This window comes from Corynebacterium sp. HMSC074H12 (genome assembly GCF_001813755.1).
Lineage (GTDB): Bacteria > Actinomycetota > Actinomycetes > Mycobacteriales > Mycobacteriaceae > Corynebacterium > Corynebacterium hiratae.
On the sequence record NZ_KV813899.1, the window covers coordinates 1 to 56,820 of the forward strand.

Below are 56,820 nucleotides of genomic sequence, written 5' to 3' on the forward strand. Positions count from 1 at the left end.
CACCACACCGCTACCATTTCAGTCTTCTGAACACCCGTTGCCGTCTGCAAAGGGATGAATCGTTTCAAACTGAGCGTGAGCAATTGCGGCCTGGATGAGAGCACCGTGCGAAGCGCCATCGAGGTAAAGACATAAGTCGTCCACGAGATCATGGACTAGGCCTGGGGGCGCTGGGATGAACTCGGCCCCAATGGGTGTGTGGTTACTTCCACCAATCCAGTTCTGAATAGTGCGAAGACCAGTGGGGATAGAGCCCTTCTCCCCCATCAACTCTCTTTGGAGCTTTTCAAGAAGGCCGATGGAGATGTTGGTTCGGTGGCAAAGCTCTTCTCAATGGAACACAGAACGGTGAGGTTACGCGCAACCTCTTCCGCGCTTTCCTTAAAGCCGCGGACTTCCTCCTTTTGGGCGAGTTCCGCGAGGACAACCTTGTCGACGTTGGGCGCAATACCTTTAATGCGTGAGGAAGAAATGGTCTCAGAACGCATGAGTAAGCGGGCCACAGACTCCAACTGGCCAGAAGCAGCATGACGGTTGCGATCCAAGATCTCTCGCTCGATACGTGCTGCCCGGCTGGTGAGCTCTGGGGAAAACTCCATGCCTTATTTACAAAATGGTCAGGGACATAGACCTAAAAAGGGCCTCCGGCCTTATCGCGCCGGGGAATGCCGGAGCCTGATTCGGGGATCCAGCTCTCGGTAACGTAGTGAGGCTTGTAGAGGCTATCCATTCGTCAGACAGCAAATGAGTGGTTGGATAACTCTTATCCAACCACTCATTGCGGTTTATGCGCTAGATAAAGCTTAAACATACGGGGTTTCAGGGCCATAATTTGGCCTCAATGAGAATATCAATGACACCTCAATGGGAAGATCAATGAGAACTCTTGTCATTGAAGAGGAATGAAGTTAGCATTGAGCCGTCATTGTTAACATTGAGGGCGGGTATTCATCGTGAACAATTGGTCCGAGAATCAGCTGAGAGAGCTATTGGCTGAGCTTGAGTTGCGCGGCGGTGATTCAACAACAGTCGAGGTCAAAACCGCTCAAGGGGGCATTCCGGACTCTCTACCGCAGACATTGTGCGCGTTCGCAAACATGCCGAGTGGCGGCCTTATCATTCTCGGTGTCAATGAGAAGGAAGGATTCATTGTCACTGGCATTGAGAATCCTTCGGAGATGGAGGCTGCTCTGGCCTCGCAGGCGCGTCATGCCATCACTCCTCCAGTCACAGTGCATACCGACAGTGTGGCAATAGATGGCACGCATGTCGTGATTGCGGAGGTTACGGGTCTTCCGATTATTGATAAGCCTGCTATCTACAGGGGAGAAGCGTATCTTCGAATGGCTGATGGGGACTACCGTATGAGTGCCTCGGAGCTGCGCATGATGGACGTGGCAAAGCTGCATGCCGAAGAGGCAGTGTCCTATGACACGACGATTGTGGAAGGCACGAGCCTTGCAGACCTAGATAGCGACGTGGTGCAAGATTTCTTGGTTCAGGCGCGGAAAAAGAATCGGCGACTATCGGGACTTACTCAAGATGAGGACGTCTTACGGGCGCTAGCGGTGACGACCGCGACTGGAGAGCTGACGCTTGCTGGCCTGTATGCGCTGGGTTTCTATCCCCAAGGGCATTTTCCCTCCTTAGCAGTAACGGTGGCGCAAAGGCTACCAAATGGTTCGAAGCACGGGCGAGTGTTGGGGTTGGAGACCTTTGAGGGGCCCGTTCCGGTGCTGTTGAACTCGGTAATGGGATGGGTAAGGCAACGTTTAGCCGCCGTACGGCGATATCGAGAGGATGGATCAATGGTGGAAGTTCCTGAACTTCCCCTTCCGGCCATTCGAGAGGCCGTGGCTAATGCATTGGTGCACCGTGATCTTGGGCCAAATACGTTGGGTGCGGGTAAATCGATTGATGTCCGCCTATTACCGGACAAGATGGTTATCTCCAGTCCAGGAGGCCTACGGGATCTGACGGTTGAACAGCTGAAGTCGAGAGATCTGGCGCGCCAGGAGATTAACCAGCGGCTCTATAGACTGTGCCGATATCTCAAAGCAGACGATGGCTCTTTTGTTATTGAGGGCGAAGGCGGCGGCGTGCAGCTCATGCTGGATGCCGCGCGAGAGCAAGGACTACCGGAGCCTGACCTGATAGATTCTGGCGTGCAATTTACGGTGAAAATGTGGCGGCCGGACACTCGTGGAGAGGCCCGTATCTGGGAGCCACTACGCAAGGAGGAATCAGGCACCGGCCCGGAACGACGAGTGGATGCACCAGTGACCTTGGAACGCCTGGGTGTTAACGCCCCGCGCGTAGCGGAGGCGCTGCGTACGGCGGCACAACCGCTGTCTATCGGCGAAATAGAAACAGCCACAAACCTTACTCGAGCGCAGGTCCGATATGCGCTGAAGTCACTGGTGAAGGCACGATTCGTGCGTATGGATGGCACGCGCGGTTCACAAGCGACAACCTATGAATGGCTAGCTAACCGCGGGGCTGCAGGCGCTTAACCAGCTGATCGTGGTGGACTGCGGCAAGGCAGCCGGCGTCCACGACGCGCCGGGCTAGCTCCTTGTCCCCCATCTTGGCTGCGAAGGCCATGCCCATGGTGATGTCATGGTCGGGGCGGCCGATAAGCGTAATTTCATCGCCAGGAGTGATGCGGCCAGGCTCGATGATGCGCAGGTAGGAACCGCAATCGCCGCGCTCCGTGAAGGACTTGAGCCAACCGGGCTCGTCCATCCAGCCGGAGAAAGTGGCGCAGGGCGTGCGCGGGATAGACACTTCGAGCACGCACTCCCCCACCTGAATGCGCTGGTTGATCAGCATATTCGGCCAGGAAATCCCTTCTGTGGTGAGGTTCTCCCCGAAGTAGCCATCACGCAGCACGCGGTTGAGCGTGCCCTCCCAGTAATCGAGCTCCTCACGGGCCACGGCATACACGGCCTTCTCGGCACCACCGTGGTGGGCGTGGTCACCGATGGAATCCCCCACTACGCCGGAGCCGTCACCGTAGTTGGGCCCGGGTATCTCCAGGTCCAGGAAGGGGCGTGGCTGCTTATCGATGCCCGTGTACTCGTGCCGCCCGTGCGGCTCGGGGCGGCGGACAGCGACGTTCGTGGAGATAACCTTCATGCTCACCCATTGTGGCACACCTCACGGGCTTACAGGTCGCGATCGTGGAAGAGCGCCTCCGCAGTCACGAGGTCGTAGAAGAAGAGGCGGGGGGCGAGCGGGAGGACGTCGGCAAGCATGGGCATGTCCTCCTTGAGCAGGGGGCTTTCCATGATGATGTCATTCGCCGCAGCGCGGGAGGCTAGGGCGAAGGCATAGGAAATATAGGGCATCCAGGCCGCTGCATTGAGCTCGTCGGCGGTGTTTCCGCTGGCAAAGGCGCCCAACGCGATGAGGGTGTGGTTGACGGACATGTCAACGCCCGCGTTTTGCACCAGCGAGGCCAGTGCCGTGGCGTCCTTGCGCAGGTGCTCGATGGTGCCCAGCGCATCGAGGGCGCCGTTGTTGGCAAAGCACTCGCGCAGCGCGGCGACGCGGCCGGCCTCCCCCATCAGGTCATCGACGGGCGGTGTGGGGCTGTGAATGGTCGCAGCATTGAGCAGCATCGGGCGGGTCAGGCCATCGGCGCCGGTCTCGCGCACGGCGGTGAGCTCGGGGTTCTCGCTGGCTGAAGGATCGAGGAGAAGATCCAGGTAGCTATCGGAGCTGGACTCGGCAGTGGGCTCCAGCGGCGAGTGGAACAAGCGCGTGCGCGCAAGCGAGCGGGCCTGCTGGTTCACGCTGACGCCGGTCCGCGCTAGGGCGTGGACCGCAGCCTCCGGTTGGGCGCGCAGGCGGTCGATCGTGCTGTCGAACATCGCTTGCAGCTTCGGATTCGGGCTGCGTTGCGAGAGCACATGAAGCGCGCGGAAGGTGCCCCAGAGCTGCTCCGGGGTCCAGTCCTTCGATGCGAGCGCCGCCGGCGAGCCTTCCGGCGTGACCACGATGGAGGCGCTGGAGGGGCGAGCAGGGGCAGCAAGGTTGGAGGAGGCGCGGAGCTCGCGGACGTCGACAAGCAGCGAGCCATGCTCAGCAAGCTCCGCGGGCAGTTCAAACCCCTCTTCGGTGGGCGTGAGTTGGGTGGGCGCTACGGTGGGCTCGGCCAATGGCCAGGCCCAGCCTACTAAATCTGCCTGCGGTTCTGCGTTCTGCTCAATGATAATCTCATCGCCGTTGAGCAGGCCGCGGCTGACGAACGGGGACTTTCGGACAGTGGCCAGCGCCGCATAGATCAGGCTGGTGGATGCGGAAGCTTCGTACTCGACGATGCGCCGCTCCAAGCTGCGGGCCTGGTGAGCCTCGCGCTCCCCCGCCGGGAGGGAGTCCAGGTAATCTTCGTAGGACAGTGTGGACCACATGAGGAAGAGCTCAGCCGTTGGTTGCTTGCGCACGGCGTTGGCCAGCGCGGCGTTGGGGACGGCGAGGCTGGTGACCGCCTGCGTCGTCTTTGAGGTGCGCGCCAGTTCCTTGATTTTCTGCCGGCCGTCGATGGTGACGAACTTCGCCAGCGGCAGTGGGCGCGGCGAGTGGACGGTGAACATATCGTCCTGATCGAGCTGGCCGGCAAAAATCACCGGCTTATCGGAGTGCTCGGTGGGCTCCAGGCCGATGCGCTTGACGCGGCTGAACAGGGCCTCGGGCCAGACATCGAATTCCAGTTCATAGCCGGCCTCGCTGGCCACGACCTCGCGGCGCGAGACCTCGGTGTCCTCGAAGGTGCGCAGGCCCTTCTCCAACGCGATGGGTTTCTTCGGCGGGGAGGCTAACGTGTAGCTGAAGGCCGAGTGCGCGCCGAGAGCATCGATGATGCGGAAATCCATGCCGCGCGGACCGTCGTTGGTGGCGCGCATGTGGAGGCCCTCGGCGAGGGAGATGAAGCGGACGTCGACAAGCTCCTCGTCGTGCCACAGCGACACCTTGTAGCGGCCCACCCACGGGTCTTCGTAGAGGTCACCCGGGAAAGGCTCGGCGATGCCTGCGTCGAAAGTCTGCTCCGAAATCTCCTCCTGCTCGCCGCCGAGGGGCGCGTAGGTGAGATCGATGCGCCACTCCCCTTCCGCAATGAGGTGCACGCGCGGCGATTTGGTGAACACGGGCTCGTTGTCGAGGCCCCGGGCGTTGGGCAGGATGGCGACGTCAAAGTCCCACTCAAAATCGCCGTGCTTGGCGACGTCCACCGGTTCCCTCTGCGGCACTCGGACCTGCTCCGGCAGCGGGCCCACTTCCCAGCCGGCCCAGATGCCCAGCGGCTCGGCATCCTCGAGCGTGCCCTGCGGCGCGATGAGGGTGGTGCGGTCATAGACGATGAAGGGTGCTTCATCGGTGATGCCGGTGAAGGTGACGGTCTCGATGAGGTCCTCATCGCCATCGCGCAGGGTTACCTCGATGCGGGTAAAAGGCCCGGGGATGCCGACTTCCAGCGGCTCTTCGGTGGCGAATTCACGCACCGAGTGGGGGCGATCGATGAAATGGGACTTAACTACCCATCGTGGGTCCGTCAGGTCCGCTTCGGGGTACGTAGCGGGCAGCTGAAGCATGAGGATGTTGCTTCCCCGGCGCAGTGAAATCCGGGGGCCCTGTTCGATGAAATCAGTGGTGACCAACGGCGTTGTGGGAAGTGAATAGATCTCCGCGCTCATTTTTTTCATCATAGGACACCGTGGGGTGCTGTTGCCATGTCGCTGGTAGAGGGCTTGATTGTCCTAACGGTAGGACAAGTGTCCTAAGCATAGGACAGCTGGCTATAGTGGGGCTATGGACCCATTACAACTCCTCAAGAAAAGCCCGCTGAGCCTTAGCGAAATCTCGCGGCGCTCGGGAGTGTCACGAAATACGCTCAATCTGTGGTTGCGTGGGACAGCTCAACCGAGTTTGGCTGGGTTGGAGAAGGTAATGCGCGTGCTCGGATACGAGGTTTCCGTACAGGTACACCGCATGAGCGATGCCGCCGCCGCGACAGCCGCCCGAGTTCTCCTGGGGGAGCTCAGCAGCGAAGAACCAGACGTTAAAGCCTGGATTGACCGCTTTGTGCAGTGGGGTGACGCTGCGGCCGTCGGTGGCAGCTACCAGGCTCTCATGGAACGGGCCGCGTGGGCCTCCAACCCATATGGCCGCCACGGGGCTCTCCACTTCTTACCGTCAAATCCCATAACGATTGCTTCAGCGGTTGATGCGAGTGGGCAAACTTGGGCGATGTCGGGTGCTTTTGCAGCGCAACGAGTCGCGGGGCAGATCGCAGGTGAAGAAGAACCTCAATCAACATTGATCTGGTGCACAAATCCAGCAGACATCGTGTCTTCATTGCCCACTCGGATCCGTGCCAGTTCTGAGCCCGTATCCGGAGGGATCACCCTCGTGCCAGTGGCTGGTGAAGAGCTAACGGGCGCAACAAAGGAATCAGGAATACACTACGTCTCACCGCATCAGCTTGCCATTGATGTGTGCGCAGAAAACTACATCGGAGGGGCATAGGTGATGAGAAGAGCAACGAGCCGAGTGAGCTGGGAGCACCATGAGCGGCCGCACGTTTCGGAGTTGGGGACTGACCGTGCGTTATTTCGATTAACCAAGCAACTTCCTGACTTGGTGTGGAACGCTGCCGCGCTGGAAGGAAACACGTTCACCCTCCCAGAAGTCCGTACGTTGCTCGATGGCGTCACTGTGGGTGGGAAAGCACTTGCTGAACAGCAACAGATCTTGGACTTGTCGGAGGCTTTCAACTTGCTCCATGAGCTGGTTAGCCAACAAGAATTCGCGGTGGACAAAGGCATCAGTGATGCACTCCATGCCGTGCTTGCAAGGAACGAGGCCCTGGACGCTGGTCTTTTCCGTGGTGAAGGGCACGTGGAGGGAGATGGCGGTGGAGTGCGGCTCATGGATGGCGGGTTCATCCCTTTCGACCCTGCTGATGAATTGGGTGAAGCTCATGCCGATTTGCTGGTGTCCCTCCAAGGGCTTGAAAACCCAGTCGAGCAAGCGTTGGCCTATTTCTGCTCAGCCACGCGTAGCCAGTTCTATTTCGATGGAAACAAGCGAACCGCACGGCTTGTGGCGTCAGGCCTCTTGATGAGCAATGGCTACGCAGCACTTAATATCCCTAATGCGAGAAGGCTGGAATTCAACCTTGCCCTCGATGAACTGTTCCGATCCGATGACGCCACAACGCTGATGGATTTCCTGTACGACTGCCTAATGGAGTCCTCCCAGTAAGCGCAGTCGGCCCTCCGCTTCCGAAGCGGAGGGCCGACGTGGGGGGCTGAATGCTCAGCGCATCCTTTAGTGCATAGTGCTGTAGTGCTTAGCGGAACATCTTCTGCAGAGCGGAGAAGTCAGCCTTGACCACGCCGACAGACTGCAGGAATGCGGCGATGGCGCCGAGCAGGGCAGCCACAACGCCTGCGCCTAAGAAGCCGGCGCCGACGGGGTGGCGTGGCTAAAAGGAACAGAGTTGACGACACCAGCGGACTTGTTGTGGTCAATTGCCTGCTCGGAGATTTCTTCAGGGAGTGGCCGTATGGGGACTTGCCCAGAACACTGTTGACGTCGGCAAGCACTGCGTGGACACCATAAAACGACAAACGGTGAACCCCAGGAGGTGGGATTCACCGTGGTGAGTGAATGGGCAGATTATGCCATCTGCAGCGTGGTCACGCAGGTACCGCCTTCGTCAGAGGTATCCAGGGGAACCTCGCCGGTCTTGCCGTCCTGCTCGATGGTGATGGTGCCCTTCTTGTCGGCCGGCAGCCAGTAGCCAATGAAGCCGTTGTCGAACGTCGTGGTGTCTTCGTTGACTAGCTCATTTCCTTCGGAATCCGTGATGGTGACGTGGATGTCTTCCTGGCTGAGCTCACCGGTGCAGGTGGTCAGGGAGTGGTTGAAGCAGTCGTGCGTACGGGAGAGGTACGGCGCAATAGAGAGGTAGAACTTGTCCTCCGGCAGCGGCAGGGAGGCCTGACCCTGTTCAGTAGCGAGGATGAGCTCGTTCGGGCGCACGGATGCGAGGAGATCGCTATTGCGCTCGTCCTTGGACTGGCGGTCCAGCTTGTCCACGATTTCCTGGCCATCCAACCCTTCGAGATCGAACTCGGCGAGGATCTCCTCGGCAGGCACCTGTTGGATGTCGGTGCTGGAAGCGGCGCTCTTCGAGGCTTCGCTCGGGACGGGGCTCTCCGTGGAGCAGGCGGACAGGGCGATGGCTGCGGCGCAGGCAGTGGTGAGGGCGATGAGGCGTTTCATAAGTCTTCCGAATGGGTCCGATTGTGTTGACCCAAGCCTATACCCCACCCGGGTATCAATCAAAGAAATGAGAGAAGGATCATCTTTTCGTGCTACGCAGGTTAAACTCTCCCCTATGTCTGATACTTCGGCCGCAACTCTGCCGCCCTGCCCCGAATGCTCCTCTGAGTACACCTACGAAATGCCGCCGCTTATCGTCTGCCCGGAGTGTGCGCACGAGTTCTCCGCCGACTCTGCTGATGCTTCGGCCTCGGAAGGAAGCGAACCGACCATCGTCGACTCCGTGGGCAACGCGCTTGCTGACGGCGACACGGTCACCATCACCAAAACCCTTAAGGTCAAGGGCGCGCAGCAGCCGCTGAAGGCCGGCACGAAGGTGCGCGGCATCCGCCTGAACTTCGACGCCGGCACCGGCCAGGAAGACCACAACATTGATTGCCGGATTGATGGTTTTGGCGCGATGAAGCTGAAGCCTGCTGTGGTGAAGAAGGTTTAGTAGTGAAGACGATGTAGGGCTACCCCAGGACTTTTACTGGTCCCGACTTGGGTCATGGGGTGGGTGAGCACCGACTTGCTTGAGACCGCTGCCTTTTGTCAGACGCCTCCTGCAGGTCGATGGAGGCGCGCAGACGTTGCGCGCTGCGAGGGGAGCAAAGAAGGTAATCCGCTTCGCGAAGATGCGTACAGTGTTCTACGGGAACGGTCGTTGTGTCCCGACTTAGGTCATCGGGCAGGTGCCGCAACGTCACTCTTGACGCTGCTACCTTGCATTTTTCGACGGCGGGGTGGAGTTGTTCCGCACCAATTTGGCCTAAGTCGGGTTGGTAGTGAAGACGACGTAGAGGTACCCCCAAGACTTGTATTGGTGGTCGTCACTGTGGCGAGGGAAAGACAGCAAAACCTTGAGACTGGGCAGCGGCGTGGAGCTGTTTGTCGTAGGTGAAAAAGGTCAGGGTGAGGCCAGCGTCGCGGAGAAGACAGGCGCTCGCCAGGTGGATGGCATCCAGGGAGCGAACGCCGGTCAGCGAGCAAGCTCGACGAATGACCTCATCGCTGATGCCAACTTTGGAGACCCCCTCCGTGAACTTCCGGTAACCGGCGCCGGTGAGGCCACTGCGCTGCCACACTTTAGATAACTCGATGTCAATGAGTGCAGAAGAAAACAGTTGCTGGCCTTCAAGGAGTGCAGCGACTTCGGAGCTTTCGCGCTCGGGCAAGGCCAACTTCGCTAGTGCCGAAGTGTCGACGTAGATCATCACAAGCGGTCTTCCCTATCCAGTAGCGATACAACGTCTGTCCCGGAAGGCAGATAGTCTGTGGTGCTTGGCTGTGAGTAAGGCTTCGGGTTGTGGCTCAGGATTCCGGCAGCTACTAACTGCTCCACGGGGCTATCTAGAGATGAAATGGGAACAACGCGAGCAATGGGCCGATTGCGGTCGGTGATGACCACGCTTTGACCTGTAGCGGCAACTTCGCGAACGATGTGGCCAGAACGCTGGTTGAGTTCGCGCAAAGAAATGTTGGTCATTGCTCCAACCGCCTTTCCTTATTGGCTGGTGACTGTAAAAAGTTAAATGTAGAACAGTAGAACAATGGTGATTTTAGTGGCAGAGCTTAGAGGGGACAAGGGGGGCGTCGTCAGTTGCGTGGCCGCGCTGCGGAACGGAATTGCGGCCTAGCTGGGTCTAACTGGGGAGATGTCCGTGCGGTGACTACACTGTCTAACCATGACTAACCCGAGCGATAACACCACCCACCGCTACACGCCGGAGCTCGCCGCGCAGATCGAAAGTGCCTGGCAGCAGTACTGGAAGGATAACGGCACCTTTAATGCGCCGAACCCAGTTGGGCCGCTCGCGGAGGAGGGTAAGGAACTTCCCGCGGAGAAGATGAACATCCAGGACATGTTCCCCTACCCTTCCGGCGCGGGCCTTCACGTGGGCCACCCGCTGGGCTATATCGCTACGGATACCTACGCGCGTTATCAACGCATGCTGGGCAAGAACGTCCTGCACACGCTGGGCTATGACGCTTTCGGTCTGCCGGCAGAACAGTACGCCATCCAGACGGGTACGCACCCGCGCACCACGACGGAGGCGAATATCAAGAATATGCGCCGCCAGCTGGGCCTTCTGGGCCTGGGCCATGATCCGCGCCGCTCGGTGGCCTCGACTGACCCGGAGTTTTATAAGTGGACGCAGTGGATCTTCCTGCAGATTTATAACTCCTGGTTCGATGAGGAGCAGCAGAAGGCGCGCCCGATTTCTGAGCTCATCAAGGAACTTGAGGTGGGCAAGCGCACCACCAAGGATGGTCGCTACTACGCGGATCTGACCAAGGAAGAGCAGCGCCACGCGCTCGACGAATTCCGCCTGGTGTACCTGTCCAACTCCACCGTGAACTGGTGCCCGGGCCTGGGCACGGTGTTGGCCAACGAGGAGGTCACCGCGGAGGGCAAGTCCGAGCGCGGTAATTTCCCGGTCTTCCGCAAGAACCTGCGCCAGTGGATGATGCGCATTACCGCCTACTCCGACCGCCTGCTCGATGACCTGGAGCTTCTGGATTGGCCGGAGAAGGTCAAGTCCATGCAGCGCAACTGGATTGGCCGCTCCCGCGGCGCGGAGGTCACCTTCCACGCTGAGGGCTACAACATCGACGTCTTCACCACCCGCCCGGATACCCTCTTCGGCGCGGAGTACGTGGTGCTGGCCCCGGAGCACGAGCTTGTCGACGCCCTCCTCTCCCCCATCCCCTACGAGGATGATGTCGACGAGCGCTGGACCTTCGGCCACGATGATCCGAAGGAGGCCGTGGAGGCCTACCGTGCTTCCATCGCCGCGAAGTCCGATTTGGAGCGCCAGGAGAACAAGGAAAAGACCGGCGTCTTCCTGGGCACTTATGCCACCAACCCGGTCAACGGCAAGAAGGTCCCGATCTTCATCGCGGACTACGTCCTGACCGGCTACGGCACCGGCGCCATCATGGCGGTCCCGGCGCACGATACCCGTGACTACGAGTTCGCCACCGTCTTTGGCCTGCCCATTACGGAGGTCGTCGCTGGCGGCGACATCACCAAGGAGGCCTATACCGAGTCCGGCAAGGCCGTGAACTCCGCCAACGATTCCCTGGACATCAACGGCATGTCCAAGGACGAGGCCATCGCCGCCATCATCCCGTGGCTGGAGGAACAGGGCGTGGGCCGCGAGAAGATCCAGTACAAGCTGCGTGACTGGCTGTTTGCTCGCCAGCGCTACTGGGGTGAGCCCTTCCCCATCGTCTATGACGAGGCCGGCCAGGCCTACCCGCTGCCGGAGTCGATGCTGCCCATCGAGCTGCCAGAGGTAGAAGACTACAAGCCGGTGTCCTTCGACCCGGATGATGCCGATTCCTCCCCGCAGCCGCCGCTGGCCAAGGCCCGCGAGTGGGTTGAGGTGGAACTGGACCTGGGCCTGGGCGATGGCCCCAAGACCTACTACCGCGATACCAACGTCATGCCGCAGTGGGCAGGTTCTTCCTGGTACCAGCTGCGCTACATCGATCCGACGAATGACGAGATCTTCTGCAATATTGAGAACGAGCGCTACTGGACGGGCCCGCGCCCAGACGAGCACGGTGCCAACGACCCGGGTGGCGTTGACCTCTACGTCGGTGGCGTTGAGCACGCCGTGCTGCACCTGCTCTACTCGCGCTTCTGGCACAAGGTCCTCTTCGATCTGGGCTACGTGAGCTCCAAGGAGCCCTACCGCCGCCTCTACAACCAGGGCTACATCCAGGCCTACGCTTACACCGATTCCCGTGGCGTCTACGTCCCAGCCGCCGAGGTTGAGGAGAAGGATGGCAAGTTCTTCTACAACGGCGAAGAGGTTAACCAGGAGTACGGAAAGATGGGCAAGTCCCTGAAGAACGCCGTGGCCCCGGATGACATCTGCAACGAGTACGGTGCCGATACCCTGCGTGTTTACGAGATGTCGATGGGCCCGCTGGATACCTCCCGCCCGTGGGCAACAAAGGACGTCGTCGGTGCGCAGCGCTTCCTCCAGCGCCTGTGGCGCCTGGCTATCGATGAGAACTCCGGCGAGCTGTGCACGACGGACGCAGAGCTTTCCGAGGATGACCTGAAGCACCTCAACCGCACCATCGCCGGCGTGCGCGATGACTACGAGAACCTGCGCCTGAACACCGTGGTGGCCAAGCTCATCGAGTACGTGAACTACCTGACCAAGGCCTACCCGAAGGGCGCTCCGCGCGCCGCCGTGGAGCCCTTGGCCCAGCTGGTCTCCCCTGTCGCCCCGCACATCGCGGAAGAGCTGTGGAAGCGCTTCGGCCATGAAGAGACCATCACCTACGAGTCCTTCCCGGAGTTCGAAGAAAAGTACCTCGTCGACGACGAGATTGAGGTTCCGGTGCAGATCAACGGCAAGGTCAAGGCACGCGTGATGGTGCCTGCCGACGCTGACCAAGCCACCGTCGTGGGTATTGCCAAGGAAGATGAGCGCATCGCTGAGCTGACGGCGGGCAAGAACGTGGTCAAGGAGATCTACGTGCCGGGCCGCATGGTCAACCTGGTGGTCAAATAAAACCAACGGGCCCCGATAGATCAGGGCCCCAACTGCCCTAGTTGACGAAACCAGCGCCTTCCAGCGAATGATCGTGGGGAAAATCGTCAGTTAGGGCAGTTTTGCGCCTAGGCGTGTACCTTCGTCACTCCCCTCGCAGCGCGACGTCTGCGTGTTTCCATCGACATGCGGGAGGTAACTGACAAAGGGCGTCTGACAAAAGGCATCTGTCATAAGGCGTTTTCGCGGCCAAAAACGCCATTTACTCAGTGCAGATGGCGTTTTTAGACCCAAAGATGCCTTTTGCCAGATGCCTTTTGCAGGACGCCTTCCTGTCCTAGGCGGATTTAGCGTGGAACAACCCCACCCCACCGCCGAACAATACTAGGTAGCAGTGTCATTAGTGGCGTCTACAAGGTCGCGACTTGGAACTAGTCCAGCTCTTGGTTCAGCTCCTTGCGCACCTTGGTGATGATTTCGCCGAGGAAGCCTTGGCACCCATCGGTGATGTCAGGGAACGTGGAGTCATCCTCGAGAATGCCCAGCGTGAACAGCAGGTCGCGGGTGATGGCGTGCGTGTAGTCGTATTCCGGATTGAACTCCCACTCACCGCGCAATAGGTGGACTAGTTCGAAGGAGAGCTGAGGAATGCCCTCCGGTTCGGCGTAGGCATAAGGGATGTTGTTCATGATGACCTGCGTTGCCCAGAGCGGATCGCTCATGGCCTTGCGGCCATATTTGGTGAGCTTGATCTGCGTCGTTGTGGTCTTGAGCCAATCCAAGTCCGTGAGGAATCCGCGCAGGTTCAACAGCGGCTGGTGGTAGTCCTCGCGCTTGACGTCATCAAAATCATTGGGGCTATTCAGCCCTTCCTTGAGGCGCGCGACAGCCGCCTGCTTGAGGTAGCCGGCCCCGGTCAGGCGTGGATATTCCTCGATGACCTCGAGGTATTCGCGTATACGCTGGCCTACGTGGTGAGCGGTGGCGTCGTCAAGCGCCGGCAGCTCATAGTCGGGCCGCAGCTCCGGGTAGGCCTCGTGGATTTCCGCGCGCCATTCCTCCAGCATCTCCGAGGAGGGCACCGGGATGTCCTCGAAGGGTGTGGAGCGGAAAGGATCCAGGGGGAGATCCCCAGGCAGTGCGGGCTTGGTGCCGCCCTCCAGGTTGGCGGCCTCCGTGCCCATGGTGGCGAGGCGCTGCGCCACTGCCGGCGGGAAGAAGGTGGTGAGGCGCTGGTGGATTTGGTCCAGTGTGTAGTTGGGGAAGAGCGCGAAGATGCGCTCCATGCTCTCGGTAGGAACAGCCATGTAGGCCATAGTCGCCTGGACATCGAGGACTACCTTGAACATCGCCTCGGCACTGCCCAGCTCACTCATCAGATCGGGGCCCTCACCGGCGATGAGGGCTGGCAGCCCCATGACGACGCGCGAGGTGTCCGCCACGCTGATGCTGATATTCCATGCGCCGTCCGAGGGGTGGTAGTGCGCTACTTCCCGGAAGGTCTCGAAAAAGTCCTGGTCAATGATGGTGAGGACGTCGATCGGCGTGCCTTCCTCGCCCACGAGGATTCCCGGATGAGAGGGCTCAAGGCCGAGCGCGGCGTGGACAATGATCATCATCTCGCCCACGGTGAGTTCCGCGGGGGCGGCGACGAAGCGGGAGGTGGTGAAGAAGGGATTCTCCACGTCGATGCGGACGTTCCTAGCGAGGTTCATAGTGCCCGACAGTATTAGAAAACAGTGCTAGCCGCGCGCCAACGCTTCGCCCACGCGCTTGCCCGAGTGGATGCACCCGCCCAGGAAGGTGCCTTCCAGCGCATTTTTGCCGTGCATGCCGCCACCGCCGAAACCGGAGGCCTCGCCGCAGGCATAGAGGCCAGGCAGAACCGTACCGTCGGCGTTGAGGCACTGGCCGTCCAGGTTGGTCTCCAGGCCGCCGAGCGTCTTGCGGGTCAGGAACTTCAGGCGCACGGCGATGAGAGGGCCCTTGGAGTTATCGAGGATGCGGTGTGGGGGAGCAACGCGGATGAGCTTGTCGCCTAAGAAGCCGCGGGCCACGCGGAGATAGTTGACTTGGGCGTCCTTGCTGAAGGGATTATCCAGCTGGGAATCGCGATCTTCCAGAACTTTCCTAAGTTGGGTTACATCAATGGTGGGGGAGCCCTCCGGAGAGATTTCGTTCATTCCGGTGACGAGATCCTCCAGGTTGTCTTCCACGACCCAGTCGATACCGTTTTCCATGAAAGCTTTGACTGCCACGTGCGTGCCGGGGCCTAGCTTGCCGGCGAGCTTCTTGAATTCCTTATCCGTCAGATCCGGGTTCTGCTCTGAGCCGGAGAAAATGAACTCCTTATCCACGATGGCCTGGTTGAGCACGAACCAGGAGTAACCGTGCCCGGTCTGGCCAATGTGGGCCAAGGCCGCTAGGTTATCGGTGCCGGGGAAGAGGTTGGTGGGCAGGCGGTTGCCTTCGGCGTCGAGCCACAGTGCCGAGGGGCCGGGGATGATGCGGATGCCGTGGCCGGGCCAGATGGAGTTCCAGTTGGTCATGCCCTCGGTGTAGGCCCACATGCGGTCGGTGTTGACTACTGAGGCGCCGGCCTGCTGGGCGATGTCGATGCCGCGGCCGTCGACATGCGCGGGAACGCCCGTGACCAGTTCCTTCGGGCATTCGCCCCAGCGCTGAGTCGGCCACATGCGGCGGACCTTGTCCAGGTTGCCGCCGATGCCGCCGGTGGCGATGACGACGGCGGAGCCGCGCAGCTCGAAGTGCTTGACCACATCCCTCGAACTAGCCTCGCCGCGCGGCTGGCTGGTGGGGGAGAGGACGCTGCCGCGCACGCCGACGACGCGCGGGCTGCCAGCGTCGTCCTTGTCGACGACGAGCTCGTCCACGCGGTGGCGGAAATGGAATTCGACCTGGCCTTGTTCTTCTGCTTTAAGGAGCGGCTCGCGGAACACGCGCACGACCTCTGGGCCCGTGCCCCAGGTGAGGTGGAAGCGCGGCACGGAGTTACCGTGGCCGGAGGCATCGCCCGAACCGCGCTCGGCCCATCCGATGGTGGGCAGGACGTTGAGGCCCAAGGACTTGAGGTAGCCGCGCTTTTCATTAGCGGCGAAGCGTACGTATTCGCGGCCCCATTTTGCGCCCCAAAAATCGTGCCGGTCTTCCTCGGTCACCGGGTCATAGTCGGCGGAGTTGGCCCAGTCGCGCCAGGCCAATTCTTCGGAATCCTTGACACGCATCATCTTCTGCTCGGGGGAGTCGACATAAAACAGCCCGCCGAGGGACCAGAAGGCCTGGCCGCCTAGGTTGTTGCGGTTCTCTTGTTCGAGGAAGATGACGTGCTTGCCGCCCTTGAGGGCCTCATAGCCGGCGACCATGCCGGCGAGGCCGCTGCCGACGATGATGACGGAGCCAGTGGTTGAGGTAGTTTCTTTCATGACAGTAATGATAAAAGAAACCGGACTCGATTGTGTGACTTGGCTCGCACAGCATCATCTTTATGCCGAGGTTGTGGCCTAGGCGTAGGTCGTGTTGACCTTCTCCACGAGGGTGAGGACATCGTAGGTCGCCACGATCTCGTCCTCCTGGTTGTAGAGCACGGCGTCCCAGCAGACCTCGCCGTAGTCATCGGTCACGCGCGGGGTGATGCGCTTGGCGGTGAGCTCCACGCGGATGGAATCGTCGTAGGTCACCGGCGTGATGAAGCGCAGGTTCTCCAGGCCGTAGTTGGCCAGAACCGGGCCCGGTGCGGGCTCCACGAAGAGGCCGGCTGCCCAGGAGACCAGCAGGTAACCGTGTGCGACGCGGCGCGGGAAGAAGGGGTTGGCGGTGGCGGCTTCCTCATCGGTGTGGGCGTAGAAGGTATCGCCGGTCTTCTCCGCGAACTCGAGGATTTCCTCGAGGGAGACGTGGCGCAGATCGGAGGCGAACTGGTCACCAATCTGCAGAGTGGCCAGGTCCTTGCGGAAGGGGTGGGTACCCTGGCCGTTTTCCACGTCGGCGCGGGTCACGCGCTGCACGGCTGCGCCGCGGTGCCACTGGCCGGTAATGGCGGTGAGGTGGTCCGGGGTTCCCTGAACGGCGGTGCGCTGCATGTAGTGCAGGATGCCGCGCACACCACCCAGTTCTTCGCCGCCGCCGGCGCGGCCCGGGCCACCGTGGACGAGGTGCGGGAGGGGAGAGCCGTGGCCGGTAGACGTCTTCGCATCATCGCGGTCGAGGAAGTGCAGGCGGCCGTGATGGGCGGCGATGCCGAGTGCATACTCGCGTGCCAGCTGCGGGTCATGCGTAATAACGGAGGCAACCAGCGAGCCAGAGCCCAAGGCGGCGAGCTCGATGGCCTCGGCGGGGGAGTCGTAACCCAGGAAGGAGACGACGGGGCCGAAGGCCTCGGTGTCGTGGACAGCTGGGGCGCGGTTATCGGCAAAGCGCAGGATGGTGGGGTTAAAGAAGGCGCCCTCGGCCTCCTCGCCGCCGTAGATAATCTCACCGCCGCCTGCTTTGAGCTTCTCGACGGCTTCCGCGACGTCAGCTTTCTGATCCGCAGAGACCAGCGGGCCCATGGTGGCGGAGGCATCGCGCGGATCGCCCACGACCACCTTGTCGCGCAGGCGTGCGCTGAGGGCTTCAATGGTGGCGTCGACAAGCGCATGCGGGACGATGGCGCGGCGGATGGCGGTACACTTCTGACCCGCCTTCGAGGTCATCTCGCCGAAGACTGCCTTGACGAAGGCGTCGAACTCCGGGGAATCCGCGGTGACATCGGTGCCCAGAATGGCAGCGTTGAGGGAGTCCGCCTCCGCGCTGAACTGGATGCCGCCCTCGATGACGTTGCGGTGTGCGCGCAGGGTATTCGCAGTATCAGCAGAGCCAGTAAAGGCCACGTGATCGCGATAGTCCAGGTGATCCAACAGGTCGCGGGCGGAGCCGGAGATAAGCTGCAGACTGCCTTCCGGCAGAATCCCGGAATCGATCATGAGGCGCACACACGCCGCGGTGATGTAGCCGGTCGGCGTGGCGGGCTTAACAATCGAGGGCACGCCCGCGATGAAGGCTGGGGCAAACTTCTCCAGCATGCCCCAGACGGGGAAATTGAAGGCGTTGATCTGGACCGCAACGCCAGGGATGGAGGTGTAGATATGGCGGCCGATGAAGGAGCCGTCCTTGGAGAAGACCTCCGCCTCGCCGTCCGGCATGACGGTGGAGTTAGGCATCTCGCGGCGGCCCTTCGAGGAGAAGGTGAACATGGTGGAAATACCGCCGTCGATATCGACGAAATTATCGCGCTTGGTGGCGCCGGCCTGGTTGGCCAGTTCGTAGAGTTCCTCGCGGTGATCTTGGAGGTAGATCGCGAGTTCTTTGAGCTTGAGGGCGCGCTCGTGGAAGGTGAGCTTTTGTAGTCCCTCGCGCCCGATGCTACGGGCGTAGTCGATGGCGCCGGCGATGTCGAGGCCTTCGGCGCTTACTAGGGCGACAACGTCCCCAGTTGAGGCATCGTGCACGTCAGCAACGCGCGAGGGATTGTCCGGGGTGAGCCACTGGCCGGAGAGGTAGCTGGGGACGAGGGCTTCAGTCATAGCGAAAAGATTGGCCTTTCCATTAGTTTCCGAACGGTTGGTCAGTAAATACAGGCTAGTATAGTCTGCGTCACATTTCTAGGGTTAAGTAAGGAGTGCAGCATGGCCGCAGAGGTTTGGAAGATTCAGTTGGGTGAGCTGGACAAGAAGATGGGTGTCGAAATCCTGGAAGAGTCGGCTAAACGGGTGGTAGCAACCATGCCGGTGGAGGGCAATACCCAATCCTTCGGTCTGCTCCACGGCGGTGCCATGGCCTGCATCGCCGAGGCCGTCGGCAGCTGGGCGGCGGTGATTCATGCTTCGACGCTGGGCAAGGTCGCCGTGGGCGTGGACATCAATGCGACACACCACGCCTCCGGGCGCACCGGCCTGGTTACGGCGACGGCCACCGCCATCAAGCTGGGCAAGACGCTGTGCTCCCACGAGATCGTCATTACAGATGAGGAGGGGAGGAGGCTGTGCACGGCGCGTATCACGAATGCGTTGATTTCCCCTAAAGCGGAAGGGAAGTAAGGGAGTCCGTAAATAAAGCGTAAAAATCGGGGTCAAGGGGTGTAAAGATGCCGCAAATAACCCGTAGGTCTAGGGGGGAGCGGGCCTAACGTCAATGCTCGGCAGGTGCTCACCAGCACCGGCGCTCGATGCTCTGGGGCACCGGGCACACCTTGTATTGCTTTCACCCAAGGGGGTCTCTCCCACATGTTGGACATTCTGGTCATCGTGATCGTGGTCCTTACATTTAGCGCTCCCTCCGCCATCAACGAGTTTATGGACGGAGACGCGTAAATCATGAACACCATCACAGCGGTTATCGGGCTCATTATTGTTGTCGCGCTCGTGGCCTATCTCATCATTTCTCTTATTGACCCGGAGCGTTTCGCATGATCGCCAGCATTGTGGCGGTAGCACCGCAGTACCTCGCCCTCTTTGCCCTTCTAGCGGCGGCTTATGTGCCGCTTGGTAACTGGATGGCTCGTACCTATACCTCTGAAAAAGACTGGGCTGTCGAGCGCCTCATATACAGAATTTTGCGGGTTGACCCCAACCGGGGCCATAACGCCAAGAACTACACTCGTGCGCTGCTGGGCTTCAGCCTGGCCTCCGTCTTGGTTCTTTACGCAGTGCAGCGGCTCCAAGCAGTGCTGCCAAGCTTTGGCAACGCCCGCGAAGACGCAGTGGAGCCGTGGATGGCCTTCAACACTGCGGCCTCCTTTACTTCCAACACCAACTGGCAGTCCTATTCCGGCGAAGACACCCTGACCAATGCTTCGCAGATGCTGGGCCTGACCGTACAAAACTTTGCCTCGGCTGCTGTGGGCATGTGCGTGGCTGTTGCGTTGATCCGTGGCATCGGCCACCTGGGTTACCAGCGCGACGTGGCGGCAACGCAGGATGGCCAGAAGCTCATAGGTAACTTCTGGGTGGACCTCACCCGTGGTCTGGTTCGCATCCTGCTTCCCCTGTCACTCATTATCTCCACCGTGCTCATCCTTGGCGGAACCATGCAAACCTTTGGATCCAACCTGGTCACTGACTCTGGCGTGGATATCTCCCGTGCTCCTGTGGCCAGCCAAGAAGCTATTAAGCTGCTGGGCACCAACGGTGGTGGCATCTTCGGAGCTAACTCGGCGCACCCGTTTGAGAATCCAACGGGCTTTACCAACCTGGTGGAGATCTTCTCCCTGCTCGTCATCTCTTTCTGCATGATTCGCACGTACGGCGTGATGCTTAAATCGCAGAAGCACGCGTGGACGCTGCTCGGCGTTGCCGGTGGTCTGTGGACCGTGATGGTTGTCCTAGTGACCTGGGCACAGCACACCCTCGTCGGCGGTGCTTCCCAATTGGCAGGCGCCAACATGGAAGGTATCGAACAGCGCCTTGGCATTGACGCTTCGGCATTGTTCGCCGTGTCCACCACGGGTACCTCGACGGGTGCGGTGGACTCCATGCACGATAGCTATTCCCCGCTGGGCGGCGGCTTGCTCATCCTCAACATGCTGCTGGGTGAGATCGCTCCAGGCGGTGTGGGCACTGGCCTCTATGGCCTCTTGATTGTGGCCATCCTAGCAGTGTTCATCGGTGGTCTCCTGGTAGGCCGCACACCGGAGTTTATGGGCAACAAGATTGGACGCAAGGAAATTTCGGCAGTCAGCCTCTACATCCTCACCATGCCGGTTTTAGTCCTCGTGGGCGTCGGAGCCTCCGTGGCGCAGCGCAAGCTTGTCGAGCTATCTGCAACCAACTTCGGCGCGCCGGGCACAGCGGACAATGCGCACGGCCTCTCTGAAGTGCTTTACGCGTTTACCTCCGCGGCCAACAACAATGGCTCGGCTTTTGCAGGTCTCACGGTGACTGAGCCCTGGTGGCAGATCACGTTGGGCTTGGCCATGCTGTTGGGCCGCTTCTTGCCCATCGTCTTCGCCCTATACCTAGCCGGAAGCCTGGCAGGGCAGAAGCGCCAGGCCACCACTGCCGGCAGCTTGCCCACGTCCGGCATCACCTTCTCCCTGTTGACCATCGGCGTCATCCTGCTGGTCGCAGCACTCACCTTCTTCCCCGTCCTCACCCTGGGTCCCATTTCGGAGGCACTATCATGACAACCCCTACCATGACCGCTGAGCAGGTCAAGGCTCCTCGCACAAAGACTGCGGACAAAAACAGCGGTCTTGCCGCTGCGGCGCTGAAGGCGCTGCCGAGCAAAATGTCCCCGCTTGCCCAAGCACGCAACCCCGTGATGTTCGTCGTGTGGGTCGGCGCCGCACTGACTACGGTGTGGTCCATCATCAACCCCAGCTTCTATGGATGGGTCGTGACTATATGGCTGTGGTTCACTATCGCCTTCGCGGCCTTTGCGGAGGCTTATGCCGAAGGCCGCGGAAAGGCCCAGGCCGACAGCCTGCGCTCTGTGCGTGATGATGCCACTGCCAACCTAATAACGGACTCCGGCATTGAGGTGGTCCCTGCGTCTGAGCTCACGAGAGGCTCTATCGTGCGAGTGGAAGCCGGGGAGACCATCCCGGGTGACGGTGACGTCATCGAAGGTGCCGCTACCGTCGACGAGTCTGCTATCACGGGTGAATCGGCTCCCGTCGTCCGCGAGGCCGGCGGTGACCGCTGCGCCGTGACTGGCGGCACCGTGGTGCTCTCTGACTCCATCAAGGTCAAGATCACCTCTGAACCGGGTTCCACTTTTGTGGACACGATGATTGCTCTGGTGGAAGGAGCCGAGCGCCGCAAGACTCCGAATGAGATTGCGCTGAGCATCCTGCTCTCCACGCTTACCATCCTCTTCCTCATCGCCGTGACGGCTTTGGCTCCCATGGGTTTGTTCACCGGCGCTGAGTTGTCCCCGCTGTCCCTCGTCGCGCTGCTGGTATGCCTCATCCCGACGACCATCGCCGCACTGCTATCCGCCGTGGGTATCGCCGGCATGAACCGCCTCGTTCGCCACAACGTCCTGGCCACTTCCGGCCGTGCGGTGGAAGCAGCCGGTGACGTCGCCACGCTTCTTATGGATAAGACCGGCACCATCACGTACGGCAACCGCCAGGCCACGGGCCTGATTGTGGCTTCGGGTGTGAACGAGCGCGACGCTGCAGAAATTGCGCGCATTTCTTCCCTGGCGGATGAAACCCCGGAGGGCCGCTCCATCGTCTCCTGGTTGACGGAGAACTACTCTCTGTCTAGCGAGGGCGACGCGGAAGCTCGGAAGGCTGAAGTCATCCCGTTCAGCGCTTCTACCAGGATGTCTGGTCTCGACCTGGCTAACAGAAAGCTGCGCAAGGGCGCGGGCGACGCCGTGCGAAAGTGGGTAACTGAGGCAGGCGGCGCGTGGCCGCAAGAGATCGAGGATTCAGTAACCCAGATTGCGCAAGACGGCGGTACCCCGCTGCCAGTTGCCGTGGAAGAATCCGATGGCAGCCGCAAGGTGATCGCGGTGGTGCAGCTGAGTGACGTCGTCAAGCCCGGCATGGCCGAGCGTTTCGCCGAGCTGCGCCAGATGGGTATCAAAACCATCATGGTCACCGGCGACAACCCGCTGACCGCCGCGGCCATTGCTAAGGAAGCCGGTGTCGATGACTACATCGCCGAGGCCACCCCGGAAGATAAGCTCGCCCGCATCCGCGAAGAGCAGGCGCAAGGCCGCATGGTGGCCATGACCGGTGACGGCACCAACGACGCCCCGGCCCTGGCGCAGGCGGATGTGGGAGTAGCCATGAACACTGGTACCTCCGCGGCGAAGGAAGCCGCCAACATGGTGGACCTGGACTCTGATCCGACGAAGCTTATCGACGTCGTTCGCATTGGTAAGCAGCTGCTGATCACCCGTGGTGCGTTGACCACCTTCTCCTTGGCCAACGACTTGGCAAAGTACTTCGCCATCCTGCCGGCGCTCTTCTCCGCGCAGTTGCCGCACTTGGAACGCCTCAACATCATGCACCTGCATTCGCCTGAGTCCGCCATCGTGTCTGCGGTGATCTTTAACGCGCTCATCATCGTCGCGCTCATCCCCTTGGCGCTCAAGGGCGTGTCGTATAAGCCAGCCTCCGCGTCCTCCCTGTTGCGCCGCAACCTCGGTATTTGGGGACTAGGCGGCGTGATTACCCCGTTCATTGGCATCTGGCTCATTGACCAGGTCGTCTCCCTCCTCCCAGGCCTCTAAAGAGAACCTGCAAAGAAAAAGGAAGAACAATGCGTGTTTATCTGCGTAACCTCATTGCCGGTTTTGTCGCCGTGCTGCTCTGCGTCGTAGCACTCGGCATGGTCTATCCGGCGGCTGTGTGGGCCATTTCCCGCATCACACCGCAGTCCGCCGACGGCAATCTCATCTACCAAGGAGAGTGCCTCGTGGGCTCTACCCAAATCCAAGACGGGGTGAGCGAGGGCCCCTACTTCTTCCCTCGCGCCGAGGGAATGAGTAACTACGGTACGAGCAGCACGGAGCTGGAGAAGAACATCCAGGAACGCCGCGCCGCTATTGCCCAGCGGGAAGGCGTAAGCGAAGACCGTGTGCCTGCCGACGCCGTCACGGGCTCCGGTTCCGGAGTGGATTCCGGTATCAGCCCCGTGTACGCCGAGCTGCAAGCTCCGCGTGTGGCTCGGGAGCAGGGCATCAGCGTGGAAGAGATGGAAAAGCTCATCGCCGAGAACACGGAGCATGCCAGCCTCGGGTTTCTAGGCGAAGACACGGTCAATGTGACAACTCTCAATATGTCGTTGCCCACGCCTACTCCCTGTTCATAAAGATCAGCTCATAAGATGAAGCAATGTTGACCGAAGCAACTGCGCCGTCCTCGCGCACCAAACGCGGCACCTTGAAGATTTTGTTGGGCGCCGCTCCCGGCGCGGGCAAAACCTGCGCCATGCTTAGTGAGGCGCACACGCTGATTAACCAAGGCCGTGACGTTGTCGTCGGCATTGTGGAAGACCACGGTCGCGCATATACGAAAGCCTTGTGCGAGGGTTTGGAGATCATTCCGCGACGCACCGTTGACGGTCTGTCCGCCGGGGAGTTGGATACCTTTGCGGTCATCACGCGGAAACCTGACATTGTCCTTGTCGATGAGTTTGCCCACTCCAATCCTCGCGACGAAGAGCACGAGAAGCGCTGGGAAGACATCGAAGAGATTCTGGATGCCGGAATCGACGTTATCTCGACTCTCAATATCCAGCATCTGGAGAGCCTCAACGATGTTGTTAAGCAGATTACTGGCATCGCACCGCAGGAAACCGTGCCGGATGAGGTAGTGCGTGCTGCGAATGAAATCGAGTTGGTCGACGTCTCCCCGCAGCTTCTGCGCACCCGGCTTAGCGACGGACACGTGTACCGCGAAGCACGCATCGAACCTGCACTCAACAACTACTTCCGCGTGGGAAACCTCACCGCGTTGCGCGAGTTGGCACTGCTCTGGCTGGCAGATCAGGTTGATGAAGCACTCATTACGTATCGCTCGGATCAAAAAATCACCGATACGTGGGAAGCACGTGAGCGGGTAGTTGTGGCCATCCAAAACGTTGCCCATGCTGAGACCCTGATCCGGCGCGGGCGGCGCATCGCGACGAAATCTTCGGCGGAACTGCATGTGGTCCACGTCGTTTTTGGTGATTCCTTCACGTCGCGTTCCTCTTCGGTGGCGGGATCGGCGCAACAACTTGCCCGGCTGCAGACCCTGGCCCACGATGTGGGTGCGCGGCTGCACCAGGTTACTGGGGACTCCGTGCCGGAAGCTCTGCTCAACTTTGCGCGAAGCGTCAACGCTACCCAGCTTGTTGTTGGGGTGTCGCCGCGGCGGCGTTTCGGCGTGCACTGGCACAGCACGGTAGCAGAGACAGTACTGCGCGAATCCGGCTCGATTGACTGCCACCTTGTCAATCTTCCCCCGGAAAAGCCGCTTCCGCTCACACGTATGCTGCATCCTTTCCGGCCCTTCCCGCAGCGTGCAATCGCGTGGCTTAGTTCAGCGTTGGCCTTCGTCGGACTCACTGCGTTGTTAGTGCAGGCTGACGGCCAGGACTTGGGAACAGGTACCTGTTCTGCGTTCTACTTTGCACTCATTCTGCTTGTCAGTTTGGTGGGTGGCCTGTGGCCGGCCGTGGTGGTGGCGGTGGCTTCCGGTTTGGCGGTCAATTGGTTTTTCACCGAGCCAATCCATACCTTCGACATCGCCGATCCCGCTAACGCTGTCATCGCCGTGGTCATGGTGGCTATCGCTCTGGCAGTTGGCATTCTTGTGCGCCGCGCCAAGATTGAGCGGGCGAATGCAGCTGTGGCTGCGCGTGATGCTGAGCTGCTTACGGTGTTTTCCCGTGCCGCGTTGAATCGCCGTGCAGATTCTTCCCCGAAAGATGCCGTGATGCGCAAGGTGGGGGAGGCATTCAATTGTCGTCGAGCGGAGCTGTTGGATGACAACGGTGACGTCCTTGCCACCTGGCGCGCAGTTAGCCCCGAGCGCACTTCGAAGCACCTTCATATTCCCGAGAAAGTGCGCCATGAACAGACAGTGGACACCGTTGTGGCGAGCGAAGATGGGACGGTTCAGCTTCGTCTTGCGGGCCCGACTCTGTCTGCCCGGGATCGTGGCCTTGTCACCGTGGTCGCGGGCTACCTCGCGGGTATTGTTCGCCGCGAAAAGCTTTCTGCTGAGGCCGCGCGCGCTGATGCGATAGCCGCTGCAGACGAGCTGCGACGAGCACTGCTGTCGAGTGTGAGCCACGATTTGCGTACTCCGTTGGCAACGGCCAAGTTGGCGGTGTCGTCATTGCGTAATGCCGACATTGAATTCACTCCCGAGGACCAAGATATGCTTTTGGCAGAAACTGCGGCGAGCATCGAGGAACTCACCGGGTTGGTCACCAATTTGTTGGATTACTCCCGGCTTACCGCTGGAGCAATCACCGCTCGCCACGACGTCGTCGAGGTGGCAGAGGTGGCTCATCGTGCCATCGCTTCCTGCGCTTTTGGGCATTCCCCGGAGCAAATTGGGCGCATCCATCTGGACCCTAGTGTGCGTGGAGTTACGTGCTGCGCGGATGCAGCCCTCATGGAGCGTGTCTTGGCCAATCTCTTTGATAACGCCCTGCGTTATGCGCCGACTGGCCAGGTGACGATGAGTGCTCAGACTATCGCCGAACAGGTGGAACTGATTGTCGGCGATGAAGGACCGGGTATCCCGCCGGAGAAACAGAAGGAACTGTTCCAGGCGTTTCAGCGTTTGGGTGATACCAGCAACGACAACGGAGTGGGCCTTGGCCTTTCTGTTGTTCAAGGCTTTGTGGAGGCCATGGGCGGTAGCATCGAGGTAGCTGCCACCCCGGGCGCAACCTTTATTTTGCGGTTTCCCGTCGCGGGAGGAGAACAAAAATGACGACGAAGAAAACTAGCATCGCCATCGTGGACGATGACCCGCGTCTGCTCAACACACTGAGCATTAATTTCAAGGCTCGGGGCTACGAGGTTCACCCAGCACGTACAGGTGCTGAGGGACTGCAGGTGGTGTCACAGCAGCAGCCAGACGTAGTCATCTTGGACATGGGGTTACCGGATATGGACGGAACCGTCGTGTTGGAAGGAATCCGCGGGTGGTCTGCGGTACCGGTCATCATCCTGACGGCGCGCTCCGATCCGCTGTTTAGCGCCGCAGCTCTCGACCGCGGCGCGGACGACTACGTCACCAAGCCCTTCTCTATGGAGGAGCTTCTGGCCCGCGTGCGCGTGGCGCTAAGACATGGTAGCCCACAGAGTCCAGTGAGGCGCACTGAGACCGCTGTGGTACGCGCCGGGGACGTTCTGATCGACGTTCCGCGCCATTCCATCACTAAAGACGGTGAGCCGCTGCACCTGACCCCCACCGAGTGGGGCGTGCTCACCACGTTGCTTCGCGCCCACGGCGGCTTGGTACGCAAAGAGGATCTGCTTTCTGAAATCTGGGGTCCAGGCTTTGAGGGGCAGGGGCACTACCTGCGTATTTACACCTCCCAGTTGCGCCGCAAGCTAGAGGATGACCCAGCTAATCCCGCCTTCCTCCTCACGGAGCCCGGCTTGGGGTACCGCTTCGTGGTGCCAGAGCCGGGCGCGGGAGGGAGTGGCTACTCGGAGTAGTTGTAGAAGCCCTTGCCGGACTTGCGGCCCAGCTCGCCGCGCGCGACCATGTCGCGCATGAGCTGCGGCGGGCTAAAGCGCTCACCCAACTGGGACTCGAGGTATTCCGCGATGCCGAGGCGCACGTCCAGACCCACGATATCGGTCAGTTCCAGCGGGCCAATGGGGAACTTGTAGCCCAACACCATGGCGTTGTCGATATCGCGCGGGGAGGCCACGCCTTCCTCCACCATGCGGATGGCCTCAAGCGCGATGGCCACGCCGAGGCGGGAGGACGCGAAGCCGGGGGCATCCTTGACCACCACCGCGGTCTTACCCAGGCCCTCGACCCAGCCCTTGGCGGTGTCCACGAGTGCATCAGGGGTGGACTCGGCGACGACCACCTCCACCAGCTTGGAGGCCGGGACCGGATTGAAGAAGTGCAGGCCGATGACGTCGTTGGGGATGCTCTCTGCCAACTGGGATACCGACAGTGAGGAGGTATTGGTGGCGACGACGGCTTGCGGGGCGGCTTCGGCGATATCCTTAAAGGCGGCCACCTTGAGATCCATCGACTCCGGAACTGCCTCAACCACGAGGTCAAAGCCGGCAAAGGCGGAGGCGGCGGTGGAAAAGCTGAGACGCTCATCCCAGGATTCGAAGGTGCCTTCCGCCCCGCGGTCGAGGGAGCCGCGGATGGCCTTGTGCACGCGCTCGCGGGCGGCGGCCACGGCGTCATCGTTGATATCCACCACGGTCACGGACGCGCCGGCGGCCAGGAAGGCGTGAGCAATGCCGGCGCCCATGCGGCCGCCGCCGAGCACACCAACCTTGGCAGGAACCTGCAGTACTGGGGACATGAGTTGACTCTCCTTGTGGGTGGAAGGTTTATTTCTTGCGGTCCAGGAAGGCCTGCATCCGCTCAAACTTGGCGGGGGACTCAAAGAGCACGGCCTGGGCGATGTTGTCCACCGCCGGGTGCGCCGCATCAGGCATAGAGATGAGCTGCTTGGTCAAACGCACGGCCAGCGGGTCTTGTTTGGCAATGCGCCCGGCTAGTGCCAGGGCACCGTCGACCAGCGCATCCGGCTCGTGCAACTCGCTGACCAGGTGATTGACCAGCGCCTCCTCGCCGTTGAGGATGCGCCCGGCCAGCAGGATTTCTTTCGCCAGGGGCGTGCCGACGCACTCCTTGAGGCGCCACGTGGCACCCGCGGCGGCAGCGATACCCAGGCCGGCTTCGGGCTGCCCAAACTTGGCAAAAGGAGTGGACACGCGGAAGTCCGCGGCTAAGGCCAGCTCCAGACCGCCGCCGAGGGCGTAGCCATCCACCGCCGCGATGACGGGGGCGGGCAGCGAGGCGATGCGGTGGAAGATGCCGGAGTTGATGCCGCGGAGGGCATCCTCGCGGCGGCGCTCACGAAGCTGTGCGATGTCCGCCCCGGAGGCGAAGATGCCGCGCGGGCCCTTCGGGGTATCCACCGTGCAGCCGGTGATGATGAGGATGCGGGGCTCGGACTCGAGCTGCGCGCAGAGTGCGTGGAACTCCGTCACCATCTGCTCATCGATGGCGTTGCGCACCTCGGGGCGGTTGAGCTTGGCGACGACTATCTCGTCCTTCTCACCGCGCGTTGAAATCTCAATGGCAGTAGTCATTTACACCCTCTCAATCGCAATCGCGGTGCCCTGGCCCACGCCCACGCACATGGTGGCGATGCCGCGGCGCAGCCCGTCCGTTTCCAGGCGGTTGAGCAGGGTCAACGTGATGCGGGAACCGGAGGAACCCAACGGGTGGCCCAGCGCGATGGCGCCGCCCCAGGCGTTGACCTTGTCCTCATCCAAGCCCAGTTCGCGGATGCAGGCGATGGACTGTGATGCGAAAGCTTCGTTGAGCTCGACGGCATCCACGCTGTCCAGCTCCCAGCCGGCGCGCTCGAGCACGTCGCGGGTTGCCGGGATGGGGCCCGTGCCCATGATTTCCGGGCGCACACCGCGCGCGGAGTTGGCCACCACGCGGGCGCGGGCGGTCAGGTTGTGCTTCTTGAGCGCCTCGTCGGAGGCGACAATGACGCAGGAGGCGCCGTCGTTCAGCGAGGAGGCGTTGCCCGCCGTGGTGACGTCACCCAGGGAGGTCACCGGGCGCAGCTTGGCCAAGACCTCCATCGTGGTGCCCGGGCGGGGGCCTTCGTCGGTATCGACGACGGTGACGTTGCCCTTGCGGTCGGTGACCTCGATGGGCACGATCTCCCTGGCGAACTTGCCGGCCTCAATCGCGGCGAGCGCGCGCTCCTGGGAACGCACAGCGAAGGCGTCCGCATCCTCGCGGCTAATACCAAAGACGTTGGCCACCTCCTCGGCGGTCTCCGGCATGGAGTAGGTCATCTTCTCCTGCTCCGCGAACTTTGGGTTGGCAAAACGCCAGCCAATGGAGGTATCAAAAACCTGGCCTGGCTTGGCAAAAGGCTTGCTTGGCTTCTCCATGACCCAGGGCGCGCGGGACATGGATTCGACGCCACCGGCGATGACAATATCCGCCTGGCCGGATTCCACGAGGGCGGTGGCCAGGGCAATCGAGGACATGCCCGAAGCACACAGACGGTTGACCGTCATCCCGGGAACGGTGTCCGGGAACCCGGCGAGCAGCCAGGACATGCGGGCGACGTTGCGGTTCTCCTCGCCGGCGCCGTTGGCGTTGCCGATGATGACTTCATCCACCGCGGAGGGATCGAGTCCGGCCTCCTCCACCGTCTTCTTGATGGCGGTGGCCATGAGGTCATCTGGGCGAACCGAGGACAGTGCGCCGCCGTAGCGGCCCACGGGGGTGCGAAAGCCGGATACCAGGTATGCAGTCATATGATTCCTTAACTATTGTGTGTGTACTGCGCTGTGTGAACTGCGCGGTATGCGTTCTAGAAGGTCTGGAGGTTTTAGCGTCCGTGGAAGACCGGCGGGCGCTTCTCATTGAAAGCGGCGAAGCCTTCGTAGTAGTCCTCGGTATCGCAGAGTTTTCCTTGGGCGATGTTCTCGGCATCGACGCTGGCCCACAGCCCAGTGCCGTTGTCACGGATGTCCTGGACCAGGGTGCGGCTGGTGAGAAAAGCTTGGGTGGCGCCGCGGGCTGCGCGCTGGGCGACGCCCCGGGTAAACTCCAGCAGCTCCTCTGCTGGTAGCGCGCGGGAGAAGAGGCCAGCGCGCACCGCTTCCGCACCGGAGATGAGTTCGCCGGTGATGATGAGGTCCATCGCGCGGTGTGTGCCGAGGCGTTCGACGAAGAGGGAGTGCCCTCCCGAATCGAGAGTGGCGCCTAGGTTGGCGAATGGGGAACCGAACTTGGCATCTTCGGCAACGTAGACGACGTCACAGGCCAAAGCGAGACCGAGGCCGACACCCAGGCAGGGGCCGTGCACGGCGGCGAAGGTGGGGGCAGGGAAGTTATCGATCTTTGTGAGCACGGGAGTGACAACGTCCGCGAGGTAGGCGGTGGCGTCGTCTTCGCGCGGGTTGAGCCCCTTGATGTTGCGGCCGGCGCAAAAGCCTTTGCCTTCACCGCGCAAGATGAGTGCGCGGGGGCTAAGCTGCGCGGCCTCATCGAGGCAGCGAGAGAGTTCGGCGAGGTCTTCCTCCGCGAGGGAGTTGAGGGCCTTCGGGTTGTTGAGTACGAGCTCGATAACCCCGGCTTCGGCGTCGTGGTGCAGGTCGATCATGGATGTTTCTCCTAGGCGTCGAAGTCGAGGACGATGGTGGGCGTGGTGGGGCGCGACTGGCAGGTCAGGATGTAGCCAGCCTTGACCTCATCGGCCTCCAGCGCGTAGTTCTCCGCCATGTCGACCTCGCCCTCGACCAGCTTGGCGCGGCAGGTGCCGCACACGCCGCCGGCGCAGGCGAAGGGGACGTCGGAGCGCACGCGCAGGGCGGCGTTGAGCAGGGATTCGTTGGCAGAAACCGGGGACTCCACGGAGCCGGAGAGGCCATCGAGCTGGAAGTTGATGCTGACGTTATCGCCTTCCGGATCCACCTCGACGTGGCGCCCGGCCTGGTTCTGATCCCCAGAGGGCTTACCGGTGGTGAACAGCTCGTAGCGCACGTCCTTCTCACCGACATCGCGGCTGGCCAGCTCATCGCGCACCAGCTGCACCAAATCGAAGGGACCGCAGAGGAACCACTCGTCGACAGCGTCCGTGCGCACGACGTTATCCAGCAGGGTCTGGAGTTTTTCAGCATCGATGCGTCCGGAGAACAGCGGGTTGACGCGCTGCTCGCGGGAGAGGACGTGGTGCACGGCAAAGCGCGTGGGGAATTTGTCCTTGAGGTCACCGATCTCTTCGGCGAACATGACGTCGCCACCACCCTTGTTGGCAAAGATGAGCTCAAAAGTGGTGTCGGGGGAGGTGTGGAGCACGGTCTGGGCGATCGCCATGATCGGCGTGATGCCGGAACCGGCGGCGATGGCCACGAGGTGCGGGTTTTCGAGCTTCTCCAGCTCCGCGCGCACGGCTTCCGGGTTGTTAAGCCCGGTCAGGTGGGTCTTCGAGGTGAACGCGCCCTGCGGGTTCATCACGTCCATGGTGTCGCCGGGCTGCAGGGTGTCATTGGCCCACGTGGAGAACACGCCGCCGCGGTCGCGCTTGATGGCGACGCGCAGCACGCCGTCGCGAGGCACATCGCAGATGGAATAGGAGCGGCGGACTTCCTGGCCGTCGATGGTTGCCCGCAGTGCAACGTACTGGCCGGGGATGTAGTCATAGTCGTCCTGGAGCTCCGGAGGGATAGCGAAGGAAACCTCCACGGAGTCTGAAGTCAGGGCGCGCACCTCGGACACGGTCAGGGTGTTGAACGTGGCCTTCTTCTTTGTGGGGGCAGACGGGGTCGTGGTCATTAGTGCACCTTGAAGTAGTCGAAGGGCTCCAAGCAATCCTGGCAGTTGTAGAGAGCTTTGCAGGAGGTGGAACCGAATTGGGCAAGCTTACGTGTGCGGCGGGAGCCACAGTGGGGGCATTCGATGGCCGGCGGCGGTTCGAGTGTGAGCGGGATAGGACCTTCCGGCGTGGCCCGGGTTTTACCGCTGGGCGGGGCAATGCCGTAGTCCTTGAGGTTTTGCCGGCCGGTCTCCGTCATCCAGTCGGTGGTCCACGCCGGGTGGAGCACGAGATCGACGCGCACCTTCGCGTAGCCGGCATCGGTCAGCGCTGTGGTGATGTCCGCCGTGATGTGTTCCATGGCGGGGCAGCCGGAGTAGGTGGGGGTAATCGTGGCCACCGCGGTATCGCCATCTAGGCGAGCGTCCCGAAGAATTCCAAGGTCGGCGATAGAGATCACGGGGATCTCCGGATCGGGCACCTCGGCGGCGACGTCCCACACGTGGGCGTCGTCAGGCTGCGTGGGGCGCAGCGGGTGGGATTTATCTGTGATGGACACGATGAAACCTTGGTCCTTTCCTTGTCTTTACCAGGTCGCGCCGGGGTGTTGGCGCGCCAAGGACTGCATCTCCGCGAGGATGAAACCGCGGTGCTCGGAGAAACGCCCGGTGCGCTGCCCGGAGCGGGCTTGCTTGACGTCCGGGATGGCCAGACCTGCCTTGTCTAGGACGTAGGCGATGCGCTCATCGAACTGCGCGCGCAGGCTCGAGGGCAGAACTGCGATGCCTTCTGCCGCCAGCTTCTCGTGGATCGGGAGGTCTTCGAAGAGCTCGTCAAGGTAGGGCCACATGTACATCAGGCCCTCCGTGATTCGGCGGTGGGACTCCTCGGTGCCTTGGCCCAGACGAAGAATCCACTGGTTGGCGTGGTCGACGTGGTACTCGACTTCCTTGATGGCCTTCGCCGCGATCGCCGCAATGGTTTCATCCTGCGACTCCAGCAAGGCCGTGTAGAGCCCGTACTGGTAGTAGGAGAAGAGCAGCTGGCGGGCGATGGTGTAGCCGAAGTCCCCGTTCTCCTGCTCGACCAAGCGCGCGGAGCGGAACTCCTCCTCGTTACGGAAGTAAGCCAAGTCATCCTCGGTCTTGCCCCATGCGGTACCGGCGTAGGTCAGTAGGAAGCGGGCGTGCCCGATGAGATCGAGGGCGATGTTGCCCAGTGCGATGTCCTCTTCCATCTCCGGCGCGCGGGAAATCCACCAGCCCAGGCGCTGGGCCAGGATGAGGGCGTCATCGCCCAGCATGAGCGCATAGCGAGCCGTGTCCTCGGGGGCCACTGCGCCGGAGGCGGCGATGTCTTCTGCGGTGATGCCGTTGCCCTGCGATTGCTTGGTCGCAGAATCGGCGGCTGCAAATCCGGTCACAGGTGCGGCACTCCTTCCGACTTGTCGTAGTACGTGGCGTGGCGGTAGCTCTTGCCCTGCGGGGATTCGAAGAATCCGCCCTTGGAGTCCGGGTCGGAGGAGGCAATGGCTTCGCTGGGCACAACCCAGACGGAGGTTCCCTCGTTGCGGCGGGTGTAAAGGTCACGGGCATTGCGCAGGGCCATGGTGGCATCCGGTGCGTGGAGCGAGCCGGCGTGAACGTGGGAAAGGCCGCGGGAGGAGCGTACGAAGACCTCCCACATGGGCCAGGTGGAGCTGGACATGGAATCTTCCTTAAAGTGTCGTGGCTGGTTGGGCAGTGTGCTTGGGCTTAGGCGATAAGCGAGGTGTCAGCCGAGTGGTGCTTCTCGGCGTAGGCTGCGGCAGCCTCACGGACCCACGCGCCGTCGGCATGCGCTTGGCGACGTCGCTGCATCCTCTGCACGTTGCAGGGGCCTTCGCCCTTGATGACGGCCTTGAACTCGGACCAGTCGAGCTCGCCGAAGTCGTAGTGGCCGCGCTCTTCGTTCCATTTCAGGTCCGGGTCCTCGAAGTGCAGGCCAAGGGCTTCGGCCTGCGGGACAATCATGTCCACGAAGCGCTGGCGCAGCTCGTCGTTGGAGAAGCGCTTGATGTTCCATGCCATGGACTGCTTGGAGTTGGGGGAGTCATCATCCGGCGGGCCGAACATCTGCAGTGCTGGGCCGTAGAAACGGTTGATGGCTTCCTGCGCCATCTGCTTCTGCTCGGGGGTTCCGTGGGACAGCTCGTAGAGGATCTCCCAACCTTGACGCTGGTGGAAGGACTCTTCCTTACAGATGCGCACCATGGCGCGACCGTATGGGGCGTAGGAGGCGCGGCAGAGCGGTACCTGGTTGCAGATGGCGGCGCCATCCACCAACCAGCCGATGGCTCCGATGTCGGCCCACGTGCGCGCCGGGTAGTTGAAGATGGAGGAGTACTTGGCGGTGCCGTCGAGCAGCTGCTGAACCAGCTCGTCGCGCGAGGTGCCCAAGGTCTCCGCGGCGGAGTAGAGGTAGAGGCCGTGGCCGGCCTCATCCTGCACCTTGGCCATGAGGATGGCCTTGCGCTTGAGCGAAGGCGCGCGGCTGATCCAGTTGGCCTCCGGCTGCATGCCGATGATTTCGGAGTGCGCGTGCTGGGAAATCTGACGCGTCAAGGTCTTGCGGTAGGCAGCGGGCATCCAGTCGGTGGGCTCGATGCGGGAGTCTTCGGCGATGAGCTCGTCGAAGCGCTGCTGTGCTTGTGCTTCATCCGCGGCCGGGACGGCGGCGAGTGTTTTCTCTGATGGGGTCATGGGAGGAATCGTTCCCTCTCTGCTCAGTGTCGGCTCGGTGATACTTACTGACTGGTTGGTCAGTATATGGGGCATGTGTGAGCTATGTCAACCAAGTTTGTGAGCTGCGCCCTACTTGTTGCGGTTCTGGGGCTTGGCGGGCAGCACGCGGTACGTGCCGCGGAATTCGGCGATGGGCTTTCCCTTGATGCTGAGGGTGACATCGACAACGCCGTTGCGGCCCCAGGCTTGGCGGGTCACCCCAACCCCGTCAACGACATCCCCTTCGAAGGCGGGGGCGATGTAGTGGATTGAATTGTGCGCGGCCACGGCCAAGTCGCCACCGGAGTTGCAAACGCCGGCGAAGATGGAATCGGCAAACATGTATAGATAGCCACCTTGTGCCGTGCCATGTCCATTGCACATCTCCGGGCGGACGGTGAAGTGGCCTTCGCACCTGCCGACGTCTAGCGCGGTAATTTTCGCGCCAATCTCCGCGGTGGCACGGTCATCGTCGAACATGGTGCGCACGTGGGTGAACTCGGGGCCTTCGGCGACGCCGGGGGCGAGGATGGGGTGCTCGGTGCTCATGGGAATTCCTCCTTGAGGTAAGGGGTTTCCGCAGTGCTGCCGAAGGAGCGAAAAGGGGTGTGGTGGCTCACTAGTCTAACGGTGCTCGGGGCTCTCTGCTTGAATGGACTGCGTGAAGAATGAGAAATCCGCTGTCCAGGGCGCGGCACGTGGCCGCCCCGGCTACTCCCGTGAAGATGTCATTCGTGCAGCTGTCCGTGCTTTTACAGCCCGCGGCTACGACGCCACGTCGATGGATAACGTGGCGAGCGAATTGGGGATTTCTAAGTCCGCGCTCTATCACCACATCTCGTCGAAAGAAGAGATTTTGGAGCTCACGGTAGTGCAGGCACTGAGCCGTTTGGAAGCGGTCGCGGAAGAGATGGCCGCGGCCGATGTATCGGCGGGGGAGAGGGTGCGCGGGCTGTTGCGTGGCTCGATTGAGGTGCTGTGCTCCGACCCGAAGTCTGTCGCGCTCTTGCTCCGTTTGCGTGGAAACTCCGAGGTGGAGCGGAGCGCGTTGGAGCGCCGCCGTACGCTGACGCGTTCCGTGGTTCCGCTGGTGGAGGCTGCTCAGGAGGAGGGGGCTATCCGCTCCGACATTGAGGCTCCGCTGTTGACCCGCATGATTTTCGGAATGATTAACTCGACGTCTGATTGGTACGAGCCGGAGGGGCGACTTGGTGCCGAGGAGCTGGCCAGCGCTTTTGAGAGTGTTGTTTTTGGCGGCCTAGCTCCGCAAGCGACGGGCTAGTCGCGATGGGCAAGTAGTCGATCGGCTAGTCGGGGGCGAGCGTTTCGCTCCGCCGTTGGGGCTCCATATGGGGGTGGGGGCTTCTTTTGTCGGTGAAACCGCCGTGGCCTGCGATGATGTGTCGCGCTTCAAAAACTTGGCCTAATTGTGTTGTCTATCACCACAACGGCCTGTAGTGTACGTCACAAGACTTACCCAACCGAACGGTAAGTAATTAACGTACTTTTGTGCGTTGTCCCAGCTAACCAACTTCTTGCAGCACTTTCGAGGGAGCTTAAAGGGTGTGGTATTTCCCTCTCCTCGAAATGAAAGGCAAATGACGTGACCGCAACGTTTGATATCTTCTCTGACCACCACGGCCCCCAGATGGGCATTGAGTACGCCTCCCGCGATGAAATCATTGCGCTGCAGACCGCGCGCGCGAAGAACGAACTTCGCCACGCGTACTACAACGTCCCGCACTACCGCCGTGCGTTCGATGAGAAGGGCGTTCACCCGGATGACTTCAAGGAACTCTCGGACTTTGCGCTGTTCCCGTTCACCGACAAGGAAACCCTTCGCGCGGAGTACCCCTTCGGGATGTTTGCTGTTGGCCAGAACCAAATCTCCCGCATCCACGCTTCTTCCGGCACCACGGGTCGCCCGACCGTCGTGGGATACACCGAGAATGACGTGCGTATTTGGGCCGAGCTCGTAGCCCGTTCGCTGCGGGCAGGCGGCCTGCGCAAGAGCGATAAGGTTCAGATTACGTTCGGCTATGGCCTCTTTACCGGCGGCCTGGGCGCTCACTATGGCGTTGAGGCCCTAGGAGCCACGGCGATTCCGACCTCCGGTGGTCAGACGGAGCGCCAGATCCAGATCATGCAGGACTTCCAGCCGGACGCAATTCTGGGTACGCCGTCTTACGTGCTCAACCTCCTTGACCGCATGCGCAAGGAAGGCCTGGATCCGCGCGAATCCTCCCTGCGCGCCGGCGTCTTTGGCGCCGAGCCGTGGAGCGAGGGAATGCGCCGCGAACTCGAAGAAGGCTTCGGCATTACGGCCACCGATATCTACGGCCTCTCCGAGGTAATGGGCCCTGGCGTGGCCCAAGAATGTGTCGAGACCAAGGATGGCCTGACCGTCTGGGAGGACCACTTCTACCCAGAGATCATCGATCCGGAGACCATGCAGCCGGTTCCAGACGGCGAGTACGGCGAGTTGGTCATCTCCTCCCTCACCAAGGAGGCCTTCCCGATCATTCGTTACCGCACCCACGACATCACCCGCCTGCTCCCGGGCACTGCGCGTTCGATGCGCCGCATCGACCGCATCTCCGCTCGCAACGATGACATGATCATCCTGCGTGGCGTGAACTGCTTCCCGTCGCAGTTCGAGGAGATCATCACCGAGGACCGCCTGCTTCGCCCGCGCTACCAGTGCGTGCTGAGCAAGCGTGGCCGTATGGACCACCTCACCCTGGTGGTTGAGCACTCCTCGGAGGCTACTCCTGATCAGATCGATGCCTCCGCCGCGTGGCTGAAGAAACAGATTAAGGAGCGCATCGGCGTCACCGTTGGCGTCGAGATTACTGACCACGTCGATTGCGGTGAGGGCAAGGCCAAGAGGATCGTCGACAACCGCGATCAGTAAAACACTGCAGCGTTCTCGGCTTCTTCGGCACGCCCCGCCTCACTCATTGCCCCTTTCGTTCACTGGCTTTAACTGTATCCACCGTGCTTCTGCACCCATAGAGAAAAGACTCCCACTATGTCTGCACCAGTCACCCAACAGCCTGCCCAAGGGCCGGGAATCACTACAGAGCACAAGCGCGTGCTCGCCGGTTCGATGGTCGGCACCACCATTGAGTGGTTCGACTTCTTCATCTACGCTCAGGCCGCCGGCCTGATCTTCGCTACCCAGTACTTCGATCCGGTCTCCAACGAAAGCGCCTCCCTCGCACAGATCATTGCCTGGGCGTCGCTGGGTATTTCCTTCCTTTTCCGTCCTCTCGGGGCAATTTTGGCCGGCCACTTGGGTGACCGGCTCGGACGCAAGCCGGTCCTCGTGGTCACGTTGGTCGGCATGGGCCTGGCCACCATGTTGATGGGTGTGCTGCCGACGTACGCCTCTATCGGCATGGCAGCGCCTATCCTGCTAGTGATCTTGCGCATCCTTCAGGGCCTCTCCGCCGGCGGCGAATGGGGCGGCGCGGCGATGCTGGCCGTTGAGCACGCGCCGCAGGGCAAGCGTGGACTGTTCGGCGCGTTCCCGCAGGTTGGTGTGCCTCTTGGTATGTTTCTTGCCACCATCTTCATGCTGGTTCTCTCCTCCGTCCTCACTCCGGAGCAGTTCCTTGCCTGGGGCTGGCGCATCCCGTTCCTGTCCTCCGTGGTGCTCATTCTCCTGGGCTACCTGATTCGCCGGGCAGTAGAAGAGTCCCCGGCCTTCGCGGAGATGGAGGAACTAAAGGAAAAGTCCACGGCACCGCTTGCGGTCCTGTTCAAGGGCCACCTCGGAACCGTCATCAAGTGCGCGGTCATCTTCGCCGCCAACAACGCGATTGGCTACTTCGTCATCGCCTACTTCACCGCCTATGGCACGAAGGTCGTGGGCTATACCCGCCCCCAGGCCCTTGGGGTAGCCCTGATCGCGTCGATTGGTTGGTTTATCGGCACGCTGTACTTCGGCCACCTGTCTGACCGTTTGGGGCGCCGCACGACGTTCATTGGCGGCTACATCGTTTTGGCGCTGTATATCACCCCGGTGTTCTGGGCGGTTGACTCGGGCAACGTCATGTTCTTCGGCGTGGCCGTGTTCCTCTTGGGCGTCATCCTGGGTGCGACCTATGGCCCGCAGTCAGCGATGTACGCGGAGATGTTCCCGGTGAAGGTGCGCCTGTCGGGCGTGTCCATCGGTTACGCCTTCGGCTCCATCATCGGTGGTGCCTTTGCCCCGATGATTGCAGAGATGCTGTACACGCGGTACGAGACCTCGATGGCCATCGCCGCCTACGGCATCGCGATTTCGGTCGTTTCCCTCATCGGTGTGCTCACCGTCCCGAAGGGTATTCAGGACCGCGATCTGCACGTTTAATCGCCCCGAGTTTGTTCACTCGCCACCCCCTTTAGCGCTTAACCCTTTCTCCGCTGGCTTTTGTTCCGGCTGGAGGGTCAGGCCCTAAAGGGGGTGTGGCGTTGTGGGGGTAAATAATTATTCAAAACGGTACCTATAGGTTGGCAGGTAGGCTAAGCTTCTCGCTAATACTCGTCGTACGCGGCCCGTATAAACAATTCCTACGGTCTTGTGGTGCGCGATATTTGCTCAAGAAGAAAGTTCTCTCATGACCACATCAACCCCGCATAAGACTCGCTCTACACGCGATACTTTTAATACGCGCTTCGTCTTCCTCATGGCCGCCATCGGCTCCGCCGTCGGCCTGGGTAACATCTGGCGCTTCCCCTATGTTGCCTATGAGAACGGTGGCGGCGCCTTCCTCATACCGTACATGGTCGCCTTGCTCACCGCCGGTATTCCCATCCTGTGGTTCGATCTCGCCATTGGTCACCGCTTCCGCGGTTCTGCACCGCTGGCATTCCGCCGCATCAGCAGCCGCTGGGAAGGAATCGGCTGGTTCAAGGTCGGCGTGAACTTCTTCATCGCCATCTACTACGCTGCCATCATTGCGTGGGCGGCGCTCTACACCATCAAGTCCGTGCAGCAGACGTGGGGCGAGGATCCCTCGACGTACTTCATAGTTGACTTCCTCCAAGCAGACGCGGAGGCAACCTATTCCGGGCACGTTGTCCCATCCATTCTGGGCGTCATGATCCTCGTATGGGTTGTCTGCATCGCTACGCTGGCCACGAGCATCAACAAGGGCATCGGCAAGCTGACCTCCATCTTCCTGCCGGTCCTGGCCGTCATGTTCATCATTCTGGTGATCCGCGCCTTCTTCCTCGACGGCGCCGCCGAGGGCCTCAACGCCTTCTTCACTCCGGACTGGTCCGTGCTGAGCAACCCGTCGGTGTGGATCGCCGCCTACGGACAGATCTTCTTCTCCCTGTCCATCGGTTTCGGCATCATGATCACCTACGCGTCCTACCTCAAGCCGCGCACCAACCTCACCAACACGGGCCTGGTTACCGCCTTTGCGAACTCCTCCTTCGAGGTTCTCGCCGGCATCGGCGTCTTCGCCACTCTGGGCTACATGGCCGCCCAGCAGGGCGTGTCTGTCGATGAGGTGGCTGAGTCTGGTATCGGTCTGGCCTTCATCGCTTTCCCGACGATCATTAACCTCATGCCGCTCGGCTGGCTGTTCGGTGTCCTCTTCTTTGGCTCCCTGTTCCTGGCCGGTGTGACCTCGCTGATCTCCATCATGGAGGTCGTTGTCTCCGCCGTGGCAGATAAGTTCAACATTTCCCGCCGCGTTTCTGCCATCAGCGTTGGCAGCGCGATGGGAGTACTGTCCTGCTTCCTGTTCGCCACCTCCTCGGGCCTGGTCACTCTGGACATCATGGATAAGTTCACCAACAACTTGGGCATCGTCTTCGGCGCCATCTGCGCCCTCGTAGTCGTCGGCTGGGTGACCGGCCGCCGCCGCGAGATCCAGCAGCACATCAACGCCGTGTCGCAGTTCAAGGTGGGTGGCTTCTGGCAGTTCCTGACTTTCGTCGCGACCCCGCTGCTGCTCGTCTACTTCCTGGTCAACGAGATCATCACGATTGTCCGCGAAGGTTATGAGGGCTACTCCTCCACACAGATTGGGCTCTTTGGCTGGGCGGTTCTGGGCGTCATTCTGCTCGTTAGCTTCGTCATGCCGCTAGTGGACTTCCGCGGAAACAAGTACCTAGACGGCATAGAGACGTCTGATTACGGCGTCCCAGTGGGCGGCCGCCCGGCCGGCACACCGAACCCGCTTGCCACAGGCAACGCCGCCGCACCGAACACGGACGACAAGTAGCGGCTAGTAGGAAAGGAGAATAACAATGACTACAAGCGCAATCCTGCTCTTCATCCTCTTCGTCGTCGTCATCTGGGGCGGACTGGTTGTGTCCTCCATCTGGTTGGCGCGCAGCGACGATGAATTCACCGGTGAGCTGGGTAATGCCCCCGGCACCGACGACGAGTCCCTATCGCACCGCGTGCACCACTAAAGGGGCCGGGCAGTAAACGGCTGCCCGCTCACACCTGCCCCTTCCTATATCTCGACTACCGTGCGCCCATGGCGGGAGCCGGCGCGCAGCTCTTGAGCGGCAGTGGCGACATCGGCCAGCGGCACCGTTTCAGTAATAGAGTTCAGCATGGTGAGGTCGAGGTGTTCGTCGAGAAGCTGCCAGGCCGCCTCGCGCACCTCGCGGGGCGCATCGACGGAGTTACCGCCGGCCAGCACGATGCCGCGCAGGATGAATGGCAGCACCGAGGCAGGAAGGTCCGGACCAGCCGCCATACCGGTGGCCGCCACCACGCCGCCCCAGCGCACCTGCGCCAGCACGTTGGCCAAGACGGTGGAACCGGCGGTGTCAATGGCGCCGTCGTACAGCGCCTTCTGCAGCGGGCGGCCGGTCTCAGACAGCGCTGCACGGTCAAGCACGTGATCCGCGCCGAGTGAGGTGAGGTACTCCGACTGGGATTCCACGCGGCCGGTGACGGCGGTAACCTCGTAGCCGGAAGACTTGAGCAGCTGGACCGCGATGGATCCCACGCCGCCGGTGGCCCCGGTGACGAGGATATGGCCCTTCGTCGTGCCGTGCGTGCGCAGCTGGTTCACGCAGATAGCGGCGGTGTATCCGGCCGTACCAATTGCGGCGGCATCGTGCGCGCTGAAACGCTGGGGTACAGGGATGGTGGCTTCACCGTTGACGCGCTGGCGGGTGGTATAGCCGCCATGGCGGAACTCGCCCAGGCCATCGCCGCAGGAGACGACAAGCTGGCCGGGGTCCAGGCGAGAATCAGAAGTCTCCACCACGGTGCCCACCACATCGATGCCCGGGACGAGCGGATCGATGCGCATGACACCTTTATCGCCCTCCAGGGCCATGGCGTCTTTGTAATTGAGGGAGGAAAACTGCACATCCACGACCGTGTCACCTTCCCCGAGCAGGGGCTGCTCTTGGAACGAGTGCGTTACTCCGGAATCGGTGCGAGTGACAATCAGTGTGTTCATGGACACTATCGTACAGAGGATGTGAAGCAGTGTTTTCTGGCTACTGCTTCAGCCGATTGTCAGCGAAAACCACTAGGGTGAGGCGCATGACTGGGATAGAAGCTCAACGCCCGCGCAATCGGCTGAGGCCCGCGCCGGATCCGTATCGGCACCTGCTTCGTGATTCCCTCCTTGTCGCAGCCCTGTCCCTGGTGGTCGTGGTGTTGGCGACGGTGGGCAAGCCCTTCATGGACATCCCCGGCGTGGTGGACGGCTCCGCGCATGCGGTGCGAAGGGTCAATCTGCAGCTCTTTGGCGGATTTGAGAACGCCTCCGTGTGGTACGGCGGGTGGACCGATCTCCTGGGGAATATTGCTCTCTTCATGCCGCTGGGAGCGGCGATTTACGTGGCCGGGCGCAACCGCGTCAGGATTCGCTGGGGCTTGGGCGGGACGATGCTCCTTGGGCTCGTGATCAGCTTGTGCATCGAAAGCGCCCAGTACATCTTTGCGCTGGGCTTTAGCGATATCGACGACCTCTTATACAACACGGTGGGTGCTGTCCTCGGCGCCGCACTCATGGCGCGCGTGGGACGCGAAGAGCAGATGAAGATTCTGCGCCGCCTCGGATTCCTGCTTGCGCTGGCAGCGGTGGTGCTCCTCGCCATGGCGACGCTGTAGTGCCTAGCTGGGCGTACGCACGAGCTTGGCGACGTCCCCCGCCACCCGCCGCGCATAGGGGGAGACACCGGTAATCGTGGCCGAGCCCGGGCCCGTCCACGAGCCATAGCCCACGGGGAAGAAGCCTTCCACCGTGGGCTTTCCTTTTGCCAGCAGCCCAGGGAAGGGGCGCAGCGCTGGGCGGAAGCCGGTGGCCCAGATGAGATCGCTGAAGCCTTCGCGGTTCAACTGGTCCAGCGAGGAGAACATGCCGGTGGCGCGCAGCAGCCCATTATCACGGGCCTTGAGCACCGGCGGGACCATGACGATGTCTCCTAGCTCACTTTCCGGCCCCGGGTCCGGCTCGCCCCGAAGTTTTGCCAGCATGCGCTGTCTGTTGCGGCTAAAGAGCACGCGCCCGTCGACATCATCCGGCATCCAGCGCGGCGGGTGCGTGGTAAACCACGTGGTGTCCACGCCCGCGAGAGCTAGCTCGGCGGCGATTTGGGCACCGGAGTTGCCCGCGCCGACAACGGCTACAGGATTGTTGTGGCCGCGCTCTAAGAAAGGACCGCACCCCGGGTAGCTCGCCGTGTGCCATTGGCGCCCCTGGAATTCACCGGGGTAGAAGGGGATGAACGGCGCGGACCAGGTGCCCGTCGCAGCCACGACGGTGCGGGAGCGGAACTCACCGTGGGTGGTGAAGAGGTGGAAGAGGGGGACGTCGTCAAGCACGCGCTCCACCGTCACCCCGTGCCGGACCGGCAGGTCATAGCGTTGCTCATAGCGGGTGAGGTAATCCACCACGTGGGAAGCCGGCGGGAAACCGGGATGGGCGGGCATGGGCCAGCCGGGCAGGGTGGAGGACTGGGCATCGCTAAAGAGCGTGAGTGAATCCCACACGTGCTGCCAGGCCCCGCCGGGGGAGGAGTTGGCGTCGAGGATGAGGAAATCGAGCTTCTGACGGCGCAAGTAATAGCTGGTGGCCAGGCCGGATTGGCCGCCACCCACCACGATGCAATCGTAGGTATGCATCTATTGGATGAGCTTTCGCTCACGGGCCGCGGAGACGGCCGCCGTGCGGGTTTCCACGCCGAGCTTTTGATAGACGTGGATGAGGTGGGTCTTGACCGTGGCTTCGGAGATGAAGAGCCGCTGGGCAATCTGCTTGTTGGAATCTCCCGTGGACAGCGCCTGCAGGATCTCCAGCTCGCGTGGTGAAAGGGCGGTTTCCGGCTGTGCCAAGCGCTCCGCCAGGAGGTTGGTGACTTCAGGCGCCAAGGTCCGCTTGCCCGCGGCCGTGTCGAGCACCGCGGCGTGCAGGGTGTCCTCGGGGGCGTCCTTGAGCAGGTAACCCAGCGCGCCCGCCTCCACGGCGGCCAGGATATCCGCCTGCGTGTCATAGGTGGTCAGTATGAGCACCGGTGGACCGTCGAGCTCGCGCACGCGCCGGGTGGCGGCGATGCCGTCGACGTCCGGCATCTGGATATCGCAGACGACCACATCGATATGGGGAACATCAGCATCCGTCAGCTGCTCGACGGCCGAGCCATCGGAGCCTTCCAACACCACCTCGATGTCGGGGAAGGCGTTAAGAATCGCGCGCAGCCCGGCGCGGACCACGGGGTGATCGTCGATGAGCATCACGTTGACCATTGCTGCTGCTTCCTGTTGGGATTCGCACCGCGAGTGCGGTGCCGGCGGGTGAAGATTCTACCTGGACGCTGCCGCCAACGCTGCGAACACGCTGCTCCAGGCCGGTCAGCCCGAAGCCCCGTGGTCCCTCGATGCCGCGGCCATCATCGACGACATCGAGGATGATTCCATCCTCGAAAGAGCCCAGAGTGACCACGGCGCGGTCGGCGTCGGCGTGTTTCATGACGTTGGTGAGTCCTTCGCGCGCGGCGCGCAGGATGACGTGGGAAAACTCGGTGGGAACCTCGGCGCTTCCGGTGAGCTTGAGCCTGAAACCGGTACGCAGCCCGAGGCCTTTGGCTTGGGCTTGGAGCTCGTCCACGAGTGCGCGCAGTTCCTTATCGATGGAGGAGACAGGGGCCGCGAGCTCCTTGACGAAGCGCCGGGCCTCGGCCAGGTTGTCCTGGGCGACCTTTTCAATGAGCGCGAGCTGTTCAGCGACGTCCTGTTGAGTAGACGTCTTCTTGGCGGCGCGGCTGAGCAGGACGATGGAGGACAGCCCCTGCGCCACTGTGTCGTGGATTTCGCGGGAGAGCCGCTCCCGTTCCTCGAGGCGCCCGGCTTGGTGCTCGCTGGCCGCCAGCTCCTCCTGGGTCTCACGCAGCTGCTTGGCGACGGCCTCGTGGTGCGCCGCCTCCGCCTGAACCCGGCGGGCGGCGTGGTAGACGGCCACGGCAAAGCAGGTGCCGATGAACGGGCCGATGGCCGCGGCCGCAGTCCACCCCTGTGGGTGGAGCCACGCGGGGACGAAGGCGGCGACGGCCCACAGCACCACGCTGGCGACGATTCCCGGCCAGAAGGGAAGCGCATGGATAAAGACGAAGACCAGCGGGAACTCGAGCCACATGAAGTCTTGGGCGTGCACCATAAGCCCGATCCACAGCAGGCACAGGGCGGCGAGCCACAGCGTGGTGGGGACGGGGCGGGTGATGGTGCGGGAGCCGAAGATGGCAAACCCCGTGTAGACCACTGCGAGTGCGATGGAGAGGCCGAGGGCGCGGGCGTCGAGGCGGTCATCGGCCCATGCGCGGAGTACTCCGAATACGAGGAGGAAACCGAACATGGTGTGCAGTCCCACGGTCCACAGTCTGTTGCTCATCATCACGGCAGTCCAGCTTATCGCCTGGTTGGAGGAGGGGGAATCAACCAACTGGTTGAGTGGAGGTTCAACTGGCTACTCGATTACTTTCTGCGCTGGCCACAGCAGGATTAAAAGTATGTTCCTGGCATTGAGAGAGATAGTCACCGCCCGCGGTCGGTTTTTCCTGATCGGCGGCGTCGTGGCTCTAATTACGTTGTTGCTCGTTATGTTGTCCGGCCTGACCCAAGGCCTGTCCAAGCAAAATACCTCCGCGCTTGAGGCACTCGGGGAGCAGAATCCTTATGTGACCTTCTCGACGGAAGACCCGTCCTTCACCGAGTCGGAGATCTTCGCCGAGGACGTCCCCGCTTCTGGCATTCCGCTGGGCACCTCCCAAACCAAGCTGGAGGGCCACGGCGGCGTGGCGGTCTTCGGCCTGCCCGAAGGTACCCAGATCCCTGGCTCCAGCACCGTGATTCCGGAGGAAGGCATGGTCTTGAGCCAATCCATCGATGAAGACATGAATGCGCCCTCCCGGGGCACCCTCGGCGGCGTGGACCTGGACGTCAACGGGGTGGTCGAGGATGAGTATTACTCCCACTCCCCGGTGGTGTGGGTCTCCACCGCAACTTGGCAGAAGGTCTCCCATTCCCCCGAAGACATGGTGGGTGTGGCCGTGCTGTCCCACGAGCCGACCGACACCTCCGTGTCCATGGGCAAGGCCCTGTCCGGCCTGCCGGCTTATAGCTCGGAGCGCGGCTCCCTGCTGACCATGCAGGCCTTCCTCTACGGAATCTCCGCGCTGGTCACCATCGCTTTCCTGAGCATCTGGACCATCCAGCGCACCCGTGACCTGTCCATCCTGCGTGCCCTTGGCGCCAGCGTGAAGTACCTGCTCAAGGACGCCATCGCGCAGGCTGCCATCATCCTCGCGATTGGCGTAGGGGTCGGCGCGCTCGTCGGCTGGTTGCTGGGCCTTGCCGCCCAAGGTGCCGTGCCCTTCGAGGTCTCCGCCATGACCGTCATCGTCCCCGCGCTCGGTATCTGGCTGCTCGGCATCGCTGGTGCTTTCCTGGCCACCCGCCGCGTTTCCAAGATCAACCCGCTCGACGCCCTAGGAGGCAACGCCTAATGACTACCACTGCTTCTTCCCCTTCACTGTCCCTCCGCGACATCGTGGTGACCTACCCCGACGGCGACTCCCGCGTCACGGCGCTGGATAACGTCAGCCTGGCCGTCAAGCCGGGCGAGCTCACCGCCGTCATCGGTGAGTCCGGGTCCGGCAAGTCCACGCTGCTCTCCGTAGCTGCCGGCCTCATCGAGCCGGACTCCGGCACCGTGGAGCGAACCGGCTCTCGCGGCCTCATCTTCCAGCAGGCCAACCTGCTGGCCGCCCTGACGGCGCGCGAACAGCTGCTCATTATTGATCACATGGAGGGTCGCAAGCCGCGCCAGGATCGTGCCGATGAGCTGCTCAGCTTCGTGGGCTTGGAGGGCTTTGGCAACCGCCGCATGAACCAGCTCTCCGGTGGTCAGCGCCAGCGCGTCAACATTGCCCGCGCTCTCATGGGCCAGCCTTCCGTGCTGCTTGCCGACGAACCCACCTCCGCCCTCGACTCCAAGCTCTCCCGCGAGATTGCCAAGCTCCTGCGCGGTGTCACCGATGACTTTGATACCGCAACGCTGTTCATTACCCACGACCGCAGCCTGCTCGATTATGCCGATACCGTGGTTGAGGTCAAGGATGGAAAGCTCTCCGAATATTCCGAGTTAGCAGCGTAGGAACCCTCTCATCTCTCACGTGTTCATACAAAGGGGTAGATTAAAGCCCCGTTATGATTCGACCCCGCAAGCCCCGAGTAAGCCCAACTGACTACCCGCGCATGCAGCAGTGGACCGCGCTGCATGCGCTTATGTTGAGCATCACTGTGGTGGCCTGCGGGGTCTTTATCGTCGCCGCCCGCAGAATCAAGGGAACTTCCCGCGAGGCGTTCATCCGCCGGATGGTGGGCTGGGCCTTGCTGGTGGCGGGCACTGCGTGGACGGTCATCTCCCTGGACCCGAAGCAATTCGATATCCGCGAGTCTTTGCCTTTGCACCTGTGCGATGTGCTGCGCCCGATTCTGGCGCTGGGCCTCATTACCGGCAATGAGCATGCCCTGACCTTGACCTACTTCTGGGGCATCATCCTCAACCCGCAGGCCATTATCACCCCGGATGTCATCTACTACTTCTCCCCGCGGTGGCTGCGGTTTGGTACCTATTGGTTCTTCCACATTGTTGCACTCGCCGTGCCGCTGGCGCTGACTTTCGGCTTGGGCTACCGCCCGACGTGGAAGGGCTACCGCTTCGCCGTGAAGGTCACGCCGGTGTGGATGGCTATCGCGATGGCAGTCAACGCGAAGACCGACGGCAACTATGGCTTCCTGAACCACGCGCCGGGCAGCTCCTCCATCATCAACCTATTCGGCCCATGGCCTGGTTACATCGTGGTGGAGACCCTTGCCGTCGCGGCAGCATGGGCGGGGATGACGTGGCCGTGGGAAAGCACCTCGCTGCGCCGCGGCACGGTGGCGGTGGGTCCGCGCGGGCTCATGCGCAAGTCCGTCGGTACCGCGTCCGGGATCCTGCGCCGGGCCACGGTACGTTTTCGTAAATAGTGGCCCGGAAACCGCGAAATTCTAGGGCTTCGTTGCGAAAACGTACCTAGACGGCGGCGGCCAGGTACGGATCGATCAAATAAGGCCCCAGATCCGCGTATTTTTGGGGTGCAATTTGATCGAAACGTACTTAGTAGCGGAGCTAGCGCCCGGCGTTGAGGAGCCGCGCGATGGCCCGCGGGATGGCCGCCGCAATCTGGGAGGCTGAACAGGGCGCGAAGCCCTCGGGAGTCTCGGCCGCGATGGCCGCCGCGTGCGCGTGGATGGCCCCGGCGTGGAGAACTTCGGTGATGATTTCGGTGGGGGACGCGGCGGGCGCGTTGACGTAAAGCTGAGCCATGACCGCGCCCAGAATGCCGGAAAGCACGTCCCCAGAGCCGGGGGTCGCGGCAAAGGAGTGACCGGCGTTGAAGGAATACAAAGGCTGGCCCGGCGCGGTGATGCGGGTCAGGCGGCCCTTGAGCAGGATGATGCTGTTTAGCTCCTTGGCTAGCTCGTGGAGGGCACGGCTCCAGCCGGTAGCCGCATCGGGAGCAGAGCCGAAAGCAGCCTCGTAGAGGCGGCGGAACTCGCCTTCATGCGGGGTGAGGATGGTCATCGGGTGCTTGGTAACTTGCTGGCGCAGGGAGGTATTGCGCGCTAGAAGCGTCAGGGCGTCGGCGTCGAGAACGGTGGGCAGGTCCTGCGCTAGCACCTTGCGTAGTTCGGTGGCCGCCGTTGCATCGGTACCGCGGCCGGGGCCCACGACCCAGGCTTGGGCTTGCCCGGCGGAGGACACATCGGGATGGCAGACCAGCTCGGGGAGAAGGGAAGTAATCGAGTTATCGCCGATGAAGCGCACCATCGAGGGCGTGGCGCGCACCGCCGCGGTGGCGCAGAGGAGCCCCGCACCCGGGTAGGTATCGCTTCCGGCAACCAGGGCGACGACCCCGCCGGAGTACTTATCGGAGCGCGCGCCTGGTGTGGGATCGGTGATGGGGCCCGTGCAGCCAACCGGCCAGGGGCGGGAAGCGCGCCCGCCCGGCAGATCGAGTTCGCCCGATTGCCACGCAAAGGGCGTCGGAACGGAGGGCTCGTGAGCGATGAATGCCGCTGGTTCATCGAGTTCGGCGAGGGTCTCAGCGAAAGAAGGCGCGCCGGGCAAGAAGAGATCGGAGACCACAACCTGCCCGCATTCGGCGGCCAGCGCGTGGCCGAGGCGTGGCGAGCCGAAGGTGACGGTGACATCGGCGTTAACGGCATCCGCGGCGCAGACTCCCGTGTCGGCGTCGACGCCGGTGGGCATGTCGACGGCTAAAACCGCGGCCCCGGCAGCGGTGGTATCGCGGTAGAGGGACAGGGATGCATCGGAGAGGCCGCGAGCGGATCCGAGGCCAGCGATGGCGTCAATAAGCAGCGCGGTATCAGTAGGGACCTCGCCGGGAGAGAGGACCGTGCCGCCAGCACTGCGGAACGCAGCGAGGGCCTCCTCGTGGCAGCGCTCTGGAACCAAAGCATGGACCGTAACCCCGCGTGAAGCCAGCTCCGCCCCGGCAAAGAGCCCGTCCCCGCCGTTGCCGCCGGAGCCAGCGAGAATGAGCACCGCGCCGGGGCGTGCCTCCAGCATCACTGATGCGGTTTCTGCCACCGCCGCGGCGGCCAGCTTCATGAGCTGATCCTCATGAGACTGTTGTTCCAGCAGGCGCTTCTCAGCGGCACGGACAGTGGCGACGGTATAAGCAGGGCGCATAACCCACACCCTAGCGCGCGGGTTGGCAGGTGGGGCACCAGAAGAGGTTGCGGCCCTGCATGACCTGCTCCCGGATCTCGGTGCCGCACACGTAGCAGGGTTGCCCGGCGCGACGGTAGACATAGACCTCGCCGCCATGGTCATCTTTGCGGGGCTCGCGGCCCATGGCCTCCGGCGTATGGGCGGGGCGGACCGTGTCGATGCGGCCGCGTTCGACGCCGTAGTCCATGAGATCGACCAGATCAGACCAGATGGCATCGAACTCCTCTCGGTCGAGCTGGTTGCCGGGGATGAAGGGGGAGAGTTCTTGGCGGAATAGGGCTTCTGCGCGGTAGATATTGCCCACGCCAGCAAAGAGGCCTTGGTCCATGAGCATCGCGCCGATGCTGCGCCGCGAGGCATGCACGCGGGCCCATAGGGCATCCGGGTCGGCATCCTTGCGCAGCGGATCCTGGCCCACTTTCGCCACCTTGGCCTGGTATTCCTCCTCCGTAATGAGCGTGCAGAACTGCGGGCCGCGCAGATTCGCGGCTGTGGTGCCGTTATCGATGCGCAGCCGGATTTGGCCCCACACATCGGCAGACGGCTCAAAGCGCAGGGACCCAATGAGGCCTAAATGGATGTAGATAACGTGGCGCGGGTTATCCGCATCGAAGTGGAGAAAGAGGTGCTTGCCAAAGGTTTCGGCGAGGGAGAGGCGAGAGTCGTCGACAAGCGCGGCCTCCGTAGCGAACCGGCCTTGGGGGCTGCTCACGGCCAGCGGCTTGTTACGGAAATCCGCATTGAGTGTGCGGGCAAGACGGTGAATAACGTGTCCCTCAGGCATGTCAGGAAGTCTACGCGGGGGCAGTGCTGCTGTAGACTTTCCGGGTACTACCCGTTGAACGGAAGGGCCTAAATACTATGGGGCGCGCAATCGGTTTTGACCGTGAAAAATACATTGAGCTGCAGTCGGAGCACATCAACGCTCGGCGCAAAGAAATCGGCGGGAAGCTTTACCTCGAGATGGGCGGCAAGCTTTTCGACGATATGCACGCCTCCCGCGTGCTGCCCGGTTTCACGCCGGATAACAAGATTGCGATGCTCGAGCGCATCAAGGATGACGTAGAAATCCTCGTCTGCATCAACGCCAAGGACATCGAGCGCCAAAAGATGCGCGGTGACCTGGGGATCCTCTACGAAGACGATGTGCTGCGGCTTGTCGACGTCTTCCGGGGCCGCGGATTCCTTGTCAATAACATCGTCATGACGCAGCTCGAGGACGGCAACAGCCAGGCGGAGGCCTTCATCGAGCGCCTCGAGCGCCTGGGGCTGACGGTGGCGCGCCACCGCGTCATCCCGGGCTACCCCGCCAACATCGACCTCATTGTCTCCGAGGACGGCCTGGGCAAGAACGACTACGTGGAGACCACCCGTGACCTCGTCGTGGTCACCGCGCCGGGGCCGGGCTCCGGCAAGCTGGCGACCGCGCTCTCGCAGGTCTACCACGAGAATCTGCGCGGCGTGCAGGCAGGCTACGCCAAGTTTGAAACCTTCCCCATCTGGAACCTGCCGCTTAATCACCCGGTGAACCTGGCCTATGAGGCGGCCACGGTGGATCTCAACGACGCCAACGTCATCGACCACTTCCACCTCTCCGCGCACGGCGAATCCACGGTGAACTATAACCGTGATGTCGAGGCTTTCCCGCTGCTGAAGTCCCTGCTGGAGCGGCTGACCGGCACCGTGCCCTACCAGTCCCCGACGGACATGGGCGTGAACATGGTGGGCTTCTGCATCACCGATGACGAAGTCTGCCGCGAGGCCTCCCAGCAGGAGATCATCCGCCGCTACTTCAAGACTTTGGTGGAGGAAGCCCGCAACGGCCTCGACACCACGCAGTCCGAGCGCGCCGCCGTGGTCATGGCGAAGGCCGGCATCAAGTCCACCGACCGTCCGGTTGTGCTCCCAGCACGTCAGAAGGCGGAAGAGACGCAAGGCCCGGCAGCCGCGCTGCAGCTTCACGACGGCACCATCATCACCGGCCGCACCTCCCCGTTGCTGGGCTGCTCCGCAGCCGCGCTGCTCAATGCGCTCAAGCACCTCGCTGGCATCGATGATGAGCTGCACTTGTTGTCCCCGGAATCCATCGAGCCCATCCAAACGTTGAAGACAAAGCACCTGGGCTCGCAGAACCCGCGCCTGCACACCGACGAGGTGCTTATCGCGCTGTCGGTATCGGCAGCGAAGGACGAGAATGCCCGCCGCGCGCTTGAGGCGCTCAAGGAGCTTCAGGGCTGTGACGTGCACACCACCACCATCTTGGGTTCGGTGGATGAGGGCATCTTCCGCAACCTGGGCGTCCTGGTAACTTCTGATCCGGTCTTTGCCCGCAAGAGCGCGCTGTACCAGAAGCGCTAAGATTCTCCCGAACACTGGACGGAAGCGTTATCTCCGTAGGCATTCCCCCAGACCTGGAACCCGAAAGGTGCAGGTGAGCGGCGCCCAGCGCTTGCCGACGTCCCACCGCCCACCAGGGAGTTTCGGGATCGAGGTCTGGGGGTTTGGCCTGGGCCAACCCACGCGAGTGGACAAAGTGCAGGGGAGGGATCATGCTCCCATCCCGTATTCCAGCCAGGGTTTCTACCAGGTCGCCTAGTCAACCACTGAAGTCCCGGGAAAGAGGCACGCAGAAAAAGACGAAACTCAATCAGTCGTTCGCAATCGAAGAACGAAGCCACCAATACCCCGGGCTAACTAGCTCAAGAAGTCATCCTGGTATTGCTGCACCATTGAATCGAAATCACGATCACGTTCAAAACCTAAGGCTTCCACTCTTGACACATCGAAATTTCCCGGCCAGCTTGTAACTATCGCAGCAATACTCTCATCAGGCTTGTCACTAACAAGCTTTCTCGTTTCAGAGCCAGCCACACGCTCAAGCGAATCCAGCATTTCGCCAACCGTGACACAAATTCCTGGAAGATTCATAACTCTCCACGAGCCGAGTTTTGAGCCTTCAACTAAGAGTGCCCTTCCAAGATTACGAACTGCTACTTGCGGCGATGCAAGCCACATTCTCGTATCGTGCGGCACGGGGACCTCCGACGGCACACCGTTAAGAGGCTCACGAATGATCCCGCTAGCAAATGAGCTCGCGGCAGAATTCGGTTTACCAGGTCGCACCGAGATCGTAGGGAGTCGGCAAATGCGAGCATCTACGAAGCCTTTTCGTCCATACTCATTGACAAGCAGCTCTCCAATGGACTTGGTTGCCCCATAGGTAGAGTCAGGCTGAGTGGCCCAGTATTCAGGCATTACTTGCGGAAGACTGCCCCCAAACACGGCAAGAGAGCTCGTGAAGACGAACCGTGCAGGATGAGCCCCCTTAGCGCTACGAGTATGACGCACGGCCTCGAGAAGACAACGAGTGCCATCTATGTTGACACTCAATGCCGAATCAAAATCCGCCTCCGAACCACCCGAAAGCACGGCTGCTAAATGGATAACTGCATCAGTTTCTCCAGTGATTGCTTGTAGGACAGTCTCTCGATCGGTGATCTCTCCAACCACGGAGCGCACGCGCGGATCTGACACCCGGGCAGCAGCAAGGTCAAATGAAACAATCTCGTTCAAATCAAGCTTGCCGTGGTCTGCCTCGGAAAGAAAATGCTGAATAAGCAGGGTCCCGAGAAAACCCGCACCTCCAGTGATAACGATGTTCATACTTGCTCCTTATGAAGAATGTAGTGGCCGCCAGCGCCCCGCCCCTCTCGTATTGAGGATGGGCTTCGCCAGTCACTAACAGCCAAGAAAAGGTTCTGAAGACCATGGCATAGAAAATGGGGTGAATTCCTTCCGATAGGGAGGAATAAGAAAGTCATAAACCACTTTCGTGAACCAATGCACTGCGGAAGTGATGAGGCTTTTCTATAGCAATAAGCGTTCGAAAAACAAAGCAGAATTTATATTTAGCGCACGCGCATCAATCATAGGTAGACTCCCCTCAATGCAAGTGATGTGAGATACTTTTAACATCCTACCGTAAGACACATCACATTGAGTCTTTTATTCTTGTCAAGGACTGAATGGGCGGCACCCTTGCGGGCTTATTGCCTTTCACCAAGTTTCTGGAACCGAGGAGGATTTCTAATGTCCCCAACAACGCTCGTGCTGCTCGGCATTGCTGCGGTAGCTCTCATTCTCTTTTTGATCATTAGAGCAAAGACCCATCCATTTATCGCGATGCTACTTGTGTCGATCGCTTTGGCACTTGCAGCGCGCGTACCGCTTTCGGAAGTTGTACCACTACTCAAAGATGGTATGGGAGGAACACTCGGAGGTGTCGCTCTCATTGTCACGCTTGGTGCAATGCTCGGTCGAATAGTGGAAGTCTCAGGTGGCGCTGAAGTACTAGCTCGTTCTCTTGAGAAAAACTTCGGCGAGAAGCGCGCACCATGGGCACTAGGCGCTGCCTCATTTATTTTTGGTATTCCGGTCTTTGTTGATGTAGCGACAATCGTGCTCGTTCCAATCACACTTGCCGTGGCCCGTCGAATGGGTGGAAAAACAAATATGCTTGCCTACGCCTTGCCTGTAGTTGCTGCTTTGCTAACAGTGCATGTAGTTCTCCCACCGCACCCTGGAATCGTTGGCGCCTCAGAGCTGATGCAAGCTGATGTAGGCATGGTTCTTTTACTTGGTCTGATTCCTGCCGTCGTTATGTGGCTGGTAGGCCAAGTGTTCTCAGGTTTCATAGTCAAGAAGGTTTTTTCTCCGGTGCCAGCTGTTGGTAGTCAAGCCGCCGGAACTACCGCAAACCAAGACGTCGAAGTTGATGATGGAGGGGCACCGTCAGTGGGGCTCGTTCTTGCCACGATTCTCCTCCCTCTTGTGCTCATTATGGGTGGCACCGTATCTACACTCATGCTTGATGAAGGTACCGCAGTACGGGATTTCCTGGGCTTCGTTGGTGACTCTCCCATCGCTCTTTTCATTGGCGTCATATTCGCGACTGGGGTCTTAGGTTTTGCACGTGGCTGGGGCAAGGAACAGGTAGAGGACGTTGTAGCCTCGGCACTTCCTGCTACGGCCGCAGTCATCTTGATCACTGGCGCAGGGGGGACCTTCGGCAAAGTCTTGACTGAAACCGGTGTTGCCGATGCTGTAGCTGATTTGCTGGTGTCCACGGGGCTACCAGTGCTCGTGCTGGCATGGTTGCTTGCAGCTTTTATTCGCGCAGCCCAAGGGTCCGCAACCGTTGCGGCACTTACAACTGCCCCATTAGTGGCACCAATGATTGCCTCCCTGGAGCTTAATGGATTGCAAGTAGCACTGGTGACTGTGACTGTCGGCATCGGCTCGATGGCATTTAGCCATGTAAATGATTCTTTGTTCTGGGTGTGGAGCCGCTACTTCCAAGTAGATACCGCATCAGCGTTGAAGTCTTACACAGTGACGACAACGATCATGTCAATAGTTGGATTCGTTGTAGTTGGAATCTTGTGGCTAGTACTAGGAGCAATGGCGTAATGGAAAGGCATGAAAAAATGAATCTTTTTGAGGCACCATCGAGGCGTCTTCTGGTGCTTGACGACGACCCTACTGGCTCACAGTGCGTTTCGAACGTCGAAGTGGCCCTCGATACTGATCCATCTATTCCGGCCGAGGTGCTACAGAACCGAGGTTCAGCGTGTTTTGTCCTCACGAATTCGCGCGCCCTCGATGAAGACGCTGCCGTAGAAATCAACCGCAAAATGGTTGGGTCCGTAGTCGAACGCTTGGAAGACTGCCGCGGCCTACATGTTGTTTCTCGCTCGGATTCAACGCTTCGCGGCCACGTAATCGCAGAGCCAAATGCAATTGCTGATGCGCTTGCGGAGCACAACATCGAAGTAGATGGCTTTTTGTTCTGCCCGGCGATGATTGAAGCAGGCCGATTCACTAAAAATGATGTTCACTTCGCCATAGTGGACGGAAAAGCGCAACAGGTGGAGGACACTGACTTTGCGAACGACGCAACATTTGGGTATTCCCACTCGAACCTTGCGGACTTTCTTGAAGAGAGGTCTGGTGGGATAGTCCGCGCGGAGGAGTGTGTCTCAATAAGTCTCACCGATATCCGCGACGGTGGCGTAGAAACGGTCAAGGCAAAGCTCGTCGAGGCGAAGAATCGACGCTGGATAATAGTTAATGCCACCGAATATTCCGACATGGATATCGTGTCAGAAGCAGTGGCAGAACTCGAAGAACAGGGCAAAGTGTTTGTGACTCGTTGCGGCCCTTCCTTCGTTCGCTCCCTAGCTGGGCAGCGAAACGCTCAACTGATTACTTCTGATTCCTTAGAAATTGATCCATCACGCACAGCTCATGGGCTCGTCGTCGTTGGCTCACACGTAGGGCTCACGAGCCAACAGCTTGCAGTACTTCAGCAGCGAAGCAATCTCCATGAGTTTGAGCTGCAGGTTCCTAAGCTGCTCGATTCAGGATCCCGTGAGCAGCATATCGATGAGGTTTCAATGCGTGTGAGAGAAGCGCTAGCGAGTTCCGATTGCGTCCTGTACACGAGTCGAGAACTGATTAGGACAGAGTCAAAGGCTGAATCTCTCGCGATCGCACGACAAGTCTCTGATGCAGTCGTTGCAGTGGTGCAAGCAGCAAGGGAAGCACGTCCAGCCTGGGTCGTCGCCAAGGGAGGTATTACATCCCACGAGGTAGCGGCTTCGGGCCTCGGGATTCAGCGTGCCAAGGTCCAAGGTCAGTTTTATGAGGGGCAGATTAGCTTGTTTACTGCTACCGAAGCTCCTGAAGACGTGATCGGAGTACCGTACGTAGTTTTCCCGGGAAATGTAGGCGGTAAGGAGGCTTTGGCAGAGGTCGTTGAAAGGCTACGAGCTGCCACGACAGATGCTTAGGCTTATCCTTTTCTCACTAAAGAATAGGGCCAACCTTAATCCGCATATCAAAAACTGCGAATCTACCCGAT

The 56,820-nt window shown here is 61.1% G+C and carries 51 protein-coding genes; 24 read left to right on the top strand and 27 right to left on the bottom strand.

What is annotated here, in order from left to right; genetic code table 11:
- Window positions 1-18 precede the first annotated feature (18 nt).
- Entirely contained in the window at window positions 19-267 is a 249-nt protein-coding gene (locus HMPREF2932_RS13795; protein ID WP_141756285.1) for a Fic family protein, read from the bottom strand.
- The gene (locus HMPREF2932_RS13800; RefSeq protein ID WP_070547153.1) at window positions 267-599 is read right to left on the bottom strand and encodes a hypothetical protein; all 333 of its coding nucleotides are present in this window, start codon (window positions 597-599) and stop codon (window positions 267-269) included. The genes HMPREF2932_RS13795 and HMPREF2932_RS13800 overlap by 1 nt, the downstream gene beginning before the upstream one ends.
- Before the next feature lie 354 nt (window positions 600-953).
- Here HMPREF2932_RS13800 and HMPREF2932_RS04295 point away from each other — a divergent pair, with 354 nt between their 5' ends.
- Window positions 954-2,513, top strand: a complete 1,560-nt coding sequence (locus HMPREF2932_RS04295) for an ATP-binding protein (protein WP_062036601.1) — start codon at window positions 954-956, stop codon at window positions 2,511-2,513.
- On the opposite strand, the gene HMPREF2932_RS04300 is transcribed toward HMPREF2932_RS04295, so the two are convergent.
- Window positions 2,488-3,138 (bottom strand): MOSC domain-containing protein, encoded by a 651-nt coding sequence (locus HMPREF2932_RS04300; protein ID WP_070681738.1) that lies wholly within the window; start codon window positions 3,136-3,138, stop codon window positions 2,488-2,490. The genes HMPREF2932_RS04295 and HMPREF2932_RS04300 overlap by 26 nt on opposite strands.
- 29 nt (window positions 3,139-3,167) lie before the next feature.
- The gene (locus HMPREF2932_RS04305) at window positions 3,168-5,696 is read right to left on the bottom strand and encodes a hypothetical protein (protein WP_246818621.1); all 2,529 of its coding nucleotides are present in this window, start codon (window positions 5,694-5,696) and stop codon (window positions 3,168-3,170) included.
- 115 nt (window positions 5,697-5,811) lie between these two features.
- On the opposite strand from HMPREF2932_RS04305, the gene HMPREF2932_RS04310 reads away from it, so the two are divergent.
- On the top strand, window positions 5,812-6,528 hold the full coding sequence (locus HMPREF2932_RS04310; protein WP_084738985.1) for a helix-turn-helix domain-containing protein: 717 nt from the start codon (window positions 5,812-5,814) through the stop codon (window positions 6,526-6,528).
- A gap of 24 nt (window positions 6,529-6,552) precedes the next feature.
- On the top strand, window positions 6,553-7,266 hold the full coding sequence (locus tag HMPREF2932_RS04315; protein ID WP_246818622.1) for a Fic family protein: 714 nt from the start codon (window positions 6,553-6,555) through the stop codon (window positions 7,264-7,266).
- 417 nt (window positions 7,267-7,683) lie between these two features.
- On the opposite strand, the gene HMPREF2932_RS04320 is transcribed toward HMPREF2932_RS04315, so the two are convergent.
- Window positions 7,684-8,292, bottom strand: coding sequence for a CueP family metal-binding protein (locus HMPREF2932_RS04320; protein ID WP_071409690.1), 609 nt, complete (start codon window positions 8,290-8,292; stop codon window positions 7,684-7,686).
- Between the two features lie 115 nt (window positions 8,293-8,407).
- Here HMPREF2932_RS04320 and HMPREF2932_RS04325 point away from each other — a divergent pair, with 115 nt between their 5' ends.
- Window positions 8,408-8,788: a zinc ribbon domain-containing protein YjdM gene (locus HMPREF2932_RS04325; RefSeq protein ID WP_049154826.1), complete on the top strand. Its 381-nt coding sequence runs from the start codon at window positions 8,408-8,410 to the stop codon at window positions 8,786-8,788.
- A 376-nt stretch (window positions 8,789-9,164) separates the two neighbouring features.
- On the opposite strand, the gene HMPREF2932_RS04330 is transcribed toward HMPREF2932_RS04325, so the two are convergent.
- Both HMPREF2932_RS04330 and HMPREF2932_RS04335 read right to left on the bottom strand, forming a co-directional pair.
- Window positions 9,165-9,548 (bottom strand): type II toxin-antitoxin system VapC family toxin, encoded by a 384-nt coding sequence (locus HMPREF2932_RS04330; RefSeq protein WP_070510079.1) that lies wholly within the window; start codon window positions 9,546-9,548, stop codon window positions 9,165-9,167.
- Window positions 9,548-9,820, bottom strand: coding sequence for a type II toxin-antitoxin system Phd/YefM family antitoxin (locus HMPREF2932_RS04335; protein WP_049154824.1), 273 nt, complete (start codon window positions 9,818-9,820; stop codon window positions 9,548-9,550). Before HMPREF2932_RS04335 ends, HMPREF2932_RS04330 begins: the two co-directional genes overlap by 1 nt.
- 199 nt (window positions 9,821-10,019) lie before the next feature.
- On the opposite strand from HMPREF2932_RS04335, the gene leuS reads away from it, so the two are divergent.
- Window positions 10,020-12,869 (top strand): leucine--tRNA ligase, encoded by a 2,850-nt coding sequence (leuS, locus tag HMPREF2932_RS04340; RefSeq protein WP_071409691.1) that lies wholly within the window; start codon window positions 10,020-10,022, stop codon window positions 12,867-12,869.
- Window positions 12,870-13,279: 410 nt separating this feature from the next.
- Here the strand turns inward: leuS and HMPREF2932_RS04345 are convergent, their stop codons facing one another.
- From HMPREF2932_RS04345 to paaZ, 3 genes are all read right to left on the bottom strand, one after another.
- Window positions 13,280-14,563 carry a hypothetical protein gene (locus HMPREF2932_RS04345; protein WP_070517321.1) on the bottom strand — a complete coding sequence of 428 codons (1,284 nt, stop codon included), beginning with the start codon at window positions 14,561-14,563 and terminating at the stop codon, window positions 13,280-13,282.
- A gap of 27 nt (window positions 14,564-14,590) precedes the next feature.
- On the bottom strand, window positions 14,591-16,291 hold the full coding sequence (locus tag HMPREF2932_RS04350) for an FAD-binding dehydrogenase (protein WP_070701834.1): 1,701 nt from the start codon (window positions 16,289-16,291) through the stop codon (window positions 14,591-14,593).
- Window positions 16,292-16,369: 78 nt separating this feature from the next.
- Window positions 16,370-18,430, bottom strand: coding sequence for a phenylacetic acid degradation bifunctional protein PaaZ (gene paaZ, locus HMPREF2932_RS04355; RefSeq protein ID WP_071409692.1), 2,061 nt, complete (start codon window positions 18,428-18,430; stop codon window positions 16,370-16,372).
- A gap of 102 nt (window positions 18,431-18,532) precedes the next feature.
- Here paaZ and HMPREF2932_RS04360 point away from each other — a divergent pair, with 102 nt between their 5' ends.
- From HMPREF2932_RS04360 to HMPREF2932_RS04390, 7 genes are all read left to right on the top strand, one after another.
- Window positions 18,533-18,943: a PaaI family thioesterase gene (locus tag HMPREF2932_RS04360; protein ID WP_071409693.1), complete on the top strand. Its 411-nt coding sequence runs from the start codon at window positions 18,533-18,535 to the stop codon at window positions 18,941-18,943.
- Window positions 18,944-19,219: 276 nt separating this feature from the next.
- A complete protein-coding gene (gene kdpF, locus HMPREF2932_RS04365; protein ID WP_039672809.1) occupies window positions 19,220-19,315 on the top strand; it encodes a K(+)-transporting ATPase subunit F in 96 nt (31 codons plus the stop codon).
- A complete protein-coding gene (kdpA, locus tag HMPREF2932_RS04370) occupies window positions 19,315-21,027 on the top strand; it encodes a potassium-transporting ATPase subunit KdpA (protein WP_371326328.1) in 1,713 nt (570 codons plus the stop codon). Before kdpF ends, kdpA begins: the two co-directional genes overlap by 1 nt.
- Window positions 21,024-23,093: a potassium-transporting ATPase subunit KdpB gene (gene kdpB, locus HMPREF2932_RS04375; RefSeq protein WP_071409694.1), complete on the top strand. Its 2,070-nt coding sequence runs from the start codon at window positions 21,024-21,026 to the stop codon at window positions 23,091-23,093. Before kdpA ends, kdpB begins: the two co-directional genes overlap by 4 nt.
- 29 nt (window positions 23,094-23,122) lie before the next feature.
- Window positions 23,123-23,674 carry a potassium-transporting ATPase subunit C gene (locus HMPREF2932_RS04380; RefSeq protein ID WP_070561857.1) on the top strand — a complete coding sequence of 184 codons (552 nt, stop codon included), beginning with the start codon at window positions 23,123-23,125 and terminating at the stop codon, window positions 23,672-23,674.
- Between the two features lie 23 nt (window positions 23,675-23,697).
- Window positions 23,698-26,295, top strand: coding sequence for an ATP-binding protein (locus tag HMPREF2932_RS04385; RefSeq protein WP_071407041.1), 2,598 nt, complete (start codon window positions 23,698-23,700; stop codon window positions 26,293-26,295).
- A complete protein-coding gene (locus HMPREF2932_RS04390) occupies window positions 26,292-27,029 on the top strand; it encodes a response regulator (protein ID WP_070561854.1) in 738 nt (245 codons plus the stop codon). The genes HMPREF2932_RS04385 and HMPREF2932_RS04390 overlap by 4 nt, the downstream gene beginning before the upstream one ends.
- Here HMPREF2932_RS04390 and HMPREF2932_RS04395 read toward each other — a convergent pair.
- The 10 genes from HMPREF2932_RS04395 to HMPREF2932_RS04440 form a co-directional block, all read right to left on the bottom strand.
- Window positions 27,017-27,868, bottom strand: coding sequence for a 3-hydroxyacyl-CoA dehydrogenase family protein (locus HMPREF2932_RS04395; protein WP_071409695.1), 852 nt, complete (start codon window positions 27,866-27,868; stop codon window positions 27,017-27,019). The genes HMPREF2932_RS04390 and HMPREF2932_RS04395 overlap by 13 nt on opposite strands.
- A 28-nt stretch (window positions 27,869-27,896) precedes the next feature.
- Complete coding sequence (locus HMPREF2932_RS04400) at window positions 27,897-28,664, bottom strand: enoyl-CoA hydratase/isomerase family protein (protein WP_070547055.1); 768 nt, start codon at window positions 28,662-28,664, stop codon at window positions 27,897-27,899.
- Window positions 28,665-29,861, bottom strand: coding sequence for a thiolase family protein (locus HMPREF2932_RS04405; RefSeq protein ID WP_070681759.1), 1,197 nt, complete (start codon window positions 29,859-29,861; stop codon window positions 28,665-28,667).
- A 74-nt stretch (window positions 29,862-29,935) separates the two neighbouring features.
- On the bottom strand, window positions 29,936-30,712 hold the full coding sequence (locus HMPREF2932_RS04410; protein ID WP_070547051.1) for an enoyl-CoA hydratase/isomerase family protein: 777 nt from the start codon (window positions 30,710-30,712) through the stop codon (window positions 29,936-29,938).
- 11 nt (window positions 30,713-30,723) lie between these two features.
- On the bottom strand, window positions 30,724-31,884 hold the full coding sequence (gene paaE, locus HMPREF2932_RS04415; RefSeq protein WP_070510117.1) for a 1,2-phenylacetyl-CoA epoxidase subunit PaaE: 1,161 nt from the start codon (window positions 31,882-31,884) through the stop codon (window positions 30,724-30,726).
- Window positions 31,884-32,423 (bottom strand): 1,2-phenylacetyl-CoA epoxidase subunit PaaD, encoded by a 540-nt coding sequence (gene paaD / locus HMPREF2932_RS04420; RefSeq protein WP_070510120.1) that lies wholly within the window; start codon window positions 32,421-32,423, stop codon window positions 31,884-31,886. The genes paaE and paaD overlap by 1 nt, the downstream gene beginning before the upstream one ends.
- A gap of 27 nt (window positions 32,424-32,450) precedes the next feature.
- Window positions 32,451-33,287, bottom strand: a complete 837-nt coding sequence (gene paaC / locus HMPREF2932_RS04425; RefSeq protein WP_070510123.1) for a 1,2-phenylacetyl-CoA epoxidase subunit PaaC — start codon at window positions 33,285-33,287, stop codon at window positions 32,451-32,453.
- Complete coding sequence (gene paaB, locus HMPREF2932_RS04430) at window positions 33,284-33,571, bottom strand: 1,2-phenylacetyl-CoA epoxidase subunit PaaB (protein WP_046648767.1); 288 nt, start codon at window positions 33,569-33,571, stop codon at window positions 33,284-33,286. The genes paaC and paaB overlap by 4 nt, the downstream gene beginning before the upstream one ends.
- A gap of 47 nt (window positions 33,572-33,618) precedes the next feature.
- Window positions 33,619-34,605, bottom strand: coding sequence for a 1,2-phenylacetyl-CoA epoxidase subunit PaaA (paaA, locus tag HMPREF2932_RS04435; protein WP_046648768.1), 987 nt, complete (start codon window positions 34,603-34,605; stop codon window positions 33,619-33,621).
- Window positions 34,606-34,716: 111 nt separating this feature from the next.
- Window positions 34,717-35,175, bottom strand: coding sequence for a hotdog fold thioesterase (locus tag HMPREF2932_RS04440; RefSeq protein WP_070701858.1), 459 nt, complete (start codon window positions 35,173-35,175; stop codon window positions 34,717-34,719).
- Between the two features lie 112 nt (window positions 35,176-35,287).
- Here HMPREF2932_RS04440 and HMPREF2932_RS04445 point away from each other — a divergent pair, with 112 nt between their 5' ends.
- From HMPREF2932_RS04445 to metS, 5 genes are all read left to right on the top strand, one after another.
- The gene (locus tag HMPREF2932_RS04445; RefSeq protein WP_246818623.1) at window positions 35,288-35,908 is read left to right on the top strand and encodes a TetR/AcrR family transcriptional regulator; all 621 of its coding nucleotides are present in this window, start codon (window positions 35,288-35,290) and stop codon (window positions 35,906-35,908) included.
- A gap of 366 nt (window positions 35,909-36,274) precedes the next feature.
- The gene (locus tag HMPREF2932_RS04450) at window positions 36,275-37,540 is read left to right on the top strand and encodes an AMP-binding protein (RefSeq protein ID WP_369816132.1); all 1,266 of its coding nucleotides are present in this window, start codon (window positions 36,275-36,277) and stop codon (window positions 37,538-37,540) included.
- A gap of 117 nt (window positions 37,541-37,657) precedes the next feature.
- Complete coding sequence (locus tag HMPREF2932_RS04455; RefSeq protein ID WP_046648772.1) at window positions 37,658-38,983, top strand: MFS transporter; 1,326 nt, start codon at window positions 37,658-37,660, stop codon at window positions 38,981-38,983.
- 247 nt (window positions 38,984-39,230) lie between these two features.
- Window positions 39,231-40,850 carry a sodium-dependent transporter gene (locus HMPREF2932_RS04460; protein ID WP_046648773.1) on the top strand — a complete coding sequence of 540 codons (1,620 nt, stop codon included), beginning with the start codon at window positions 39,231-39,233 and terminating at the stop codon, window positions 40,848-40,850.
- 25 nt (window positions 40,851-40,875) lie between these two features.
- The gene (gene metS / locus HMPREF2932_RS04465) at window positions 40,876-41,043 is read left to right on the top strand and encodes a methionine/alanine import NSS transporter subunit MetS (RefSeq protein ID WP_046648774.1); all 168 of its coding nucleotides are present in this window, start codon (window positions 40,876-40,878) and stop codon (window positions 41,041-41,043) included.
- Window positions 41,044-41,087: 44 nt separating this feature from the next.
- On the opposite strand, the gene HMPREF2932_RS04470 is transcribed toward metS, so the two are convergent.
- Entirely contained in the window at window positions 41,088-42,053 is a 966-nt protein-coding gene (locus HMPREF2932_RS04470) for an MDR family oxidoreductase (protein WP_071409696.1), read from the bottom strand.
- 86 nt (window positions 42,054-42,139) lie between these two features.
- Here HMPREF2932_RS04470 and HMPREF2932_RS04475 point away from each other — a divergent pair, with 86 nt between their 5' ends.
- Window positions 42,140-42,712 (top strand): VanZ family protein, encoded by a 573-nt coding sequence (locus HMPREF2932_RS04475; RefSeq protein WP_046648776.1) that lies wholly within the window; start codon window positions 42,140-42,142, stop codon window positions 42,710-42,712.
- 3 nt (window positions 42,713-42,715) lie between these two features.
- Here HMPREF2932_RS04475 and HMPREF2932_RS04480 read toward each other — a convergent pair whose 3' ends face one another.
- The 3 genes from HMPREF2932_RS04480 to HMPREF2932_RS04490 are packed head-to-tail and all read right to left on the bottom strand — an operon-like array spanning window position 42,716 to window position 45,488.
- Entirely contained in the window at window positions 42,716-43,726 is a 1,011-nt protein-coding gene (locus HMPREF2932_RS04480; protein ID WP_046648777.1) for an NAD(P)-binding domain-containing protein, read from the bottom strand.
- Window positions 43,727-44,347, bottom strand: coding sequence for a response regulator (locus HMPREF2932_RS04485; protein ID WP_071407035.1), 621 nt, complete (start codon window positions 44,345-44,347; stop codon window positions 43,727-43,729).
- Complete coding sequence (locus HMPREF2932_RS04490) at window positions 44,283-45,488, bottom strand: sensor histidine kinase (RefSeq protein ID WP_071409697.1); 1,206 nt, start codon at window positions 45,486-45,488, stop codon at window positions 44,283-44,285. The genes HMPREF2932_RS04485 and HMPREF2932_RS04490 overlap by 65 nt, the downstream gene beginning before the upstream one ends.
- Before the next feature lie 115 nt (window positions 45,489-45,603).
- On the opposite strand from HMPREF2932_RS04490, the gene HMPREF2932_RS04495 reads away from it, so the two are divergent.
- From HMPREF2932_RS04495 to HMPREF2932_RS04505, 3 genes are read left to right on the top strand one after another with little or no spacing between them, the layout of a single operon-like run.
- Window positions 45,604-46,599 carry an ABC transporter permease gene (locus tag HMPREF2932_RS04495; protein WP_071409698.1) on the top strand — a complete coding sequence of 332 codons (996 nt, stop codon included), beginning with the start codon at window positions 45,604-45,606 and terminating at the stop codon, window positions 46,597-46,599.
- Window positions 46,599-47,249 (top strand): ABC transporter ATP-binding protein, encoded by a 651-nt coding sequence (locus HMPREF2932_RS04500; RefSeq protein WP_071409699.1) that lies wholly within the window; start codon window positions 46,599-46,601, stop codon window positions 47,247-47,249. Before HMPREF2932_RS04495 ends, HMPREF2932_RS04500 begins: the two co-directional genes overlap by 1 nt.
- Before the next feature lie 53 nt (window positions 47,250-47,302).
- The gene (locus HMPREF2932_RS04505; RefSeq protein WP_071409700.1) at window positions 47,303-48,127 is read left to right on the top strand and encodes a YwaF family protein; all 825 of its coding nucleotides are present in this window, start codon (window positions 47,303-47,305) and stop codon (window positions 48,125-48,127) included.
- 142 nt (window positions 48,128-48,269) lie between these two features.
- Here HMPREF2932_RS04505 and HMPREF2932_RS04510 read toward each other — a convergent pair whose 3' ends face one another.
- Together HMPREF2932_RS04510 and HMPREF2932_RS04515 are read right to left on the bottom strand one after the other, a co-directional pair.
- Window positions 48,270-49,856 carry an NAD(P)H-hydrate epimerase gene (locus tag HMPREF2932_RS04510; RefSeq protein WP_071409701.1) on the bottom strand — a complete coding sequence of 529 codons (1,587 nt, stop codon included), beginning with the start codon at window positions 49,854-49,856 and terminating at the stop codon, window positions 48,270-48,272.
- 10 nt (window positions 49,857-49,866) lie between these two features.
- Complete coding sequence (locus tag HMPREF2932_RS04515; protein ID WP_071409702.1) at window positions 49,867-50,682, bottom strand: Fpg/Nei family DNA glycosylase; 816 nt, start codon at window positions 50,680-50,682, stop codon at window positions 49,867-49,869.
- 77 nt (window positions 50,683-50,759) lie between these two features.
- On the opposite strand from HMPREF2932_RS04515, the gene HMPREF2932_RS04520 reads away from it, so the two are divergent.
- On the top strand, window positions 50,760-52,256 hold the full coding sequence (locus tag HMPREF2932_RS04520) for a DUF1846 domain-containing protein (RefSeq protein WP_071409703.1): 1,497 nt from the start codon (window positions 50,760-50,762) through the stop codon (window positions 52,254-52,256).
- A gap of 336 nt (window positions 52,257-52,592) precedes the next feature.
- On the opposite strand, the gene denD is transcribed toward HMPREF2932_RS04520, so the two are convergent.
- Window positions 52,593-53,561: a D-erythronate dehydrogenase gene (gene denD / locus HMPREF2932_RS04525; RefSeq protein WP_070510162.1), complete on the bottom strand. Its 969-nt coding sequence runs from the start codon at window positions 53,559-53,561 to the stop codon at window positions 52,593-52,595.
- 426 nt (window positions 53,562-53,987) lie between these two features.
- On the opposite strand from denD, the gene HMPREF2932_RS04530 reads away from it, so the two are divergent.
- Window positions 53,988-55,367, top strand: a complete 1,380-nt coding sequence (locus HMPREF2932_RS04530) for a GntP family permease (protein WP_070547020.1) — start codon at window positions 53,988-53,990, stop codon at window positions 55,365-55,367.
- Window positions 55,368-55,384: 17 nt separating this feature from the next.
- Window positions 55,385-56,749, top strand: a complete 1,365-nt coding sequence (locus tag HMPREF2932_RS04535; RefSeq protein WP_118853179.1) for a four-carbon acid sugar kinase family protein — start codon at window positions 55,385-55,387, stop codon at window positions 56,747-56,749.
- The last annotated feature ends 71 nt before the right edge of the window (window positions 56,750-56,820 follow it).

Coding starts and splice junctions, on each gene's coding strand:
- HMPREF2932_RS04510 (WP_071409701.1), bottom strand. CDS start 49,856: ATGCGCCCTGCTTATACCGTCGCCACTGTCCGTGCCGCTGAGAAGCGC.
- HMPREF2932_RS04345 (WP_070517321.1), bottom strand. CDS start 14,563: ATGAACCTCGCTAGGAACGTCCGCATCGACGTGGAGAATCCCTTCTTC.
- HMPREF2932_RS04520 (WP_071409703.1), top strand. CDS start 50,760: ATGGGGCGCGCAATCGGTTTTGACCGTGAAAAATACATTGAGCTGCAG.
- HMPREF2932_RS04450 (WP_369816132.1), top strand. CDS start 36,275: ATGGGCATTGAGTACGCCTCCCGCGATGAAATCATTGCGCTGCAGACC.
- HMPREF2932_RS04400 (WP_070547055.1), bottom strand. CDS start 28,664: ATGACTACTGCCATTGAGATTTCAACGCGCGGTGAGAAGGACGAGATA.
- HMPREF2932_RS04440 (WP_070701858.1), bottom strand. CDS start 35,175: ATGAGCACCGAGCACCCCATCCTCGCCCCCGGCGTCGCCGAAGGCCCC.
- paaB (WP_046648767.1), bottom strand. CDS start 33,571: ATGTCCAGCTCCACCTGGCCCATGTGGGAGGTCTTCGTACGCTCCTCC.
- HMPREF2932_RS04300 (WP_070681738.1), bottom strand. CDS start 3,138: ATGAAGGTTATCTCCACGAACGTCGCTGTCCGCCGCCCCGAGCCGCAC.
- HMPREF2932_RS04360 (WP_071409693.1), top strand. CDS start 18,533: ATGGCCGCAGAGGTTTGGAAGATTCAGTTGGGTGAGCTGGACAAGAAG.
- HMPREF2932_RS04485 (WP_071407035.1), bottom strand. CDS start 44,347: ATGGTCAACGTGATGCTCATCGACGATCACCCCGTGGTCCGCGCCGGG.
- HMPREF2932_RS04470 (WP_071409696.1), bottom strand. CDS start 42,053: ATGAACACACTGATTGTCACTCGCACCGATTCCGGAGTAACGCACTCG.
- paaA (WP_046648768.1), bottom strand. CDS start 34,605: ATGACCCCATCAGAGAAAACACTCGCCGCCGTCCCGGCCGCGGATGAA.
- HMPREF2932_RS04500 (WP_071409699.1), top strand. CDS start 46,599: ATGACTACCACTGCTTCTTCCCCTTCACTGTCCCTCCGCGACATCGTG.
- HMPREF2932_RS04495 (WP_071409698.1), top strand. CDS start 45,604: ATGTTCCTGGCATTGAGAGAGATAGTCACCGCCCGCGGTCGGTTTTTC.
- HMPREF2932_RS04325 (WP_049154826.1), top strand. CDS start 8,408: ATGTCTGATACTTCGGCCGCAACTCTGCCGCCCTGCCCCGAATGCTCC.
- HMPREF2932_RS04310 (WP_084738985.1), top strand. CDS start 5,812: ATGGACCCATTACAACTCCTCAAGAAAAGCCCGCTGAGCCTTAGCGAA.
- HMPREF2932_RS13800 (WP_070547153.1), bottom strand. CDS start 599: ATGGAGTTTTCCCCAGAGCTCACCAGCCGGGCAGCACGTATCGAGCGA.
- HMPREF2932_RS04455 (WP_046648772.1), top strand. CDS start 37,658: ATGTCTGCACCAGTCACCCAACAGCCTGCCCAAGGGCCGGGAATCACT.
- metS (WP_046648774.1), top strand. CDS start 40,876: ATGACTACAAGCGCAATCCTGCTCTTCATCCTCTTCGTCGTCGTCATC.
- HMPREF2932_RS04460 (WP_046648773.1), top strand. CDS start 39,231: ATGACCACATCAACCCCGCATAAGACTCGCTCTACACGCGATACTTTT.
- HMPREF2932_RS04515 (WP_071409702.1), bottom strand. CDS start 50,682: ATGCCTGAGGGACACGTTATTCACCGTCTTGCCCGCACACTCAATGCG.
- HMPREF2932_RS04385 (WP_071407041.1), top strand. CDS start 23,698: ATGTTGACCGAAGCAACTGCGCCGTCCTCGCGCACCAAACGCGGCACC.
- HMPREF2932_RS13795 (WP_141756285.1), bottom strand. CDS start 267: ATGGGGGAGAAGGGCTCTATCCCCACTGGTCTTCGCACTATTCAGAAC.
- HMPREF2932_RS04390 (WP_070561854.1), top strand. CDS start 26,292: ATGACGACGAAGAAAACTAGCATCGCCATCGTGGACGATGACCCGCGT.
- HMPREF2932_RS04475 (WP_046648776.1), top strand. CDS start 42,140: ATGACTGGGATAGAAGCTCAACGCCCGCGCAATCGGCTGAGGCCCGCG.
- HMPREF2932_RS04320 (WP_071409690.1), bottom strand. CDS start 8,292: ATGAAACGCCTCATCGCCCTCACCACTGCCTGCGCCGCAGCCATCGCC.
- HMPREF2932_RS04535 (WP_118853179.1), top strand. CDS start 55,385: ATGAATCTTTTTGAGGCACCATCGAGGCGTCTTCTGGTGCTTGACGAC.
- HMPREF2932_RS04330 (WP_070510079.1), bottom strand. CDS start 9,548: ATGATCTACGTCGACACTTCGGCACTAGCGAAGTTGGCCTTGCCCGAG.
- paaE (WP_070510117.1), bottom strand. CDS start 31,884: ATGACCACGACCCCGTCTGCCCCCACAAAGAAGAAGGCCACGTTCAAC.
- HMPREF2932_RS04350 (WP_070701834.1), bottom strand. CDS start 16,291: ATGAAAGAAACTACCTCAACCACTGGCTCCGTCATCATCGTCGGCAGC.
- paaZ (WP_071409692.1), bottom strand. CDS start 18,430: ATGACTGAAGCCCTCGTCCCCAGCTACCTCTCCGGCCAGTGGCTCACC.
- HMPREF2932_RS04380 (WP_070561857.1), top strand. CDS start 23,123: ATGCGTGTTTATCTGCGTAACCTCATTGCCGGTTTTGTCGCCGTGCTG.
- kdpB (WP_071409694.1), top strand. CDS start 21,024: ATGACAACCCCTACCATGACCGCTGAGCAGGTCAAGGCTCCTCGCACA.
- denD (WP_070510162.1), bottom strand. CDS start 53,561: ATGAACATCGTTATCACTGGAGGTGCGGGTTTTCTCGGGACCCTGCTT.
- HMPREF2932_RS04410 (WP_070547051.1), bottom strand. CDS start 30,712: ATGATCGACCTGCACCACGACGCCGAAGCCGGGGTTATCGAGCTCGTA.
- HMPREF2932_RS04405 (WP_070681759.1), bottom strand. CDS start 29,861: ATGACTGCATACCTGGTATCCGGCTTTCGCACCCCCGTGGGCCGCTAC.
- HMPREF2932_RS04505 (WP_071409700.1), top strand. CDS start 47,303: ATGATTCGACCCCGCAAGCCCCGAGTAAGCCCAACTGACTACCCGCGC.
- HMPREF2932_RS04490 (WP_071409697.1), bottom strand. CDS start 45,488: ATGATGAGCAACAGACTGTGGACCGTGGGACTGCACACCATGTTCGGT.
- HMPREF2932_RS04335 (WP_049154824.1), bottom strand. CDS start 9,820: ATGACCAACATTTCTTTGCGCGAACTCAACCAGCGTTCTGGCCACATC.
- HMPREF2932_RS04395 (WP_071409695.1), bottom strand. CDS start 27,868: ATGTCCCCAGTACTGCAGGTTCCTGCCAAGGTTGGTGTGCTCGGCGGC.
- HMPREF2932_RS04530 (WP_070547020.1), top strand. CDS start 53,988: ATGTCCCCAACAACGCTCGTGCTGCTCGGCATTGCTGCGGTAGCTCTC.
- kdpF (WP_039672809.1), top strand. CDS start 19,220: ATGAACACCATCACAGCGGTTATCGGGCTCATTATTGTTGTCGCGCTC.
- leuS (WP_071409691.1), top strand. CDS start 10,020: ATGACTAACCCGAGCGATAACACCACCCACCGCTACACGCCGGAGCTC.
- HMPREF2932_RS04305 (WP_246818621.1), bottom strand. CDS start 5,696: ATGAGCGCGGAGATCTATTCACTTCCCACAACGCCGTTGGTCACCACT.
- HMPREF2932_RS04480 (WP_046648777.1), bottom strand. CDS start 43,726: ATGCATACCTACGATTGCATCGTGGTGGGTGGCGGCCAATCCGGCCTG.